The sequence below is a fragment of the Paenibacillus faecis genome, assembly GCF_008084145.1.
In the GTDB taxonomy this organism is placed as follows: Bacteria; Bacillota; Bacilli; order Paenibacillales; family Paenibacillaceae; genus Fontibacillus; species Fontibacillus faecis.
The window spans coordinates 230,230-287,900 of the sequence record NZ_VSDO01000005.1 but is presented as its reverse complement, the minus strand read 5'-3'; the positions used below and the strand labels follow the sequence as shown (position 1 = coordinate 287,900).

Annotated in this window: 49 protein-coding genes (2 of these 49 only partly in view); 9 read left to right on the top strand and 40 right to left on the bottom strand. The window is 45.6% G+C overall.

Going from position 1 to position 57,671, the window contains the following annotated elements:
* A protein-coding gene (locus FRY98_RS22970; protein WP_148456528.1) for an SMI1/KNR4 family protein crosses the window boundary here: on the top strand, window positions 1-562 show its 3' end. Its footprint begins 620 nt before the window's first position; the window shows 562 of its 1,182 coding nt (coding positions 621-1,182); the start codon falls outside the window, past its left edge; its stop codon occupies window positions 560-562.
* A gap of 75 nt (window positions 563-637) precedes the next feature.
* Here FRY98_RS22970 and FRY98_RS22965 read toward each other — a convergent pair whose 3' ends face one another.
* The 8 genes from FRY98_RS22965 to FRY98_RS22930 all read right to left on the bottom strand — a co-directional run bounded on the left by FRY98_RS22965 (window position 638) and on the right by FRY98_RS22930 (window position 8,348).
* On the bottom strand, window positions 638-1,345 hold the full coding sequence (locus FRY98_RS22965) for a DNA alkylation repair protein (protein ID WP_148456526.1): 708 nt from the start codon (window positions 1,343-1,345) through the stop codon (window positions 638-640).
* An 81-nt stretch (window positions 1,346-1,426) separates the two neighbouring features.
* Window positions 1,427-3,214 (bottom strand): sensor histidine kinase, encoded by a 1,788-nt coding sequence (locus tag FRY98_RS22960; RefSeq protein ID WP_148456525.1) that lies wholly within the window; start codon window positions 3,212-3,214, stop codon window positions 1,427-1,429.
* A complete protein-coding gene (locus FRY98_RS22955; protein ID WP_148456523.1) occupies window positions 3,211-3,891 on the bottom strand; it encodes a response regulator transcription factor in 681 nt (226 codons plus the stop codon). The genes FRY98_RS22960 and FRY98_RS22955 overlap by 4 nt, the downstream gene beginning before the upstream one ends.
* 79 nt (window positions 3,892-3,970) lie before the next feature.
* A complete protein-coding gene (locus FRY98_RS22950) occupies window positions 3,971-4,456 on the bottom strand; it encodes a DedA family protein (RefSeq protein WP_148456520.1) in 486 nt (161 codons plus the stop codon).
* Window positions 4,456-4,983, bottom strand: a complete 528-nt coding sequence (gene pssA / locus FRY98_RS22945) for a CDP-diacylglycerol--serine O-phosphatidyltransferase (RefSeq protein ID WP_148456518.1) — start codon at window positions 4,981-4,983, stop codon at window positions 4,456-4,458. The genes FRY98_RS22950 and pssA overlap by 1 nt, the downstream gene beginning before the upstream one ends.
* Window positions 4,984-5,173: 190 nt before the next feature.
* Window positions 5,174-6,019: a formylglycine-generating enzyme family protein gene (locus FRY98_RS22940; RefSeq protein WP_148456516.1), complete on the bottom strand. Its 846-nt coding sequence runs from the start codon at window positions 6,017-6,019 to the stop codon at window positions 5,174-5,176.
* A gap of 121 nt (window positions 6,020-6,140) precedes the next feature.
* Window positions 6,141-6,773, bottom strand: coding sequence for a glycoside hydrolase family 11 protein (locus FRY98_RS22935; RefSeq protein ID WP_148456513.1), 633 nt, complete (start codon window positions 6,771-6,773; stop codon window positions 6,141-6,143).
* A gap of 258 nt (window positions 6,774-7,031) precedes the next feature.
* Window positions 7,032-8,348, bottom strand: a complete 1,317-nt coding sequence (locus FRY98_RS22930; RefSeq protein WP_148456511.1) for a hypothetical protein — start codon at window positions 8,346-8,348, stop codon at window positions 7,032-7,034.
* Window positions 8,349-8,418: 70 nt separating this feature from the next.
* Between FRY98_RS22930 and FRY98_RS22925 the strand changes: the two genes are divergently transcribed.
* From FRY98_RS22925 to FRY98_RS22915, 3 genes are read left to right on the top strand one after another with little or no spacing between them, the layout of a single operon-like run.
* The gene (locus FRY98_RS22925; RefSeq protein ID WP_148456508.1) at window positions 8,419-9,369 is read left to right on the top strand and encodes an ABC transporter ATP-binding protein; all 951 of its coding nucleotides are present in this window, start codon (window positions 8,419-8,421) and stop codon (window positions 9,367-9,369) included.
* A 25-nt stretch (window positions 9,370-9,394) separates the two neighbouring features.
* Window positions 9,395-10,138 carry an ABC transporter permease gene (locus FRY98_RS22920; protein WP_148456506.1) on the top strand — a complete coding sequence of 248 codons (744 nt, stop codon included), beginning with the start codon at window positions 9,395-9,397 and terminating at the stop codon, window positions 10,136-10,138.
* A gap of 20 nt (window positions 10,139-10,158) precedes the next feature.
* On the top strand, window positions 10,159-10,986 hold the full coding sequence (locus FRY98_RS22915) for a MerR family transcriptional regulator (protein WP_170287160.1): 828 nt from the start codon (window positions 10,159-10,161) through the stop codon (window positions 10,984-10,986).
* Window positions 10,987-11,217: 231 nt separating this feature from the next.
* Here the strand turns inward: FRY98_RS22915 and FRY98_RS22910 are convergent, their stop codons facing one another.
* The gene (locus FRY98_RS22910; protein WP_148456502.1) at window positions 11,218-11,553 is read right to left on the bottom strand and encodes a hypothetical protein; all 336 of its coding nucleotides are present in this window, start codon (window positions 11,551-11,553) and stop codon (window positions 11,218-11,220) included.
* 299 nt (window positions 11,554-11,852) lie between these two features.
* Window positions 11,853-11,936: a putative holin-like toxin gene (locus tag FRY98_RS29530; protein ID WP_225038886.1), complete on the bottom strand. Its 84-nt coding sequence runs from the start codon at window positions 11,934-11,936 to the stop codon at window positions 11,853-11,855.
* 218 nt (window positions 11,937-12,154) lie between these two features.
* Here FRY98_RS29530 and FRY98_RS22905 point away from each other — a divergent pair, with 218 nt between their 5' ends.
* Window positions 12,155-12,811 carry a glycosyltransferase gene (locus FRY98_RS22905; protein ID WP_148456500.1) on the top strand — a complete coding sequence of 219 codons (657 nt, stop codon included), beginning with the start codon at window positions 12,155-12,157 and terminating at the stop codon, window positions 12,809-12,811.
* A 242-nt stretch (window positions 12,812-13,053) separates the two neighbouring features.
* Here the strand turns inward: FRY98_RS22905 and FRY98_RS22900 are convergent, their stop codons facing one another.
* The 3 genes from FRY98_RS22900 to FRY98_RS22890 form a co-directional block, all read right to left on the bottom strand.
* The gene (locus tag FRY98_RS22900) at window positions 13,054-14,052 is read right to left on the bottom strand and encodes a virulence RhuM family protein (RefSeq protein WP_148456498.1); all 999 of its coding nucleotides are present in this window, start codon (window positions 14,050-14,052) and stop codon (window positions 13,054-13,056) included.
* Window positions 14,053-14,234: 182 nt separating this feature from the next.
* The gene (locus tag FRY98_RS22895) at window positions 14,235-15,311 is read right to left on the bottom strand and encodes a hypothetical protein (protein ID WP_148456496.1); all 1,077 of its coding nucleotides are present in this window, start codon (window positions 15,309-15,311) and stop codon (window positions 14,235-14,237) included.
* A gap of 268 nt (window positions 15,312-15,579) precedes the next feature.
* Window positions 15,580-15,867, bottom strand: coding sequence for a hypothetical protein (locus FRY98_RS22890; protein ID WP_148456494.1), 288 nt, complete (start codon window positions 15,865-15,867; stop codon window positions 15,580-15,582).
* Window positions 15,868-16,069: 202 nt separating this feature from the next.
* On the opposite strand from FRY98_RS22890, the gene FRY98_RS29525 reads away from it, so the two are divergent.
* Window positions 16,070-16,210, top strand: a complete 141-nt coding sequence (locus FRY98_RS29525; RefSeq protein ID WP_148456491.1) for a helix-turn-helix domain-containing protein — start codon at window positions 16,070-16,072, stop codon at window positions 16,208-16,210.
* Window positions 16,211-16,248: 38 nt separating this feature from the next.
* Here FRY98_RS29525 and FRY98_RS29090 read toward each other — a convergent pair whose 3' ends face one another.
* From FRY98_RS29090 to FRY98_RS22855, 6 genes are all read right to left on the bottom strand, one after another.
* On the bottom strand, window positions 16,249-16,368 hold the full coding sequence (locus FRY98_RS29090; protein WP_249043529.1) for a DUF2750 domain-containing protein: 120 nt from the start codon (window positions 16,366-16,368) through the stop codon (window positions 16,249-16,251).
* A 502-nt stretch (window positions 16,369-16,870) separates the two neighbouring features.
* Window positions 16,871-18,034: a DUF4317 domain-containing protein gene (locus tag FRY98_RS22875; protein ID WP_148456489.1), complete on the bottom strand. Its 1,164-nt coding sequence runs from the start codon at window positions 18,032-18,034 to the stop codon at window positions 16,871-16,873.
* A 61-nt stretch (window positions 18,035-18,095) separates the two neighbouring features.
* Window positions 18,096-18,677: a DUF4256 domain-containing protein gene (locus FRY98_RS22870; protein WP_148456487.1), complete on the bottom strand. Its 582-nt coding sequence runs from the start codon at window positions 18,675-18,677 to the stop codon at window positions 18,096-18,098.
* Between the two features lie 94 nt (window positions 18,678-18,771).
* On the bottom strand, window positions 18,772-19,686 hold the full coding sequence (locus FRY98_RS22865; RefSeq protein WP_148456484.1) for a helix-turn-helix transcriptional regulator: 915 nt from the start codon (window positions 19,684-19,686) through the stop codon (window positions 18,772-18,774).
* A gap of 3 nt (window positions 19,687-19,689) precedes the next feature.
* Window positions 19,690-21,942, bottom strand: coding sequence for an ATP-binding cassette domain-containing protein (locus tag FRY98_RS22860; RefSeq protein ID WP_148456482.1), 2,253 nt, complete (start codon window positions 21,940-21,942; stop codon window positions 19,690-19,692).
* A 170-nt stretch (window positions 21,943-22,112) separates the two neighbouring features.
* Entirely contained in the window at window positions 22,113-22,484 is a 372-nt protein-coding gene (locus FRY98_RS22855) for a carboxymuconolactone decarboxylase family protein (RefSeq protein ID WP_148456480.1), read from the bottom strand.
* Window positions 22,485-22,571: 87 nt separating this feature from the next.
* Between FRY98_RS22855 and FRY98_RS22850 the strand changes: the two genes are divergently transcribed.
* Window positions 22,572-22,955: a MerR family transcriptional regulator gene (locus tag FRY98_RS22850; RefSeq protein WP_148456478.1), complete on the top strand. Its 384-nt coding sequence runs from the start codon at window positions 22,572-22,574 to the stop codon at window positions 22,953-22,955.
* Window positions 22,956-22,973: 18 nt separating this feature from the next.
* On the opposite strand, the gene FRY98_RS22845 is transcribed toward FRY98_RS22850, so the two are convergent.
* The 5 genes from FRY98_RS22845 to FRY98_RS22825 all read right to left on the bottom strand — a co-directional run bounded on the left by FRY98_RS22845 (window position 22,974) and on the right by FRY98_RS22825 (window position 27,323).
* A complete protein-coding gene (locus FRY98_RS22845; RefSeq protein WP_148456476.1) occupies window positions 22,974-23,693 on the bottom strand; it encodes a CPBP family glutamic-type intramembrane protease in 720 nt (239 codons plus the stop codon).
* Window positions 23,690-24,244 carry a PadR family transcriptional regulator gene (locus tag FRY98_RS22840; protein WP_148456474.1) on the bottom strand — a complete coding sequence of 185 codons (555 nt, stop codon included), beginning with the start codon at window positions 24,242-24,244 and terminating at the stop codon, window positions 23,690-23,692. The genes FRY98_RS22845 and FRY98_RS22840 overlap by 4 nt, the downstream gene beginning before the upstream one ends.
* Window positions 24,245-24,398: 154 nt before the next feature.
* Window positions 24,399-24,968: an SF0329 family protein gene (locus FRY98_RS22835; RefSeq protein WP_148456472.1), complete on the bottom strand. Its 570-nt coding sequence runs from the start codon at window positions 24,966-24,968 to the stop codon at window positions 24,399-24,401.
* Window positions 24,969-25,086: 118 nt separating this feature from the next.
* Window positions 25,087-26,079, bottom strand: a complete 993-nt coding sequence (locus FRY98_RS22830; RefSeq protein WP_148456470.1) for a tRNA dihydrouridine synthase — start codon at window positions 26,077-26,079, stop codon at window positions 25,087-25,089.
* A 239-nt stretch (window positions 26,080-26,318) separates the two neighbouring features.
* Complete coding sequence (locus FRY98_RS22825; RefSeq protein ID WP_148456468.1) at window positions 26,319-27,323, bottom strand: carbohydrate-binding protein; 1,005 nt, start codon at window positions 27,321-27,323, stop codon at window positions 26,319-26,321.
* 191 nt (window positions 27,324-27,514) lie between these two features.
* Between FRY98_RS22825 and FRY98_RS22820 the strand changes: the two genes are divergently transcribed.
* Window positions 27,515-28,897: a PQQ-dependent sugar dehydrogenase gene (locus FRY98_RS22820; protein WP_412066992.1), complete on the top strand. Its 1,383-nt coding sequence runs from the start codon at window positions 27,515-27,517 to the stop codon at window positions 28,895-28,897.
* A 96-nt stretch (window positions 28,898-28,993) separates the two neighbouring features.
* A complete protein-coding gene (locus FRY98_RS22815; protein ID WP_148456464.1) occupies window positions 28,994-29,869 on the top strand; it encodes a GNAT family N-acetyltransferase in 876 nt (291 codons plus the stop codon).
* Window positions 29,870-30,198: 329 nt separating this feature from the next.
* Here FRY98_RS22815 and FRY98_RS22810 read toward each other — a convergent pair whose 3' ends face one another.
* The 16 genes from FRY98_RS22810 to FRY98_RS22735 form a co-directional block, all read right to left on the bottom strand.
* The gene (locus tag FRY98_RS22810) at window positions 30,199-34,641 is read right to left on the bottom strand and encodes a coiled-coil domain-containing protein (RefSeq protein ID WP_148456461.1); all 4,443 of its coding nucleotides are present in this window, start codon (window positions 34,639-34,641) and stop codon (window positions 30,199-30,201) included.
* A 5-nt stretch (window positions 34,642-34,646) separates the two neighbouring features.
* Window positions 34,647-35,384, bottom strand: a complete 738-nt coding sequence (locus FRY98_RS22805) for a DUF6063 family protein (RefSeq protein WP_148456459.1) — start codon at window positions 35,382-35,384, stop codon at window positions 34,647-34,649.
* Window positions 35,368-36,915 carry a replicative DNA helicase gene (locus FRY98_RS22800; protein ID WP_148456457.1) on the bottom strand — a complete coding sequence of 516 codons (1,548 nt, stop codon included), beginning with the start codon at window positions 36,913-36,915 and terminating at the stop codon, window positions 35,368-35,370. The genes FRY98_RS22805 and FRY98_RS22800 overlap by 17 nt, the downstream gene beginning before the upstream one ends.
* Window positions 36,885-37,937: a Wadjet anti-phage system protein JetD domain-containing protein gene (locus tag FRY98_RS22795; protein WP_249043508.1), complete on the bottom strand. Its 1,053-nt coding sequence runs from the start codon at window positions 37,935-37,937 to the stop codon at window positions 36,885-36,887. The genes FRY98_RS22800 and FRY98_RS22795 overlap by 31 nt, the downstream gene beginning before the upstream one ends.
* 235 nt (window positions 37,938-38,172) lie before the next feature.
* Window positions 38,173-39,246: a PD-(D/E)XK nuclease family protein gene (locus FRY98_RS22790; RefSeq protein ID WP_148456455.1), complete on the bottom strand. Its 1,074-nt coding sequence runs from the start codon at window positions 39,244-39,246 to the stop codon at window positions 38,173-38,175.
* A gap of 88 nt (window positions 39,247-39,334) precedes the next feature.
* Complete coding sequence (locus tag FRY98_RS22785) at window positions 39,335-39,856, bottom strand: hypothetical protein (RefSeq protein ID WP_148456453.1); 522 nt, start codon at window positions 39,854-39,856, stop codon at window positions 39,335-39,337.
* A 202-nt stretch (window positions 39,857-40,058) separates the two neighbouring features.
* A complete protein-coding gene (locus FRY98_RS22780) occupies window positions 40,059-40,856 on the bottom strand; it encodes a Mov34/MPN/PAD-1 family protein (RefSeq protein ID WP_148456451.1) in 798 nt (265 codons plus the stop codon).
* A 417-nt stretch (window positions 40,857-41,273) separates the two neighbouring features.
* Window positions 41,274-42,035, bottom strand: coding sequence for a uracil-DNA glycosylase (locus tag FRY98_RS22775; protein ID WP_148456449.1), 762 nt, complete (start codon window positions 42,033-42,035; stop codon window positions 41,274-41,276).
* A 133-nt stretch (window positions 42,036-42,168) separates the two neighbouring features.
* A complete protein-coding gene (locus tag FRY98_RS22770; protein WP_148456447.1) occupies window positions 42,169-42,741 on the bottom strand; it encodes a DUF4352 domain-containing protein in 573 nt (190 codons plus the stop codon).
* 235 nt (window positions 42,742-42,976) lie between these two features.
* The gene (gene brxL, locus FRY98_RS22765) at window positions 42,977-45,037 is read right to left on the bottom strand and encodes a protease Lon-related BREX system protein BrxL (protein WP_148456445.1); all 2,061 of its coding nucleotides are present in this window, start codon (window positions 45,035-45,037) and stop codon (window positions 42,977-42,979) included.
* A 14-nt stretch (window positions 45,038-45,051) separates the two neighbouring features.
* Window positions 45,052-47,571 carry a BREX-1 system phosphatase PglZ type A gene (pglZ, locus tag FRY98_RS22760; protein ID WP_148456443.1) on the bottom strand — a complete coding sequence of 840 codons (2,520 nt, stop codon included), beginning with the start codon at window positions 47,569-47,571 and terminating at the stop codon, window positions 45,052-45,054.
* A 116-nt stretch (window positions 47,572-47,687) separates the two neighbouring features.
* The gene (locus FRY98_RS22755) at window positions 47,688-49,274 is read right to left on the bottom strand and encodes an SIR2 family protein (RefSeq protein ID WP_148456441.1); all 1,587 of its coding nucleotides are present in this window, start codon (window positions 49,272-49,274) and stop codon (window positions 47,688-47,690) included.
* A gap of 82 nt (window positions 49,275-49,356) precedes the next feature.
* Window positions 49,357-52,908: a BREX-1 system adenine-specific DNA-methyltransferase PglX gene (gene pglX, locus FRY98_RS22750; protein ID WP_148456434.1), complete on the bottom strand. Its 3,552-nt coding sequence runs from the start codon at window positions 52,906-52,908 to the stop codon at window positions 49,357-49,359.
* A 15-nt stretch (window positions 52,909-52,923) separates the two neighbouring features.
* Window positions 52,924-56,544 carry a BREX system P-loop protein BrxC gene (gene brxC, locus FRY98_RS22745; protein ID WP_148456431.1) on the bottom strand — a complete coding sequence of 1,207 codons (3,621 nt, stop codon included), beginning with the start codon at window positions 56,542-56,544 and terminating at the stop codon, window positions 52,924-52,926.
* Window positions 56,545-56,560: 16 nt separating this feature from the next.
* Entirely contained in the window at window positions 56,561-57,139 is a 579-nt protein-coding gene (locus FRY98_RS22740) for a DUF1788 domain-containing protein (protein WP_148456429.1), read from the bottom strand.
* Window positions 57,139-57,671 carry the 3' portion of a DUF1819 family protein gene (locus FRY98_RS22735; RefSeq protein WP_148456427.1) on the bottom strand. 73 nt of this gene lie beyond the right edge of the window, so the window shows 533 of its 606 coding nt (coding positions 74-606); its start codon lies beyond the right edge, outside the window — the gene reads right to left on this strand; the stop codon is at window positions 57,139-57,141. Before FRY98_RS22735 ends, FRY98_RS22740 begins: the two co-directional genes overlap by 1 nt.

Below are 57,671 nucleotides of genomic sequence, written 5' to 3'. Positions count from 1 at the left end.
ATTGGAGAGACGAGCGGAGCTGGAGCGGAATGATCCATTCGATTGCGTCATCACCAAGGTCAAGCTGGGCGGCAATGTGAGGGATTTGACGGTAAAAAAGGCGGAGCCCCCTTTTGAATTTCAGTTTGAGTATTTCTGTCCCGGCGATTTTGCCCTTGAAGGGGGACATACGGAGCTGACCCAGGTTCATGACCGATTGGTCGTCTCCTTGTATATGGAGGATAGGTCGTTTAGTCCTGTGGCGTACAAAAAGCTGGAGGAAAGCGCTAGTCCGGTAAGTCCGGCAAGTCCGGTAAGTCCGGCAAGCCCGGCGCCACCCGAGACCGGTAACTCCTCCGGTCCGACTATGAATCTCATCGGAGACCGGTCCGAGCATATCGTGATTGGCCAAGTCCGGAGATTATTCAAGTATGATACGGGCGAGCTCGCCTTCCCTTTGTATGTGGAGGGGCTGGAACAAGAAATTCTGATCCGGGGGCTGGACATTCCCGATTTGGCGGTAGGAGACCGACTGCAAATTCAAGGCAGATTGTGCGGAGAGGTGTATCGGATTCAGCGGTAGGCGAGTTAAAAGGAAACAGGGGAACGAGCCTTGCTCGTCCCCCTATCTGCACTGAGCAGGTGTAAGGAGAGGTCCCTAACACCGTACATATTTTCGTTTAAATCCAAGCTTTCCCCGGTCCAAGGTCTTCTGTATGTTTTCGGAAGCCTTCAGGAAGCTGCTCTTTTTGTTGTCCTTCTTAAGTTCCACCGGTCCGACGGCCTTGGCGGTCTCGACCGCCTGATGGTGGAGCGGCAAATACGATACAGCTACGGTGTAGATAAAGTTGTTCATCGCGGACTTCGTTCGTTCGGGAGCCCCGTGAATCGTTTTTTCCACAGTTTCAAGCATACGGGCAAGTTTGCTCTCGGAAAATTCATCATCCGGCCGGCTTCCCAACAGCCAGCAGTAACAGCTCCACCCCGCCGACATTCTCAGCTCTTCGCCGCTGGCGATCCACTTGTCGGCCACTTCTTGGGCGATCTCCGTTTCCGCCAAGGTTACCGCCACCACATAATCGGACAGCATATAGAAATAAGCCCCGTCCATCCAGCGCTCAAAGTCCGCCTCCGTCATCGCCTTGGGATCGGCAATGATGCCGGCAAAATACATCGCGTCGTAATTCCCCGTCGCGTACAACTGCTCGGCCAACGGCTGGTTGATTTTGATTTTCCTGAAGAGAGGCTTCATCTCTCCGGTCGCCACGCCAAACAGCGGTTCACGGGCGCCATTGGATACGTACATTTTTTTGAGCCGTTCCTTGCCGAGCGCTTCGAGCTCCTGCATCACCGATTCCAGATCCATGGTTTGATCTCAAGCCTCCCTAGAATTCATTTGAGTCTTCATTAAGCTTACTACGCGGAGCACCCAAGGCTCAAGCTCGGATCAGGTCCAGAACTTAAGGGTAAACATGACACCGCCGTCCTTGTTCTCCACCCGGTATTCACACTCGTGCAGCTCCAGAATCCGTCTGACGATGGCGAGTCCGAGGCCCGTCCCACCGCTTTTGCGATCCCTCGACGGTTCCGCCCGAAAGAATCGCTCCCAAATTCGTTTCAGGTAAGCGTCGGGAAGCGCCTCGCCTTGGTTATGGATGGAGTAGACACAAGCCTCGCCTTCAGCCGAAACGCGGATCCGAATCGTGCTGCCCTCTTCGGCATGGCGGATGGCATTGGTCATCAAATTCATCACGACCTGTTCCATTTTGGCGGCATCCGCCATAATTTCCCGTTCTCCATCCCGAATGACCCGGGCGGTAAGCCTCTTTTCCCGCAACTGATAGACGAGCTTCTCCAGCATATCCTCCGTAAGTTCGCCGAGCAGGATCGGAGATTTGTAGAGTTTAACGGTAGGCGACTCCAGCCGCAGCAGATCCAGCATATCCTGAACGAGCCGCTCCATTTTCCCGCTTTCCTCCAGAATGACGCCGACATAATGATCCTGCCGCCCCGCGCTGATTCCGTCCCGCAGGCCTTCCGCGAATCCCCGCACAATGCTGATCGGCGTCTTGAGTTCATGCGAGGCGTTGGCGAAAAAGTCTTTCTGCAGCTGTTCCAGCTCCTTGTTCTGCTCGATCTCCCTCCTTAAGCGGGCATTCGTTTCATTCAGCTCGCCCAGCGTCCTCTCGAGCTTGCTGGACAATTCAAACAAGGTATTCGACAGGCTGCCCAATTCGTCTTTCCGTTGAACGGGCTGTCCCCCGGAAAAATTCAAATGCTTCATTTCCTCGGCGCGCTTGTTCAGCAGCAAAAGAGGACGCGTGAGCATGCGGGAATAAAAAATGGAAAGCAGCATGATCAATATGAAACCGCCGAGGCCCAGATACCCGTAGAACAGGCGCAGCGCGCTATTCGTCTCCTTGATTTCCTGCAGTGAGGTCACGAGAAACAGCACTTCAATCCCGCCGTTCCGGCTGAGCACCGGCTGCATGATAATCCCGTTGCGGCTTCCGGTCCACGGATCGGTCCACCTCTGCTCGATCGGCTCCATTTGCTTTAACCGTTCCGTATAGGCTGTCGACAGCGGGAAAAATTCGTCCATCGCCGAATACAGCACACCGAGACGTATCCCCGCTTTGCTAAGATTGGGGACGCTGATCTTCTCCACTTTGCCTCTCACCACATCGGATTCCGTCCCCCCCGCCTCGATCCTTCCGATTTCTTGGAAGGCGCCCGGATGGGTCCCGTCGATTTTTTTGAGATAATGCGGATAAAAGGTGACGCTGCCCGTACTCACGCTGCCAGCACCCTCGGCGAACTCTCCTCGCACTTCCACTTCTTGTCCGACCTTAATATTCATGCGCTTGAAATCCCGCCGGTAGGCACTGACGAAATAAGACAGCGAGACATCAATCACCTTGCCGTCTTCGCGGAGGATCCGCATCCGAAAAGGATCATTGATCGACACATTGCCCGCAAAATCCGTCAGCGCGAAGTCGGCTTCATTCTTGTGCATCTGCAGCCAGGTCTTCGAGTACGGTTCGCGGGCCGCTTCCGGGTCCTTTTGATATATGGACGCTAACGCCGCCGCCGCCCGTTCCAGCTTGTTCATCTTCCGATGCTCATAAAACTCGGGAAAAACCAGCAGCTGACACAGGAGCACGATCACATAAAAAAGAATAAAGATGACGGCCGTAGCGATAAAAAGCTTGGTCGTAACGCCGAACCGCTTCATGGCGCCTCCTCATAGATGTACCCGATGCCGAAAACGGTCCTGACGCAGTCTGCCGCCGGCCCCAGCTTGCTTCTCAGCTTCTTGATGTGCGTATCCACGACTCGGATATCCCCTTCGTAATCCGGCCCCCAAGTGTGGCTTAATATCGTTTCCCGCGGCATTACGATCCCCCGGTTGCGCAGCAGTAACTGGAGGAGTTCATACTCCTTGGGCGTCAGGTCGATCGACTCCCCCTCCCTTTCCAACCGCCGATTACGGATATGCAGCATCACGCCGCATCCCACCGGCGCATAGGGATTGGGCGTGAGTTGACCGTCAATCCGCCTCATCAGCACTTCCGCTTTCGAGACGAGCACTTTGGGGCTGAAAGGCTTCGTTACATAATCATCCGCCCCCAACTCATAACCTTCAATCTGACGCTCATCCCCGGACACCGCGGTCAGAATAATGATCGGGACCCCGGAACGCCGGCGAATCCGGCGGCACAATTCCCAGCCATCCATTTCGGGCATCATCAAGTCGAGTATCACCAGGTCCGGCACTTCCGTTTCGAACACGTAAAGGCCTTCTTCGCCATCCGCCGCCTGGCATACCTCCCAGTTTTGCGCAGCAAAATAATCCGAGATCAGCTCCCGGATGCGATGTTCGTCCTCAACAATCAATACTTTTCTCGTCAAAACCGCGCCTCCTTCCCGACGGCCCTTCATTTTTCGTTGGCAACGCCGTTGATTCTTAAATAAAGATACCAACTGTCCGTTAGTGTGCATACCCCAGAATTCTTCCCGCCATGATAAAAATCAAACACCAAACAAAGGCGCCGATGGACGCAAACAGACAGTATTTCCGCAGCGGCATTCGGCTTATTCCGCACAGGTAGCAGGTGACATGCCGAAGTCCGGGAATAAAATAGCCGATCACGATGGAGAAAGGGCCGTATTTATTCATCCATCTTTCGACCTTGGCGATCCGGTGCTGCTTTAACCCCACCCATCTCCCGAAACGGTCCAGAAAGGGACGTCCGGCTCTTTTGCCGATCAAGTAGCTGATGAGCATGCCGCTCAGCGCGCCGACAAAGCTAAAGAACAGCGCATAGGGCAGCTTCATTGTACCGATCAAGGTCAAATACCCGACCGCGGTCATCAGCAGTTCATCCGGTATAGGCAAGCCGACGATCCCCAGCGTTAAGAGAAAGAGTATAGCAACGTACCCGTAATCCGACAGAAATTGAAGCGCCGATGCCATCAGCAGTCCTCTGCCACTTCGGGCTTTATTTTTTTCAAACTGGGAAAAGAAATTCTGCTGACCATCAGCAAACTAAGCAGCAGCGTTCCGAACGCCACGAACAGCGGCGGCAAAGACACGCTCAACAGCAGAACGAGCAGGGCCGCCAGCGGGATCGGCATCCCGACAAAGCCCGGCATATGGCTCTGCGCAGCATTAAAGCGCGCTAGACGCAGGGCACCGCAGCAGACGTAAGCCAAGCAGCTGACCGCTCCCCATACGCGAATCTCTTGCAGCGAAGTGACGTAGGCCAGTGCGGCGGGTGCGATCCCGAAGGTGACAAGATCGGCCAGCGAATCCAGCTCCTTGCCCAGCTCCGAGACGGCATTCAGCTTTCTGGCGCAAAAACCGTCGAAAAAATCACAGAACAACCCCAGCAAAATCAGCATCATGGAGGCTGCGGTTTGGCCCTGATATACGAATAAAATAGCGGAAAAGCCCAACAATAAATTGCCCAGCGTCAATACGGACGGAAACACTTTTTTCATTATAAATCACTCCACATCATTCGGCTTGATCTCCGGCCTGTCCAATTTCTTCCGACCGTTTGACAAGTATAGACAAAAGTTGTGTTCTTCTTGTGTTTTCCGCGAGGCATGCAAAAAGCCCTTCTCCGTCAGAGGAAGAAAGGCCTCAATATTACTATAATACACCTATTTCTAAAACTTCGGAGCCCGTCTACTTGCTGCGACTTACCCGAAAACCCTGATCGGGGCCAAAGCCGCTCGCTTCGAACTTGCCCCGAAAAGACAGCTCGCTGCTGCTGACGTCGCCGATCCAACCGCCGCCCTTCACCACGCGGAACGCACCGCCGCTGCTTGCCGAATCTTCTCCATACCAATCCCAGCACCATTCCCTGACATTGCCCGACATATCATAAAGTCCCAGCTCATTGGGTTTCTTGAGACCGACGGATCGGGGCTGGCTGTTGTTGCTTTCGATGCTGGACCAGTTCCAGTCTCCGGATAAGTATCGGTCTCCGGCGTTCCGCCAATACCATGCCGCTTCCTCCGCCCGATCGCTTCCGCTGTAGGTGTAGCTTTTGCTCATCTGCCCCCCGCCGGCGGCATATTCCCACTCCGCTTCCGTCGGCAGCCGGTAACCGTTGGCCCCCTCATGGATCGTTACCGTCCATTTCAAAGGGTCGTATTCGCTCTTGTTGTTCGGGTCCTTCGTCTGCTTATCTATATTGTAAACCGGGGTTAACCCCTCTTTTAGACTCCTTTGATTGCAATACTCGATAACGTCGTACCAACTTACCATTTCCACCGGCAAATCGTCGCCTCTGAATTGGGAGGGATTGCTTCCCATGATTTCCACCCACTCTCGCTGCGTCACCTCATATTTGCCGATATAAAAGTCGGCAGGGGTTATATTTTTCCCATAGAAACTGGACTTTGTGTTTTTAAAAGACCCGCCTTTGACGAAAACCAAGTCACCCTTCTTCTCGGCCGGTTTTTCCGATGAACAGGCGCTTATGACAACCAAGATGACCAGCACTGGAAAAATCAATAGCTTTCTCATCGATAGATCTCCTTTAGAACTAGGAATAGCCCTCTTTCCGCAGTATGTAGTTTAATAAGGCCGCCCGGCTGAGAGGCCGAGAGCGGCCTCAGCAAAATGAACTTCTATCCGGTTACAGCGATTACCACACCGTCACGTTGGAGCTGCCGCTGCTTTGGTACCCCTCCGTCGCCAGCACCTGGTAAGCCCAACTGCTTCCCAAGTTCATGCCTTTACTTCTCCACGCGTTGACATGGTTGCCAAACGTGATGGCCACGTTGCTTCCGGTCGGTCTTTTCGACTGCCGGACGCTCCAGAACTGTTGGAACGTCTGCGTTCCGTCAATCGAAGGTGCGTTGTATCGCATCGTCGTATAGATGTCATAAGTACCACCATCACTGGTCACGGTGCCTTTATATGTTCCGGTTGGTCTGTAAGTCCCCCAGCTGTCAACGACGTAATATTCGATCAGCGAGTTCCGCGTCCATCCATAAAGCGTCAAATACGCATTCCCGGACGGGGCCCAGACGCCGGCGTTATAGTTGATCGTTCGATTTGGCGATCCGTTGGCCCAGCCTTTACCGACCACAAAATTCCCGGTATTTTGCCATGTCACACTGTAATTGCCGCCCGATCCGTTGACCGCGTTCACGGTCCCGCCGCCGTCGGTCCAATTTTGCCAATACGTATTCGCGCTGGCGGTAACCGAAAACAAGCTAAGACTCATGGCAGCCGCCATAAAAGTTGCCAGAACTTTCTTTTTAAACTTGAACATGCATTGTACCTCCTGAAATGTTTTGGTCTTCCCCCTGGCGTCTCCAGGGAGTAACTAACACGCACTGTCACCTCCTTTTACTTGAAATGTATAGGAAGGAAGCGCATACATTAAACTTCACAAATTAAAGGTGTTATCCCCTAATATTTTACAATTGGCTGTTGGGAGTGATCTGGTCGCATGGGGGAAAAGTATAAAAAAGAGCTATCCCATGGATAGCCCTGCATGCGTATAACGCATAGTTCTTAATTGTTCCCGCTATTTGTCTTTCGGCAATACTTCCACCGCTATCTCCGCCCACTTCATCGAGCCGTACGGCGAAGTCATTCCCCCGACGAACACGTCCGGACTAAGTATATTAATCAAATAATTGCCAGGCTCATTGATCGTGACCGACCCGTTAAACTCCTTATTCTCGTTCATCTGAACGACTGTTTTCTCGCCGCTTGTTTGATAGTCTCCATGCTGAAACTTCGTCAATTGAAATCCAAGAACCTGACTCTGAATATATTCCGTAATGACAGATCCGCTAATCTCTATGGCTTCTCCAGCCTGTACCCGCACGAAGCCTTGTGTTGGCTTATTGAACACAATATCTTTCTTATACTCATCATAAACATATCGGATAGGAATCAAGGACGGATCCTTAACAATCCGATGGACGACGATGTCTGCAGATGGATTGTCATTGGAATGAACCTGCAGCGGATTCGGTCCTGGACGGAGATCAACGGTAAATTCAACCCGACTAAACTCACGATTTCCCATTTTAATCGACTTGTCGATGGTCTCTGGCCCTTTTAAAACACTAACGGCGGTCATACCGCCAAATCCCATGCTATGCATTAAATAAACGTCTCCGTACCCTTTTTGGACCAATGAACTGAACGTAATACGCCCCGCTTCTGTCGTATAGACAGGGTGCAGGACCTTCGCTGACATCTCATTCCACGTCAACTGCAAAGTTCCCCGGCTCCACTTGTAGTTGATGTTCATCTTCGGCAACATTGAAACCGGAATGTACAGCGTATTGTTTTTCATAAACGGCGGCAGAATTTTCTGGGCATCCTCAAGCACGGTAAGTTTGCCGTTCCCTTCAATATATAGCTTGGAGCTGTTAGCCCTGAAATGAAGGTTAGAAAAGGTAGTCGGATGACCTGGACTAAAATCGACCCAATAACTATTCGTTTTTGTACTTTTCATGATCTTTCCCACATGCGCTAGCTCCAGCCACTTGATCGGTAAGTAGAGGTTGCCGTTCTTCCTAAGCAGCGGAGATGCCTTCAAGGACTCCGAATCCAAGGTGATGGTGGACTTGTTCAATTTTGCGGATATTTTGTGCGGGTTCACTTGAAACACGGCCGCGTCACTTTCCATGATCGGCAGCTCGGATTTCGCTGCCTGTGCAGAGCCAGCCTGTAACGGAAAAGCAACAGAAGCAAGCAACCCGGCACATAGCCATAATATCGTAATCATTCGTCGCACGACGCGATCACCACTTTCCATTTTTTTGTATAGACGTGCAATGTTGAAAAATGTTGTGGTGCAACTGAAATAGGAAAGAGCGCTCAACATAAGCCCCTTGACTTTCCCATTGTAGGATAGTTTATGATCGCTTTGCATAACCAATAAGGGAGTGAAACCATTGGAAGCTATTACGGTGAGAGAACTAAATAAGACATTCAAAAACGGAAAAAAGGCTTTACACAATTTCAACTTAACGGTCTCTCAGGGAGAAATCTTTTCGCTGCTTGGTCAAAACGGGGTGGGGAAATCAACATTGATTAACATTTTGACCACTTACATCTTACCGACTTCCGGGGAAATCACAATTATGGGGTATCATTTGAAGAATGATAGCCAAAGCATCCGAAACTGCATCTCCTGTGTCGCACAACATACATCCATAGACAAACATATGTCGCTTAAGGAGAATTTGCAGTTTCAAGGCAGACTGTTCGGACTGGACTCAGCCACGATCCAAGCTCGCAGTGAAGAACTAATTCAAGCCTTTCACCTAACCGAATATTGTGATTATAATGTTTCCGAATATTCTGGAGGGGTGGCAAGACGGCTCGATATTGCCATGAGTATGATATCCCATCCCAAAGTTTTATTTTTGGATGAGCCAACCGTCGGTTTGGATATAGAATCAAGACAGATTTTGTGGCAAATGATGAAGACGATTCAAGAGAAGTTTAACACGACCATATTTTTGACAACTCATTATTTGGAAGAAGCCCAATTACTAAGCGATACCATTTGTATTATGAAAGACGGGCAACCACTAATTCAAGGTAGCATGGAAGAACTTAGGAAATATTTCAGCGAACCTGTTATTCGAGTTGAACTTAATACCGTTGATGATATTGCTGCGATCGTAGAACGTTTGAATGCTCAGGACGTTATCAAACACGTAAGAGTCGAGGAAAAGACATTATACATCTCTGTAGATGACAGCTCCGAAGGCTTCGCCAAAAGCAATTTATTATTAACCGAGAATCATGTTGGATTTTGTGCCATAGAGATTCAAAATCCTTCATTATCCGATATTTTCCTGAAATTCACTAGTCAGCCCATAAAGATGAACTTATAAATTGATTATACGGGGAGGAAGTAAAATGAGAACCTTCAGCATTGTCATGAGAAATGTAAAATGGCGGTTTAAAAATATGGAAACTATAATTATGACACTCATACAGCCGTTAATTTGGCTACTGTTATTTACTACGATGTTCCAATCGGAAACGTATGTTGGTGATAATTATACGGCTTATACACTTCCGGGAATTCTCATTCTCGTAACGCTAACTTCATCCGGTATGAGCGGAATTTCTAACTACTCCTGGAAATCCGACGGGATTTTTTATCGAATATTCATCTCTCCTGTGAAAAGAAGCTCTATCGTATTAGGGCATATTTTTGATGCAGCTATTTTAACTTTTGTCGAAGTTTTTATACTCTTTATTTTTTCTTTTTTCCTGTCCGTCAAAATAGCAACTGGAGTGCTCGGGTGCCTACTTATTATTGGTTTAATTTTCTTATCCGTTTTTTTTGTAGCAAGCCTCTCCTATGCACTTAGTATGATTTTTAAAACGGAAAACTCCTTTTTGGCCATTGTCAATACATTGATACTTCCCATCTTTTTCGTGAGCACTTCACTGATGTCTTATGAATATATCCCGGCTTCTTTCAAAATCCCGGTCTCGTTAAACCCTTTCACCTATGTTATAAATTGTATAAGGGAGTTAATTTTACAAAACTCTATTAACTGGAACTCTATACTAGGAACCTTCTTATTACTCCTGACCCTGGGCGTTTTGGCATTTCTGATCGCTGTACATGTATTGAAAACCAGAAACTAGTCATGTTGGGGAGGATTTCGATGCTTAGAATTAGTGACTTTTCAATACTTTCGCAGTTAAGCACTAAGATGCTGAGGCATTATGCTGACATTGATTTACTTCCCCCAGGCTTTATTGATGAAAGTACAGGTTATCGGTATTATTATGAGCACCAGTTAGCAATAGCTAACAAAATAAACATGTTGAAAACCATGGGATTCAGTCTGCATCTGATAAAAAAGATTTTATATGAATATGATGAGGACATTCATCTGATGAAGTTCTTGAATATGCAAGCGGCACAATTGCAGGAGGAAATAAATGAGAAGCAAGATAAGATATTGTTGATCAACTCCATGATTAAACATCTAAACGCTCAGAAAGACGCATCAAAATATACGGTTACAGCGAAGAAGATTCCGCAAAGACGGGTGATTTATTTACGCGCACAGCTCAAGCAGTATCAGGATGAAACCCTGTTATGGACAAAACTGTCCAGGATCATTCGCGCCCGGAATATACGACTAAGCTACCCGCATTATAATACAGCCGTTTTTTACGAAGAAGATGTCCAAAATCAAAGAATTGATGTTGAAGTTCAAAAATCCATTTCAGGGGATTATGAAAATCTGCGGGAAGCAAATATTAAAACAGAAAATGAACAAACCGTAGCTTCATTTATTTACGAAGGACACTATAACAAACTTAGTGAAGTGAATGAAACCGTTGCTCATTGGATCTTAGATAATGATTATGAACTGAACGGCCCCCAATTCAACATTTATCATATCTCCCCTGAAGAGGCTAACGAATCTGCCAACTTATTAACGGAGATTTGTTTTCCTATCAAGAAAAAACTAATTCCGTAGGATGCACGGAGTTCGATTAAAGATCACCCGGTACCTTCTGAATCATATTGGTATACACTTGGATAACATAGAATTCCTGCAAATCTGCATGCTTTTTTCTTGTTCGGACCCCAAATTTTGAAAATTCCTGCAAATCTGCAGGAATTTTTGACGAAACCGGCTCCTATCTCTAAATTCACTAGAAATACCTGCAGATTTGCATCTTTTTTCGAATTCCCCTCGGGGATCGGCTTAAATACCTGCAGATTTGCATCTTTTTGAACTCTCGCCTAACCAAACATCTCGAATTTTCACATGATACACGGTGTCTTCACCATAACTAAATTTAACAGTTGAGGTCTTGTACGACCTGTATTTTATGGATTCTACTTCTTTTGCGGTCCTAACCCCTAGTTCGACGTCCTCCTGAAGCTCAGAGAGGCAATAATCAGCTGTCTCAATAACATGGTCCCATTTCCATTTTTGCAAGCCAGGTACTGCACCAAATTGTTGCACAGGAAATGCTTTTTGATCGTTACTCTCATGGAAAACATGATCGTAGTAGTTTAAGCTTTCGCGAAAAGCCACTACCACCTGTGTCTCTACCATTACGACCTAACTGTCCGATGTCCAAATCAATATGTCGCATTTTCCATTGTTCAATCTGCCTAATTTTTCGCTTCCAACCCCGGATTTTCTTTTTATTACGCATTGGAGTTGCCAATCCCCCTTCTGGAGCGGGTCTCATTATTCTTGAGGTATAATTTTCTATATGCTAAGATAAAACTATATAAGGGACCGGCTGCAACCGGCCCCTCTGCACAACTTCCGCTATAAGAGCGGTCGGCATCGGAACGACGGAATAGACCGTGTCCTACCAGGGCGGTCTATTTCCTTTTATGGAACGAAAGTATCAACACAACCAATGTCGCAAATGAAATCATCAGCGTCAAAGCTTGGTATACTTCCATGGCATCACCTCCCTTCCGGGAGATTAGCCGACCGCCCTTACATCCGTTCAGTTGTACAACCTAAATATTACCATAAGTCGGATATTTCAAATAGTATGTGCATTTGATCTTTTGGCAAATTATTTATAGAGAATGAAAATCCCCCCTGTATATAACTGGATATTTTAAACACACTAAGATGACCGATTATATTCCACACGTACAAAGGAGCAGGATGGATGAAAAATAAATGGTTCACGGCATGGTTGTTAACGTCCGTGCTTGTTTGCAGCATGGTGCAGCCCTTAACCGCGCACGCGATCACAAACACAAACGGGCAGAAAGAGGCGATATGCCTAAGCCCCAAAATGGTGCAGTTGAAAGGCGATATGCAAAAGGTTTGGATCGACCATACGATATGGACCCGGAGCTACATTGTCAGTGCGATGTCGAATCGTGCGGATCAGAAGGACGTGTTGGATCGGCTTTTGCGGAACCAGCAGGACATCGGCAATGTAATCAAGCCTTATTATGGGGAAGCCGCCGGCAATAAACTGGCGGACCTGTTAAGGGAGCACATTTTGATCGCGGGAAAAATTGTAGCGGCCGCCAAAGCGGGCAATCAAGCGGACATGGCAAAATTGGAGAAGGATTGGCACAGAAACGCCGACGATATCGCCAAATTTTTAAGCAACGCCAATCCCAACTGGCAGTTTAAGACGCTGCAGGATATGCTCTACACGCATCTTCAGTTAATTAATGAGATCGTCATTAACTGTCTCAAAGGAGATTGGAAAGCGGATATTGCCGCCACCGATAAAAATGAAATCCACGTGATTCATCTAGCGGATATCTTGACGGAAGGCATCGTCAAGCAATTTCCGGAGAAATTTTGACCGTGAATCGATATGCTGAACCGGGTAAACACCAACACAAAAAAAGGGGCCGCTACGGCCCCTGAATTAACTCATCTTCGATCCCTCATCCAATAAAGCAAGAGCAAGCCGTGCTCGTTGGCTTTTTTCGCATAGTTGCATTCATGTGCCGGATTAAGCGTACGAAAAAGCTCAAAACGACTTGGGAAAAGATACCACCCCAATACAACCTCCCTAGAAACATCTAGAGGGGTTAAAATCAGTTATTTCAATCGATTTTTATTAATAAAATTGGTAAAGTCATCCTCTTGATTGTGTTGATTCTCAATTCGTTTCGCATTGTATTTCTCATATTGGCCAAGTGCCAATTTTTCGGCAACTTCTTGTGATATCTTCCCTGCATCTGTAAGAATTTCATGCTCATTAAATTTTAAGAAAGAGTTCAACTTTTCAATCCAATCCTTCATATACATTGGATTCTGTCGTTCCGCTTGATCTTCCGCATAGTCCAAATACATGGTTACAATACGATTCAAGGACTGCAATTCCTTGTCGGATAAATAATTTTTGGCAATAGTAACATCGGACTTTCTTACTTTATCGCCCTTCCAACTTGTTAGCCCCATATTCTCCTTCTCAGCATCGGCACGTTCTGCGATTAATTCAGCTGCTGTATGTCCATGAATAGCAAAATGCAGTTTATTCTGAACGGTTGCGAAGAACTCCTTAGACAACTCTGCTTGTGCATCATAATCGATTGATGTAGCATATATATCCGTAATTTTGCGATAAAACCTTTTCTCTGATGCACGGATATCTCGGATACGCTGGAGCAATTCATCAAAGTAGTCTTGTCCGAAATTACGTATATCCTTCAAGCGTTCATCATCCATTGTAAAACCTTTGACGAGGTATTCGTTGAGCCGTTCTGTTGCCCACCGCCTGAACTGCGTACCTCTATGTGAGCGGACACGGTATCCGATGGCGATGATCATCTCAAGGTTATAAAATGATACTTCTCGTTCTACTTGTCGTTGCCCTTCAGTTTGAACTATTCGGTTTTTCCGAATAGTTGCTTCTTCGTTCAATTCACGTTCTTCGTAAATGTTCTTTATATGTTCATTTATTGTGTTTACACCCTTCTGATACAATTCCGCAATCGCCTTTTGCGTCATCCAGACTGTGCCGTTTTCTAACTTGACATCAATCTTAGTATTTCCATCTTCTGTCTGGTATATTAAGATATCTGTATGGTTGTCCATTTCATTCACTCCTTTGCTATATCCATTTTACCACCCCCTACGGCCTGAGAGTCCAGGCCGCAGACCTCATCGGCAAAGAGAAAAAAGAGTACTCCCCATGTCCGATCATCACTCGATACTTCAGCGCATGCCGTAGATTCGTACGATTTCAGCAGCCTCCATTGAGACGTCTGTTCCAAAACTCACTCTGCCGTAAACTCCTCGGTTGACGGCATATTATCCCAAACCTTCCCGTCAGAACGGTAATACTTTCTCACATGCGAATCGTCTGTTTTTGTATAGTCTATAACAAAAACTTGCCCTGTTTCTATCAGCATCGGATAGTTGTCATAAGGCAATACATCGCCTGTTTTTGACTTATCTTTGAAATCATTGTACGCATTCTCCAAACGCCAAAACTCCCGGTATGCATAATCTTCAAATCCGGTCAAATCTTGTTTTCCAAAATACGAAGCCTCATATTTTTTTTCGTTAACTACTATAGTATCCACTCTGCTCGGTTCGATATCTTTCGCTAACCCAATTAAGTCTTCCGAATAAATGTTGTTGCCGTAAACTTTTTTCAACTGATTTGCCATGCTGGGAACGGAACGCGTAGTGTAATCCATGCCGTCAAACCCGGTATGCGCTCCACCGTAAATCCCCATCACGCTTTCGCCACTTAGATTGTTAAACTCGCGGATAAAGTTCTCCGCCATTTTGTTTTCGCGATACGCGTCATCGGAATTTCCATAGTAATATTTACCTTGCTCAATAGCCTCCTGCGCCAGCAAGTATTGCTCAGAGCCTTGCATGTTGTTTTTTTCCAAATACTTTATAAATCGTTCTCCGATCGTATCGTACTGGTGGCCAACATCCGTACCATGAAAAATCGTTTTGGGACATTTGCTTTTTATCTTCTTATAGAACTCCTTAATATCAGGGTTATGCGACGCAGTATCCATCCAATCCTCATAGATCTCGTCTAAAATATCATCGCTATCCGACCGCATCCAAATGTTTAAAAACTCCGCGGTATAGTACGGAGTTTCAATAAATAAATGTCGCATATTTTTGTTGTTGTAGTAATCACTCCATAGCTCTAATTCTTTATCTAAAATTTTTTTTACGCCATGCTGTTCCCCATACAAATAAATCTGACCTGATGGTTGCGATGAGGACGCAGGCTGATCAATCGGCGTGGGCTTATCTGAACAAGCAGCTAACACCGTCAGCAAGACCATCGCCACGACAAGCGCAAAGTATCTTGTGCTTTTCACAAGCTATTCCTCCATCGTTTTATTTCGGTTTCCGATTCTTTTTAGCTCAAATTGTGTTGCTTGCAACATCAAGATAAGCCTTACTTCATCATTTTTGTTCAAACCTAGCACATCCATTTTGAATAATCTATAAAAAAAGTCCTCGTTATAGCATATCGCAGTAATATCATGGAGTGGTCTTAAGTTCATATTAGTAAACATCATACCGCAAAAACTTGGACCAAAAGACCGATCGCCTGTTTGAGCATACTTGTATGGGGAATCGCCTTTAAGTCCTCCGACCATCATCACTCAGCAACGCAATCGCCAGCTGCACTCCATCTTTTACGCCTTGCATATACAAGCCTTCATTCTCTGCAGCTCTTCTGCAATGAAGCTTGTCCTCCCAATCCAGAAACTCCGGTATCTGTGCCTTGTTCACGCCAGGAAACATAGCATCAAGAGCCGCATGCTCTTCGGCCCCAAGCTTTCGTAACTCGGGCTGACGTTCGATTTGAACCATAACGCTGTTCACCCTCTCCTGAATCACACTATGAAACCATGACGGAATCTGCATTGCAGTTGCCCTCCTTCAATTCATGTCCTAACGCTTCAATGTTGCGCAGATCGGCCTTTTTAGTGTAGCAGCATTCATACGCCAGATCCTCTTGAGCCTATTATCAGTCTGTTATACTAACTGCAACAGATAAAGTTTCCAACAATATGTAATTGTTTTACAAAATTAAAAAAAGAAAATCGAGATCTGTTGATGATTCCTTGTGGATCGATCTTATATTTCCATGATTGAAGTTGGCAGAAATGAACCCTCTGTAACCAAAATATTTGAACTTTGCAAAGGGTTAAAAATCAAGCCTTCCGACTTTTTTAAACTGGTAGAAAACGAATATGTAGAGCTGTAAAAGAAGGACAATGCGAACAAATAAGAGCGGGTATAGGCCTAAAGGCAGCCTTTCCCGCTCTTGTTGTTGTTAATAGGTTTTTTCATGCAATCCTCGTTATTCCAAAATACAGACACCCTATTACCCTCGTCTTTAAGGCCGGGTAACCAATCTTCTATAAACTCTTCTAAGGCAATGCTTTTAGGGCTACCTTCTTAATAAAGTACTCATACCTCTTATTAGCAGGTAATTTTATGACACCTTCAAGTTCCTTAATGTCCATTGAGCCACCCTTATTATTTTCTTTCTGCCATACCCACTAGCTGTCAAGGTGCCTTGCGTACTCCCAACACTTCCAATTGCAAAAAGATGCAAATCTGCAGGTATTTCAGGCCAATCCACGCGCAGATGCGAAAAAAGATGCAAATCTGCAGGCATTTCTGACGATTTTAGAGAAACGAGCCGATTTCGTCGAAAATTCCTGCAGAATTGCAGGAATTTTGAAATTTGGGCCCCAAACAAGAAAAAAACATGCACTTTTGCAGGAATTCTCTGTGATCAACGTTTTCCCATAGGCTGCTGGTACTGGCAGATCGATGATGGCATGATACAGCCGCATTTAACTCCATCCTGTATACTCCTGTCCAGCGTTACGCCCACTCGAACCGGAACTCCCCCGACCTACAACGTCTCCGTATTCAGCGTAAATCCTTCAATCACGGCATCCTCGTCTACCTCGATCAAAATACACCGTTTCCCTTGATAATTCACCTGTCTCACGTACTTCAGATCCTGCGGGCTGACCGAAATCGTGGCGACCTTCGTATCGATCTTAATCGATTTCGAAGTGAATTTCGGGACGACGCTGGTCGCTTTGATTTCGTAGTTCCTGTCATCGACGATCGTTTCGAACGCCCGTTCCACTTTTTCCGCCGTCACATTCTCCACGCCGCTGACCATCAGCATGCGTTCCACATCTTTATAGTCCAGCTTCGGCGGTTCTTCCTCTTCATGGGTCTCGATGACCTGATGAATTTCCTCGTACACGCTGGCGATCGTTGAGGCGTCGAGCTGTTCTCCCGCCACTTCCTTCACGATCTCCTCAAAAATAGCTCTCTCCTCCAACGCCGTTACGGTCTTCTCGGCATTCAGGACTTCCTCGATGAAATGCTGATTCGGTTCGTGCGCCCTTCCCGAGCAGTACAGCACCCGATTCACGTCGGAATAGCCGTCCGTTACGCTGGGGTAGAAAAAACCCTGCTCCGGCGAACTCAACTTAATGATCGGGTCCACGATCACATTGTATTTGAATTCCCGCTCGACGTAATCGAACATGAGCGTTTTCTTTTGCTGCTCCGTAGAATTGATGCTGCACAGAATGAACGGATTGGCGAACATCTCGTCGTTTTCGCTTTCCTCGGCCTCTTCGTTTCTGGCTTTGGTCGGCTGATAGTATTGCCCGCGGACAAAAGTAATCACCGTATCCTTTTCATAATGGGTGTCCGCGAGCATCTTCTCCACCAGCAGGATCATCAGATCATGCCATTCCTCCGCATCCCCGGTTACCAGACCTTGATGGAGAAGCACCCGCGTAGGCGTCTCCGCTTCTTCGTGAAGCTTCAGCTCGAACAGCTTTTGATCCAATTCGCCGGCCAGCAGCTTTTTGAAATTCCCCATATAGAGCTCCTGCTTTTCCCTGTCCACCAGCGCAAAAGGCTGTCGCTCGTAATGATAAATCTCGTTCGTTTCCTTCATAATATACACATTCAAAATATCGTAAATTTGGAGCTTTTCGTGATCCAGCTTAAACTGCTTGCGAATATATGCGACTTCTTTCTTTAGCATGTTCTATGGGACATCTCCTAAAAGTGAAATGGTCTTTCCGAAACCGAGGTGCCTCCCGTACTCAGACCCTCAGCGAGCCGCGGAACCCTCTGGCGGCATAGTAGGATTCCGCGCCATTGTGGTACACAAACACCGTCTCGTAGCGCCGGTCGCAAAAGAGGGCTCCGCCAAGTTTTCTAATATTGTCGGGGGTGACCACCCAACTCGATGTTTTCGTATCAAACTTTCCAAGCTTCTGCAATTCCCGGTATTGTTCTTCCGTTAAAAGCTCAATCCCCATGGCGGCCGCCATATCCAGCGCGCTATTCTGCGGCTTGTGTTCCTTCCGCGACTCCAGCGCTTCGCGGTCATAGCAAACACTTCGGCGGCCTTTCGGGCTTTCCGCGGAACAATCGTAAAAAATGTATTCGCCTGTCGCTGGATCATGACCGACCACATCCGGTTCGCCGCCGGTTCTCTCCATTTCATAGAGCGACCACATTTTCTCGGCGTTCGCTTCGAGCTTGGCTTGAACTTCCGCCCATTCCAGGCCGTCATGGCGGTTCCTATTTTTCTCAAATCGGGCTTTCAATGCCGCGAGCAGTTCTTCCCCCTGTTCTGGGGACAGCACCTTGTTGTCGCTGGATTCATTCCTCTTGGTCATGGTCGATCCTCCCTCATTTCTACCTCAGCTCTTTATACCACATTTTTATTATAGTTTAAATCATCCCAAACTTCGTTTATTTCTCCACAATCTTTTAGCCGGTGTACAATTTTTTGATGTCATCTAAACATGCTATAAACTTCTGAATGAGTTCTTCAGGATAAATAATACGGACTTTATTTCCAAAACCAATAATTTGCGCGATAGCTTTATCAACCGTGTAATAATTTTTCTTTACGAGGATCGTCCCGTCCGGATGATTTATGATTTCATCTTTCTGAAAATGATCTAATACTTGCGCCCTCATCTCTGGGCTAAATTGGAGGCCAACCGTGATTACGCCGCTATCCGCTTTCCCGTCATCCTTGCCATAGAGATCTTCAATCGTATAGGCACGCCTGGTAAAATAGCGATCTGTGTTATACGTTTCAATGATCCGGGTTAATTTAAAGACTCTGAGTTCCTTCCGCAGTAAACAATGCCCCCAAGTATACCAGTGATAATCTTTTAAAAAGATTCCCATCGGTTCCATATCCCGTACGGTTTCAATTCCTTTATGATCCACGTATCGAATCCTGATTACAGTACAATTCTGAATGGATTTGTATAGGGCTTGAATATGTTGCAAACTGTTATTCGAATGCGAAATTTGCAATTGGATGCTTGGGTCTTGCGCGGGGACTGTGTCGATTAAAAGATTGATTTTTGAAATCAAGTCGTGGATATCCTCGAACCCCGTAGCCTTTTCAACACTTCTTAACGCCCATTGGATCGAGAGTAAATCCTCTAAAGTCAGATACGTTTTATCCCATTTGAACCCATCCATTAATTCATAACCGCCGTCTTGTCCGGAAAGCGATACGATGGGAATCCCTGCTCGATGAAGAGAATCGATATCCCGGTATATCGTTCTCTCGGATACTTCAAAATACCTCGATAGGTCCTCCGCCTTCATCCTTTTCCTGTGAATCAGCAGCACAATGATCCCTAATAACCGTTCGATTTTCAAGGTTCAGTCCCCCGGAATCTCATTTCTTAAATATTGTGCGGTTATCGAGTTGCATCGGGTCACCAAATCTTGCGGCGTGCCTGCGAACATGATCTCTCCTCCATGTTTCCCGCCATCGGGGCCAAGATCAATAATCCAATCCGCTTGTTTCATCACATCCAGATGGTGTTCGATCACAATGACGGTACTGCCGTTATCAACCAAGCGATTGAGAATGGATATTAAATGTCTCACATCGGACATGTGAAGCCCCGTCGTCGGCTCGTCCAACACATAGATGTTCCCGGATCGGTGAAGCTCGCCCGCTAATTTAAGTCTTTGGCATTCCCCGCCCGATAACGTATTCAACGGTTGACCCAACGTCATATAGTCTAATCCAACTTCCGATAATGCTTGTAAAATGGAGACCACTTCTTTCTCCCGGAAAAAAGATAGAGCCTCTAATACGGTCATGTCCAGGACATCCGATATGGATTTTCCATTTAACTTATACTGAAGAACTTCTTCTTTGAACCGTTTCCCATGACATGTTTCGCAAGTCGTTCTAATACTTTCAAGAAATGCCAGGTCCGTAGTAATAAACCCGTTGCCTTGGCAGTCCGGGCAAGCCCCTTCCGAATTAAAGCTAAAAAGCGACTTGCTTACCTTGTTCGCTGAGGCAAAGGCATCCCGAATCGCCTCCATCATGCCCGTATAAGTCGCCGGGGTTGACCTGGTCGAGGTACTCACTGACTTTTGGTCGATCACAATACTATCCGGATGCTGCTCCAGAAAAACATCAAAAATCAATGTACTTTTCCCCGAACCGGCCACTCCCGTAATGACAGTGAGCACACCACAAGGGATATGAGCAGTAACATGCTTCAGATTATGTTTTGAGGCTCCAACAACGGAAAGATATCCGGTGGATTTCCGAGTTTCCTTTTTTAGGGATAGGGTATCCCTCATATACTTTCCGGTTAATGTATCGGCATCGCACAACCCCGGGAAATCTCCTTCATAGACAATTTCGCCACCACTTTCACCCGCGCCTGGTCCAATATCGACGACATGATCGGCAATCTGAATCACATCCTTGTCATGCTCGACCACGATCACGGTGTTTCCTTTGTCCCGGAGTCGCTCGAGCATCCGATTGAGGCGGTGTACATCACGGGGATGCAATCCGGTACTGGGTTCATCAAAAATATACATCATATCCGTAAGACTGCTGTTCAGATGCCGTATCATTTTTACGCGCTGCGATTCGCCGCCGGACAAGGTTGATGTTTCCCGGTTGAGCGAAAGATAGTAGAGTCCCATGTCTACAAGATGATGCAACCGAATGGACAGATTGGAAATGATCGGTTTGGCTATGGGATCTTTTATGGCTTCGATGACTTTTAACAACTCGCCTATTTCCATAGCAGCGAATTGGGCGATGTTATAGCCATTTATTTTGCAATTTAATACCTCGTGGCTTAACCGGGTTCCATTACATGCCGTGCAATGGGTTATGGTAATAAACTTCTTGACATTGTTTGATAATTGATGAATTTCTTTTTCCAAAAACATGCGTCTAAATCGGTCAATTACCCCTTCGAAATACTTGACAGGTTCGTTCTTTAAGGGGAGTACGATTTTCTTGTCTTTGCCATAAAGCAGCATTTGCCACTCGGTCTCCGTGTAATCCATTAACTTTTTGTCCGGATCAAAAAGGCCTGAGATGAGATGTTTCTGCCAATACCAGGTCCCCACGGAGAAGGTGGAGAACAAAATCGCGCCTTCATTCAGTGATTTTGTCTTATCAAACAGCTTCTCTATATCGGGCTCCACCCTCCGCCCAATTCCCTGACACCTCGGACACATCCCCTTCGGATTATTGAAGGAAAAAACATCCGATTCGCCTATGAAGGGCTGCCCGATCCGGGAAAATAATAATCGCAGCAAGGAGTAAGTGTCCGTGACCGTACCCAACGTTGAACGTACGTTTCCGCCTAATCGCTTTTGATCGATCACCACGGCCGGAGACAGGTTCTCGATGGACAATGCGTCCGGTTGACTGTAGGTGGGCAAGCGATTTTGAATATACGCCGTAAATGTTTGATTTAATTGACGCTGGGCTTCCTTGCTGATCGTGTCGAACACGATGGATGACTTTCCGGAACCGGAAACGCCCGTAAACACAGTGATTTTCTTCTTGGGAATAGAGAGTGTTATATTTTTTAAGTTATTTTCCTTTAAGCCTACAAGTTTGATATATTGATTCGGATCCATCGGATTTACCACTCCTGTATCGTTTTGACTTTTATTTAAAGCTCATTATACAGAAGTACCCTGACAGCATTATGTCAGGGTGAGTATAGATTATTTAACTTGGATATGCTCTTTCGCCCTAACAGAATCTCCTAACTTTCAAAATTTCTTAGCAGGCTAGCAACATTACCTCATTGATTCTGAAATACACGTTTGGCCGCTGCCACAGCGTTGAGCACTTTGGGGAATCCTGTATAGGGAATGCACTGCATAAAAGCTTCCACTATTTTTTCTTGCGGGATTCCCACGTTTAACGCGCCTTGAATGTGTACCTCTAATTGCGGCTCGCAACCGCCTGCGGTAAGCAGACTGGTGATGGTAATCAATTCTCTTTCCTGCAGGCTCAGCCCTTCACGGCTATAGATGTCGCCAAACGCAAATTCAATAATGTATCTTCCTAAGTCGGGAGCGATATGCTGCAGTGACTCGATGACATGCTTACCTCCCTCACCATCCACTTCCGTCAGCTTTTCCAGACCACGTGCATAACGTTCAGTTTCCATTGCATGACTCCTCCTCTGTGTTGTATAGTACCAGCATACAATCTGGAGTTCACTCCAGATCAAGCATATTTTTAGGAGGCGGTCCAAATTTGTTATTCCATCGGAGAATTTTCGGTCCTCACAGGTTTAAGCATAGATACGTTGCGCTATTATGAGAAGGAGCATCTTATTCGAGTTGCGCGAAATGCGGCTGGCAGACGCTGCTATACCGAAGACGATCAGAACTGGATTTTGTTTATTAAGCGTCTGAAGGAAACCGGTATGGCGATCAAGGAAATAAGGGACTATGCCGACCTTCGTTACCAGGGCGACATGACGATGCAGAGCAGATTAAGTATGCTGACAAAGCATCGCCTTTTCGTTCTCGCCGAAAAAAAGAAGTGGGAAGACAATTTGAAGCATTTGGACGATAAGATTCGAATCTATGAAGAAAAATTAAACGGCGGCTTCCTCCAGAGCAGTTCAAGCTGAAACGCCCTAAACAAAAGATCATTTCATAAACAAGGCACTGAAAATAACGACATCCTGCAAAAAATGAATCAACAGCGCCCAGAAGAATCCTTTCGTTTCCAACATCGATTTGGCCAAAAACCAGCCGATAAAAGCAGCCATCAATACACCCGGTATCCCGCCGGGGTTTCCAAAATAATGAACGAGTCCAAAGGTCGCCGCCGCTAACCCTTGCGCTGCATACGGAGAGAATCCATATTTACCAACAACGGCAACAAATGAATATCGAAAAATGACTTCTTCAGTAAAAGCATTCGTAAGCGCAAAACCGACAATGAGAAGAACCCCGGGAAACAGTTCCAGGCTTACGCCTCCCCCGTGAACCACTTGAAAATAGATGACAACCGCCGTTACCAACGTAATCACGATTGCAAAGTTTACACCCAGGTTTTTCCACGACTCCGTCTCTTTGGGTTTAATGCCGATCCACGGTTCGGGTCGTATTTGCCCATCCCGCCTCTTTAGGCTCAAATACGCAAGTCCCTTTTTGCCTGATAGCCCATATACCATGCCGATGACGATGACCGCCAGGAACAATGCCGCCATTTGATAGCTAATCTCTAAATTGTATACTTCACGATCGAATACTTTTAAGGCCAGAGGCGGACTGCTTCTCATCCACAGCAGGAGAGGGGCACAAGCGATCACCACGACCGCGATAAATAGGAGGGGAGCCAGGCTGCGCTGTTTTAAGTTCATTCTCGTTTCTCCTTTTCGGAAGGCTGCAACAATGCCAACGCATGTTCACACCACTCGATCGTCATTCGCAGGTATCGCTCACCGTAATCGAGCGTCAACAGCCATAGCTGTCCTTGTCTGCTGTTCCCGCTGGGAACACTCGCTTTAATTCCGGCAAGCACCGCTGTCATTCGCTCACTCGCTTCTAATTCTTCCTCCAGAAAAGCGACTAGCTGAGGGATATGACGTTCCTCGGAGACAAAAATCTTCATAAGCAATTCGTTCCTCATCACCGATTCCTCAGGCGGCAGGGCTAACCAGGCATCCAGTTGGTCACAACCCTGCTTGGTAATACTGTAGACGATTTTACGTCTTCCCGTCTCCGTTTCTTCCACAACCGACACAGCGCCCTCTAACTTCAACTGCTTAATGCTCTTGTGAATATGTCCATAGGATTCGTTCCAGAATAGACCAATGCTTTCCTTCGAGAACTTAACAAGCTCATAGGCGCTCATGGGCTTAATACGAAGCAAACCGAGAATGGCAAAATGAGTGGTATTGATTCTTTTCATACGTCCCCTCCCTCACGAACAATATATCTTTGAGATATATTTATATTTTGCATCATACCCCATTAAGCCACAGATTACAATCCAATCCCCTTATAAAGAAAAGCCCATGCTATCCTCAGCATGAGCTTTTTGACATATTTACAGGATCCACCCTTCACAACGTATTACGCCGCAGTTCATAAAAATACTGCACAATCGGATGCTTTAACTTCATCCCTTCGGACATGTTCAAGATCCGCTTTTTCCCGATCCTTCGATCCACCAAAGCCAGAACGTTCAATAGGATTTCATCGCTCTCCAGGCTCTCCTCGAAAGGGGTGGTTAGGAACTTATTGGCCACCACGATAAAATTGGATTTACTTAATGAAGCCTGTGCGGACAAAAGCGCTTTGGCATGCTCCGAACTTTTTCTGCTTCGCGCAATGACTGCTAAACGCTCCTCCGGCACGGGCCCTTTGGTATCTTTTCTGACCGCCTCAATGTCGTCACTGGTGATCGGAATTTGGATATCGGGATCATTCTTGATTTCCAGCTCCGTCTGGTACCATCTGATGGGGTTCGTCTTATCACTCATATTAAGGATGTTCTTCTTATCCACCGAGATATAGCAAATCCCTGATTTATCCGGCACATAACGGTAACCCGGTGCGCGGTATTCCACCCTTCCCTGTAACGCCGGACTGAGAAAGCTCTCCAACTGCTGCTTCAATTTGCTCCAGGACATATAAACTCCCCCTCTATATAAAAAAACAGAGGAAAGGCGTGTTGGTACGGGCTTGTCCCATCTCCATTTATCCGATCCCCCATCTTTTTAGTTCTCTCTTCTATTTTAACTCGGCAGCCTAATCCCCGCGCTCCTCCGCCCCGGCATGCTCCTTGTTTCTAAACTCATCCAGCAGCGCGCGTGCTTCACTTGTGGACTTGGTGTTCATCAAGCTGTTTCTTAACTCGCTCGCCCCGCGAAATCCCCGGACATAAACTTTAAAAAATCGGGGCAAAGGGCCGTACGAACGCGGCGGCCCGAGTGCCGAGTAGTGATCATGGAGATCCAGATGCAGCCTCAGCAAATCAAGCAATTCTTCACTGCTATGTTCTCGCGGCTCCTTCTCAAAGGCAAACGGATTTTGAAAAATACCGCGCCCGATCATAATCCCATCCACCCCGTACTGCTCGGCCAGCTTGAGGCCGGTCTGCCGATCAGGGATATCCCCGTTAATGGTCAGAAGAGTATCCGGCGCCACCTCATCACGAAGCTTCTTGATCTCCGGGATGAGCTCCCAATGCGCGGGTACCTTGCTCATTTCTTCCCTTGTCCGCAGATGAATGGACAGGTTCACAATGTCTTGTTGCAAAACATGGGTCAGCCAGTCACGCCATTCGTCGATTTCGCTAAAACCAAGCCTTGTTTTTACGCTGACGGGCAGCCCGCCGGCTTTGGCGGCCCGGATAAGCTCCGCTGCGGTTTCCGGACGGCAGATCAGGCCGCTGCCCTTCCCGTTCTCCGCTACATTCGCTACGGGACAACCCATATTAATATCGATGCCTTTGAAGCCTTCCTTCGCCATACCGATGCTCATTTGACGAAAATATTCCGGCTTATCTCCCCAAATATGCGCTACCATGGGCTGTTCATCCTCCGTAAACGTCAAACGCCCGCGCACACTATGGTTTCCCTCCGGGTGACAATAGCTTTCCGTATTCGCAAATTCCGTAAAAAACACATCCGGTCTGGCCGCCGCACTGACGACATGACGAAACACAACATCCGTCACATCCTCCATGGGCGCCAGAATAAAAAAGGGCCGTGGCAAATCACGCCAGAAATTATTGTTCATGTCAAAACCTCTCTATAGATACCGGGACAGTTCTTTATCCCGTAGTAGTAAAATCAACCTGTCTGCTAAAGGTAGACATCTAAACGAGTATATCATAACCCCAGGTGAAGTTCACTTACCCAATAACTTCAAAAAAACCATGAAAATCGAATCATGGAACTGCACGAACGAACCCTGAACAAATAAAAAGGCATGGGTTACGCAAGCAATGATCCGCTTGGTAACTCATACCCTTTACCTTAATGTTTTCCGCCATACCCCTTATAAGTAGCATAAACTGCATCTGCATAGAGATTAGCCAGAATAGGACGGCCATATGAATCCGTGGCTCCCGGATACCAGTTATCTCCTCCATTATAATGTAATAATCCGTTATATATATTTCCAAACTTCACAATCTTCTCGTCTAAAATCATTGCGCCCATACATACCTGATCCTGTTCACTGCTGTGATTATACGCACGGCCAAATTTTGAGCTGAATTGCGATAAATAGGCATTGCGTGTGTTTGGTTCTACTTGCATCAATCCGTCGCCGGCTGACGGACTACCTGGTAAGCCTGCTCCAAAACTGCTTTCTTTTTTGATAACCGCACTGAGCAATAAAGCAAAATCTCCGCCTTTACCAAATTTGTTGTCCACATTCATTACATATCTCCATATATGGCTTGGAACTTCGGACGGCTTTGTTACTGAAGGAGATGGCGAACCCGTATAAATTTTAACCGAGGACATTTTATCATTGATCGCGTTGCCAACCCAGGAAGAATCCGAAGTAAAGGTCCACTTGGTTCCTCCGAAATTATCATTCTCATATACTTCAACAGTCCAACCATTAGGAACCTTGAGAGAGGACATCCAGTCATTCGGAATTCCTTTTGCGTTCAACTGAGACAGTGTGTAATTGCCTGTTCCAACTGTTACTGCCTTCCCGCCATAGTTGATATCCGCATAGAATGTCACTCCGTTAGTCGGTGTTGTTGGTGTAGTCCCGCCACCGCCCTTCTTCCACAAAGCAGGAGCATTGGGCGGCTCCCAGCCTGCGAGGGAAGTGTGCGCCTGAAGACAGGTATAAGTACTTCCACTATAGGTTACCGTGTCATTTACCGCATATGCCGTATTCGGAGCCCATGCTCCTCTAGCTGCTGCGCTCGCCGATGGTGGGGCAGTGAACCATGTGGATAGAAATACAGCCAAAACTACCAAAAGTGATAAGGGGTTAAAAAGATACTTTTTTGTAGTCATTTCAAACCTCCTTGTTCAGTAATTATTCCAATTATATTTTATTTCCACTTTTCAAATTAATTCCTATGGCGTTCGGGTATTTTATCATTATTTTTACAGGTGCTAATAAAAAAAATCTCATCATATTTTAAAAAAGATTATTTTAACCAGGAGGAATTGAATTGAATCACGTTAAAGTCCGTCTACGGCCTATGGTTAGCGGGATAAACTTACCCACCGTATTAAAAACCACTTTCCTTCCGGGTGATTCCATCGAAAGTATTATGATTGCAACACAGGTCGGTGAGATCTTTTATATTAGAAACGGAACGATAGGGACTTTTTTAGATATTCGCCAGCGAATCTTAAAACTGGGAGGCTCCGGCGGCGGATACGATGAAAGGGGGCTGATAGGTCTAGCTTTTCATCCCGGATTTTACTACAACGGATTGTTTTATCTCCATTACTCACTAGCCGGAACCCAAGGTCCGGTCGCTTTTTCCGAATCCTTTAAGCCTAATCCGTGCGATCCCCGGACGTTAAACCTAAAGTGGACCGATAGAGAAACAAAATATGATCATATCGATACCGTTGAAGAATGGATTCTGCAATCGAACGGGCAACCTCAAAGGCGGCGTACATTACTGAATATAAGAAGGCCCTTTTTAAATCATAATGGGGTCAATAGCTTAAACTTTTCGCCTGAAACCGGAAAACTGGTTTTAACGACCGGAGATGGCGGATCCGCATATGACCCGTTTAATTTAAGCCAAGATTGGATGGAAATCGCGGGGAAGATCATCGAAATTGATGTAGGCATGAATTCATTTATTGATCACCCGCCTGTGGTTACACGGTTTAATGAACTGCCTGAATCTATTCAAAACATGCTTACGGTCACTGCAAAAGGAGTACGCAATATAACGGGCATTTCATATCAAAGACACTATAATTATTATATGAAGTACGTAGGGAATGTCGGACAAGATCTGGTGGAATCGATTTTTTCATTCGTTCAATATACGCCGATACCGGTTACCCAGCTTATTCAAGCATCAATGGCGGGGTCTGTGACCGGACAAAAAGGATTTATTAACTTCGGCTGGCGAGGGTGGGAAGGTGATTTACCTACCTCTGTAATAAGGGACTGCCCTGCAAATCCAGATTGGAGTGAAAAAAATATTTCATATTTCAATGAAACCCTGGAAACTTCAGTGCTGCGCCTTCCGCCGCTAACGAGTTATTATCATGAAGATCCCCGTCCCGACAAGTTTGGAGGGACTGCACTCACCGGGGTCCAGGCTTATAATGGAAACGATATCCCTGATTTATCTGGAAGCGTTGTGTTCACCGATCTCGCTCGATCTCATTCAAATCCTGTCAGGGGCGTTCTAGCCTATACCAGGGTAACATCCGACTGCAAACCAAACGATTACAATGTCATAGAAACGGATTATCATTTTGGGTCTAGTGCCGCGTATTACGTTAGTTTAGGAGCAAATCAGAATCAAACCCGGCTATTTTTAGGAGTTTATGGCTCTATAAAAGTGGCTGAGCCGAACCAAGGCACTGTATTTGAGATTGTTCCCTTATGAGCAGAATTGTTGACTATAATCATATTCTACCTAGTAAATACGGGATAATACCACTAATATACAGACAGTTACTTTTGAGGATTAAGGGAGAATACCATGCAGAAATTTATATTTACGAAGGATTATAAAAACAATGAAGCACTTCGAAAGAGTTTTTTCGAACTTGCTACCGACACTTTTGGTTTAAGTTTTGAAAATTGGTATCAAAAAGGATTTTGGAGCGAACGATATATTCCCTTTTCATTTGTTGAGGGAGATAAGATTATTGCAAATGTTTCAGTAAACATTCTTGAATTAATTATGAATGGAGAGAGGAAGAAAGCCATACAAATTGGAACCGTAATGACACATCCTGAATATCAAAGAAGAGGATTGTCTGCAAATTTAATGAACAAGGTTTTAGAGGAATATGAGAACAAGTATGATTTCATGTATCTCTTTGCTAATAATACGGTTCTTGACTTTTATCCCAAATTTGGGTTTAAGGCAGTAGAAGAGCATCTGTTTTCAATGGACTTTATACCAAGCCAATATGAGCATAAAGGCATTAGAAAACTAAATGTAAGTCAAGCAGACGATTTACGTTTAATTCATAAATTTGCATCAGAGAGAATGCCCGTTTCTCAACGTTTGGGAACGGATTATACGCAAGGAATATTAATGTATTATTGCTTGAACGTTTTTAGTGATGATATTTATTACTTGGAAAACGAGAACGTTATTGCTATTTATAAGAAAGAAAACAACCACATGGACATCTTCGATATTATCAACACAAAGGAAGTCAAAATTCATGATATTTTGGCTAAAATTGCAGGTCGGGATACCGAAAAAATAACTTTCCATTTTACTCCGGATTATAAAGGTATCGATATAGAAAGTAATACCTTTCATGGCGGCTTATTTGTAAGAACAAATGGCGAGAACCTCTATCCTGTCCACGTAAAACACCCAATTACATCAATAGCTTAAGGCTAGGTCGGACAAATTTTTTGTTATTTAAATTCCGACTAAATAACTTGGTTTTCATCAATAACAGAAGCATAGATGTAATAATACTTTCCCTAAGCAGTGGGTAGGGGCACAATAAAGGACGACTGTCAATAGCCGCTCCTAATCGAACATATGTTCAAAAAAAGAAGCGGGACTGTACCCGCTCCGTTACTGTATACGCCAATACACCTCAACTACAATTCTTCCTGACCATCAGTGAGCACTCCACAGGCACAATGCATCAACCACAAGCATTGATCATGCTACAAGAACAATATGAGTAGGATACCTTACTTTATGGAATTTCACTAAAACAACTCCAGTTGTTTTCCCTCACTCCCGATCCTGTCCATCGATTCCGGCGCGTGGTCACGGAAATACGCCTGTTGAACCTGCTGCTGGGGATCGACAATTTGCTTCCCTCCCCCGCCAGCTGCTGCACGCAAGCGACAGCTATACACGACTGGAAAATAATCCTGAAGGAACTTGCCCTCCACATGTGCGGTTAAAGCAATCATTTGGAAGCCTAATTGCTCAGCGATATAGAATACGGGGCTGAGAACATGCTCACTCGAAGCCTTGCCGAACGGATTATCCAAAATGACCGCACGGTGACGTTTCATCTGACTATGAATATGCTGGCGCTTTTCCGCCACATAATTCAGAATCCCAAGGAACAAGGTCATGTTCTTGCTCCACTTCTCACCACCTGACCAGCGGTTGGATTCCTCCCAGGAATAAGTAGCCCCTGTCACCTGTTGATCGTTATTCACTTTTCGGCAACTGATGCGTATAGCCGCGCCTTGCTGGAATACTTTCTGCAGCAACTGCTTGGCATCCAGCCACCTCTCGAGATCCTTGCGGATTGCCGCCGACTGCTCCATTCCATTCACATCCCGGTACTTGACGTGCTCCAACTGTGAGATGATCCATTCGATATAGGTACGGATTCGTTCCTTGCCCTCCTGCTCATCCCAATCCGGAACATGGAAAACATAAATCTCCTTATTACCGCTTTCGGTTCGGACCCGGGTCCTCTTGGGCAACTCACGTAGCTCTTGTGCAATCTGTCTTAAATGGGCTTGTATGTGCGTAATAAACTGTTGAAGCTTCTGGTCCTCTGTCTGCATCCGCAGTTCAGCGATCTGATTGGCCTTCTGAATACTTGCCCCCATCATCGCCTCGAACTCCTGCAGCTCTTCATAATTGTCCTTTGCTTCTACTCCCCGCTCGGCCATCTCCCGTAACTTTACATCCTGGACCTGTCGCTGACAGAATTCCCGGAATCTCTGACGGCTAGAAGTAACTCGGTCCCGCTCCTTCCCAATGGCTTCCCGCTGCTGTTCCAAGCGCCTGATCACGTCCTGACTGCCGATCTCCAGACGATATGCAATCTCTTGCGTAAGATCTCCATCCGAATCAGACAGCTTCAGAAAAGGATCATCCAACTTATGCACCCGGAGATAGCTGTTCCACAATTGCAAAACCCGGCGCGTCTCGCTCAATCTTTGTTCCACTACATTATGAAGTCGATCAAGTTCTTTGCGGGCTTCATCCTGTTGCCGTCGTTCATTTGCTTGCCTCTCGCGCACGCGGCTAAGCGGCTCCAAAAACATAACCGGTCGCTCGTTATCAAATTCCTTCTCATACTGCTCCTGCTGGATGCGGATCCTAACTTCTTGCTCGCTCAGTTCACGCTCCTTCCGATCCCACGCTTCACGGACCCTCTGAACCTGCTGCTCCAGTGTACGAAGCTCCGCCAATGCGGCCTTTATTTTCGACTCGACATGCAACGGAAGCTCTAGCTCCGTATCCAGATCGTCATATGCAGCCGCAAGGCGCTCCATCAGTCTGGAAGCCTCCACTTGCCGGTCACGTTGATGCTCAAGTGCCTGCTCTAGTTCCGACCGCTCCTTCATGATGCGGTGCCGCTTCAGGTTAAGCCCCTTATGTTCCTCGCGCAACTGAACAATCGATTCATCCGTGGGGAGCGGTAGACAATCCTGAATATCCGGATACAGTTCATCCTCCCGCAGCCGTTGCAGTTTCCCGTGAAGATCAGCATGGTGATTCTCCTGCAGATTCAGCTCCCGCTCAAGAGCTTCCAAACGCCGCTCCCAACTGTTTATCGAACGTTCGGCCTTTTCGAGAGTCTCACGAGCAGGCAGCAAATCTTCCTTAATCCTTGCCGACTTCTCGGAAAGCAGCATATAGAGCTGCCCTTGCTCCAGTTGATAAGCCACATGCTGCTGACGCTGGGAAAGCAATTGCTGGGCCTCACCTAACTCATCTTTCTTGCGTTCCAGTTGTTGCAGATCCTGCTCGATATCCGCGAGCTTCTGCTCCAGTCGCCTCAATATTTCCAATCGCTCCGCGTGCCTCTGTTCTTGCTCATGCACGACAGCCAAAGGATAACTGCGGAAGAACCTCTCCGCAAGCTTCTGAGCATCCCGCCATACCTCAAGCTCGTTCTCCTTCTCCCGTCTGTTCTGTTCGGCAGCCTTTGCCTCCCGGATGATCTCCTTCTTCCATTCCTGAAACCGGTCTAGGTCGTGAAGAGTTTTCCAATGGGCTGGCTCCACCCAAGCGCCATCCGCCTCCGCAGGGGATTCACCCACCGGGGTGCTACTGACCAATTCCTTCGCTTCCTGAGTCGATAGGATGCGGATCGGATACTGCAGTTGATCGGCCGTCTCGGCAAGCTTACGTATAAGAAGCGGCTTTTCCTGCGAAGTCGTCACAAGCGTCACAGCCCATAGCAGCTTGTCATCGGACGAATCCGGCACAGCAGAAGCATAGCGGAGCCCCGTCTCCAAAAGCGAAAATTGGTTGCTCCATTGCTCGGCTAGTCTTGCGGCTTGAGGATCTGCGAAAAACTCCTCTTGATCCTCGTAATCATCTACATAGCGGAATGCCAGCCGTTCCTTGTGAAGCAGTTGCTGCTTCTGCCGCATTCTCATCCCTAACCCGTCGGCCAACTTTTCACGAATCGAATCCGTTTTGTCATGTACAGAAGCCATCCGCTCCCAGGAGGAATGCAACTCAGCCAATGTCCCCTTTACCTGTTGATTCTCCTGCTCGTAGCGGTCCCGCCAAGCCTGTAGCTCAGTCAGCTCCTCTTTGATCCTAAGCTGATCTGAGGATGCCGCTTTACCTTCCAGTTGCAGTTCGCCTTTCCTGCGGTCTAGCTTCTGCAGTGCTTTCGTTTGCTCCAAGCCCTGCTGCTCCAGCAGTTGCTGTTCAGAGAGCCACAATGGCATCTGCTGCTCAACGGTTTGCGAGGACAGCTGGGACAATATTCTCCGAGCAATCCCGCCCTGCTGCTCTTGTATCATTTGAATCTGTGTATCCAAGCCACGAATCCGAAGGAGCTGCATTTCCCGCTCCTGAACAGCGGCATCCCGCTCGCGAAGGCCGTCCTGCCTCTGTTCCTTCAGTGTATCAAGCCCTTTCTGCACCTCCTGCATCAACTCGGACAGACGCTTTTCTTCCCGATCAAACCATGCTTTAAGCTTCCGGCCGTTAAGCTCCCACGCCTGCTCAAGCTCCTCCTCATCCTGCGACTGGGCCACCTTAGCCAGTTCCTGCTGCAGATAAGTAATCCGCTGCTCCGCTTCCCGAAGTTTCTCCCGTTGCTCCGCATATTCCAGAGAGTGGTAGTAACGCGACGCCGAAGCTGCTTGTTCCTCTAGTTGCTCTTTTTCATCTCCAATAGCCTGCAACTCCGTCTCCAATCTCCCAGCTTTCAGTCTCTCATCGGCGATTGCAAGGGATACCTCCCTTTTACGCCAATGCCTGAACTCTCGTTCCCAATCCTCCAATCGTGCTTGAAGACGGACCTGCTCTGCCTGCTGTTCCTGCTCGACATTCATCACTACATCGAGATAAGCTTTGGCTTCCTTCCGCAGCGCCTCATACTTAAGCTGTTCCCGATGCAGGATCTCATAGCCGGCTACATACTTGTGCAACTCCGAAAGTATACGCCGATTTTCCTCGATTTTTTCCTTCAGCTCTTTATACTGCTTAAATCCCTCACGCTGTACCTGGAACAAATCTGCAAAGGTCCCCTGCTTGAAACCTTCCATCGATTCTTCTATCGTCGGTATTAGCAGCCGGTCTACCAATTGGGATGAAGTTTTACATTCATCGAAAAACGCCTCAACCCCACCCTCGCTGGAATTGACCTTTATAATCGCCTCCCATTCCGACTGGATGATATGAAAATGCTCTTCAATATATTTCTGAAACCCCGTAATCGTATCAAAGGTTTTGGCCACCAGCGGATTCTTCGACTGCATCGATTGATAATACTCCTGAATCTCACCCTTCTCCGTTACTCTGAGCTTTCCGCCGCCCATCTCTTTCGTGAAAGGTAGAAGTCCCAGCCGATGATCGTCATTTTCGGAATACTCATACACATAACGCAACGAGTCTAGCCCGGTCGCACTCATAAACAAACTCACGCAGGTAACAGCGTATCTGCGCCGGGGTTTATCTGCCAATATCCACTCAATCGCCACATGGGCCGGGCCATTCTCAAGCGAGAGCGTATCCTTCATCTTCCGTCCCGCTACATCACTGTGAGGCAGCACAGCCTGAATCGCAGTTTGAATGAATACCGTCTTCCCGCCCCCGTTCTCCAGAACTATCGCTCCGTTATGACCGTCAAAATAAAAAGTGGAATCATTGTAGCGCTTGGCTCCGCCCTCATAGATTACATTCGTAAATCGGATTTTCGAAATGACAGGCATCGGATTTAAGCCTCCTCTTTCCGTTTCGGCTCAAGGCCATATAGAAATTCCAGAATGCCACGATTATATTCTCTCTCCATAAAATAACGTTGCACGATCATTTTCGTTTTCTCCGTCAAATCCAACTCATCGGGTCCAACTTGTTTTACCAACTCCTGATCGAGCATGAATTTCCGGACCGTATCAAGAAAGCTCATCCGGCTAATGGTTGCACCGCTCTGCCGCTTGGCTGTCTCCTTCACATCATCCATAGCATCCCACTTCTCAACAATGTCTGCCCAATGGTAGGAATACTCTTGACTAAGCGCCTTTAATTCCTCTACGGAATGCTCCTTCAGCCCGTTGATCCGTTGCTGAACCATATTCATCCATTCTTCCATCTGAAGAAAATTACGCGTCGCTTCCGTAGTCTGATAACTATCGTAAAACGCACCGATTAACACAATAATGGCCACATACATCAAGTACAAATCTGCATTCACCGCATTGCCGCGTAGATACATCCGCTTAAGTGATTGATTCGTAATATGAAAAGGAGACAGCCTAACCAACGGAACCAGCATCAAGCGGTCACCCGCTCCCATCACAACACATTCCACTTCAGCGGCAAACTGATCCAAAAGCCCTCGGATGTGGTCGTCCGCCTCCACCTGTAGCAAACTTTCCTTATCGGCTACCCCGGTTCTGGCCAGCTGCGCATAGATGCGGAAAGCAGTCATGACCTCATCACCGGTGTAATTCATCCTGGTCCCCTCCCAACCGAATGATAAGTTCTTGGATAGAGTAACGCTCATTAACCCTAAGAATGCACTCTGTCTCCTGAATGATCAGCGTTCTCCCCTGCAATTGAGAACGGATCGCCTCATAAAGATTTTGGTCCGATTCCCCGGATTTCACTTCATCCATAACCGGATGAATCGGGCTGCGTTGATGTAATATAATCCAGCAATCGTAAAAATCTCGTTCCTTCTTGAGATAAGCAGCTTCATCCTGATCCAAATACGCAATAAATTCACTCAACCGGACTTCATCCCGATTTAACTTCTCATAACAACGCAGAAGAGCTTCTACCACTTGGACTAGACGCTCTTTACGCTTCCGCAGATAAGAAAAATTCTCCTCTTCCTCATCCAGAGCAAGAAGACTTTCTTCAATAACAGACCCATCATCATGTCCCGAAAGCTGTTGTTTGGCAAATACCGTAAGAGGCGACCATACCCTGACCTGTTCCAAATGCAAGAACGGGGCTACCACTCCCTTCATCGCCTCAATTGGCAAGGGAGTGCCGAATAGGAATGATGCAATATCTTGCTCAAAGTTAAACGCATTCATCCCCGTGTAATAGAGTGACTCTTTGGCAGCGCGAAGAGCGCTGCTCTCCAGTTCCATACTTTGTTGTAGCAGTCTTGTATGTTCGTTGTGCACTTTTTCTAGTTCGATACCGATTCGAACGATAAACTCATAGGGCCGTTGGTTTTTCATAAGTTCCCGTTCAGCGTAAATCCGATCCTTCGTTTCCCTTACAAAATCCCTGAGCTCGTTAAATTCTTCATTTTCCCGTTTCAGCCTGAGATAAATATCCTCTAAAAGAGAGCGATAGCGGGCAAATGTTTCTTCAGAAACAATGCTTCGCTTAATTTCATGCTCCAAAGAGACAATTCGGTCTTGTAAGGTTTCCACATCGATCATCATCTCATCGATTTGGCGCAGTGCTCCCTGAAATTCCCCCTTTTCCAACTGCTTGCGCAGCAAAAGCTGATGGATGGACAACTGAAACTCCAAGTAAAACTCCTTAGTAGCAAATACCAGTTCGAGACCATCCTCATCCAATGCGTAATATTGGGTATTGGTCGCTACATCATACGAATCAGTACGCAAAATCGACGTATAATGAACCCCTTCTTGCCCTGTTCCCAAATGAAAAAAAGAAAACTCCCGCTTCCGTCCGGAGGAAGGGCGAAACACATGGATGATTCTTCGTCCGATGTCATCCAGTTCTTCTTGGTCGAGATCATACTTGTCCTCCAGAACAGCGGCTAGAAAGCCGACCAGTTCCTTCACACTGGTCTTCCGGCTTCGCATCAGCTTTTTCTCAAAGAAGAACAGCAGCGTCAATAGCCCCAATTCCATCATCGCCACTTGTTTCCCACCACGATCTGTTTTCCTTTGCCGACTCAACTCGAACAGCGGATCAAACAGGGCAAGCTTGCCCATTCGTTCTTGGAAGCCAGACAGTATGTCATTCAATTCGATTGGTATCCCTTTTGACTCCATACGGTCTCCCTCCCAACTCGAATCAATTCCTCACTTTTCAGAGTTTCTTGCGGGATATAACATCCCTCACCCAGCATGGCATTGATCCGATTGGCTTCCTCATGGTTGAAAAAACTTATAAAGGCGTGCAAAGCCTCTTCATTTAATCGGTGATTTTGCTTCCCTCTAGCCGAAGGCTTGTCTAAGCATGCCAGGTAGAAGGGCAACGCTAGCTTCACCCCGAACTTCACATGAAGGTCGTACCAGATCATAATTCCTTCCAGATCAATATCTCCAAAATAGTAAAGTTCATGGTCTGCGCTTTGAACCGGGTACTGCAGACTGAGCATCCCCAGGTTCCCTACAATTTTCCGGCCATAGCCTAAAATCAAGGAGGAGAAGGCCATCCCCGGAAGCTCTGGTACCAGCCCTTGGAATGTCGATTTGTTCTCAACAATAAGATGCAGGTGGTTCTTGCTGGTAAATCCGATGGAAGGATTGACCGCTAACATCAAGGGATCGCTAACCGGGACAATCTGGAGTTGCTCCCATATGCCTAGACGCTCCAACAAGGCTTGTCCTCCGTGGTCCGTAATCCACTTCTCGTCCTGAACAAGCTCATAACTGCGTTCGGGAGCCGGTGCTTGGCGTGTTGGCCTCGATCCCCGCTTTAAATACGCATCGATCTGTTCAATATAAGGCAGGTCCGCACGCCATATGTCTGGGCTGAGGCGATAGTAAGCATCCAGACTAATGTCAGGGTGCAGTCTTGTGCTCCACTGATGCAGTTCTCGAACATACTCTCCTTGCAGCAGCCGCTTATTTATGCGGTAATGATAGGCCAACGATAGCTGCTTTCCATTCCGGCCGTGTGACTTGACCGCTCCAAGACTTCCCTCATTTTCAAGCTCCAATACGATTTCGGCAAATGTTTCATAGTCAATCTGCTCGCCTCGGAACGCTTGCTCCAACTCCGAGAGGCTGATCATTACCTTGGAAAAAGCACATAAAAAGTCGATCAGTTTTTGTTTGTATCGCATCATTTGCCAGCCACCGTTTCGTAAATTTAGATTTGCTCTCGATCACATATCCACTTTCAATAATATCTGGGCTAATTTATTCTCCAATCCTTGACCATTCCCACCCGGCTTTAAACAATAAGCCCCCATCCGATATCGCTGGCGATATTCTTCTTTAAATAGGACGAATTTTGTTGCCTCAGTGCCCTGGAAGATTAAGGTCAAGGCGATATTCTTATGCTCATGCTACTTCGAATGGTTATTTCCAGTATAAATCAGGATTTTTAACTTTGATCTCATGAAGCTCTTTTAATTTTTCCAGGAAAAACTTCTGAATCTCGTTGATGTGATCCTCATGATGAAGAAAATCGATTAGCCTACGGTCACAGGAAATCCCTTGCCATTCTGCGTCAGTGTTTAGATTGAAAGTTCTCCAGTCCGGATGTGCAGCCATAAAATTCTGCATGGCAGCCACTACTTTAGGAACGTCTGGGCAGCGTCGTGGACAGAATTCATAAACGACAGAAACGAAGGGATAATCTTCATCTGTTATATAAAACCCTACAACCACCTCGGTGGCTCGACCTTCCTGCTCGCTAGCTTTAACGTACCGTTCCATGTACTTTAACTGGGTGTGACGGTTGTTTTGCTGAATCGCCTTACCGAAATGTTCGGTCATCACACCGTCTGTTACTCCATCCATGCACTCATCCATCATGCGTTGCAGCCGATTCATATTTTGAATAGCATATACGTCAACAGGCGTGAACTGCCGATTATCTTCCAATCCGATCTCCTCCATATAATCCAAAACTTTGGACGCATAGATGTTCTTCGCCTCCAGTTGCTTAACCCACTTGAAAATTTGAAACCACCGCTTCTGCCTGAAAACTACGTTTTTTTGATTCGCTAATATGAGGGATACATCCTTTTCATCAAAATATTGAGTTAAGTAAATTAAGTAACAATTCGTTCCTTGATTAGTGAGTACGCCGAGATGATCCGCATATCTAGACAGTTGGTCTGTTCCTTCCGGAGAGCCTAGCTTGCTTTCGATGAACAATACATAAGATTCCTGTCCTTCGTAAAATCGAATTACCATATCCGGACGGCTATCCATCTGATGATGGGGCAAAGCCGGAAAAGTTACCTGCGTTTGAATGGATGAATACTTCACTTCCTGCACTGGAATTTCTAATACATTTCCGAGAAAATCTATCATCATCTCCTGATCACAGAGAAGTTCAGCGAACACTTCTGTCAAAAAGTCTTCGTGAGGATGGCCGCTGCTGCTATTTAACACCCGAAATAGTCGTGAAAAAACGTTCTTCATCGTCTTCTCCTTTTAAAGAATTCAACGCTCTAAGTTTCTCTTGAAATGCAGATACTCTCACCATTTAAGCTCTCTCCCTATGTATGGATTATTCGTAAGGATTAGATCTTAACGTCATTCCCGGATTGACCAACGAAAGCATATATTGATGTTCCTCGAATATTTCGTTCAGCCTGGACAGCAATGCAGCATCCAACTCAATAGGCATTGCCTGGCAGTCTTCAAAAACACAAAGGGGAACGGCACCTTCTAAGATTGGGAATGCAGATTCCATGCGAATGTATCCTTTATGCTGCCACATTGTCTCAACAATCGGGTCCACATCTCTGCCAGCCACTTCTTTATAAAAAGGGGTTACAATCAACGCAAAACCATCCACAAATTGATTTTGATCTCCCAAAAGCTTTTTCTGGCAAATCCAAATATAAAATGGACCCTTTAATATTTTTTTCGATTTCTGCTTGGAAAGGGCTTGGAGTGCTGATAAATATACATTTCTAATATGCTCGTTAATGGTGTCTTCATTTAGGTCAGTTAAAACAGACAAATCAAATTGGTATGCCCAGCCCTTAGATTTAAGAATTTCCTCATTCAGCTCTACTGTTTGCAATGAAAACATCTCCTCTCAACTGCTGTCCTCTTAAATTATAAATTAATGACTGGACATATATATGTCAGGAAACATACGTTCTTCATAATGAATTTATTCATCTCGAAATAGTCCTACTTCGTGTCTTCGTCAGTATCCAACAATATCCTGCAAATTGAAAAAAGTCTCCCAACGTGGAGATGTCGGGAAACGATGCTTTTTACTATTTATCCATAGGTTTTAATCGCTCTAGATGATATTCTGTATTCTTCCCACGTCGCTCATTATTTTCTCGTAGGTTATATTCTATCTTTCTTAGACGAAAAACATCAGACGCAGAAAGTGTATCTACTTTTATTTTGTATTGGCCCAGCTGATTTAAAAGCTCGGCTTCTGAGGAAAGAAGATTCATATTTAACAAACTCTTGCTATTATAAGAGTATGCGCGCATCTCAAACGTATATTCTAGAAAGCTACCAAACAAGTAGCTGATATCATACCCTAGTTCCACCTGATCCGGAAGGTCATGACCATCAAGTTTAGAATTAAAGCTAAATTGATATGCCCGATCCTTCCTTACTTCAAGTTGAAGCTCTTGCTTAAGTTTACCTGACCGCGTCAGAGCAATAATTATCATGGTTGGATCTTTCACGTATTTAGCAAATGATATATCCATATTACTGGGATATGCCCATTCAAAAAAGTACTCTTTATTAGGATGGCTGTGATAGGTCCCCACATATTTGGATGTGGCCAATAAGGAGCGTGCACTCGTTATAGCTAAGTCTATCTTTGGATCGTTCTCTATAGTATCGGGAGTTCGTGATTTTACATTTCCAACCGGAAACACGTAGTCACACTCTAACATACCATCATCTTTCCCTACTCCAAATAACAGGCCATGTGTCTCACCTTGAAATCGTCTTTTGTTTGCAGGAAAATACTGAATGGCATCCAGTAGCAAGGTAGAAAACGAATTTTGTATTAGTTGAAATGTCTTTGGCCGCTGCTTTATATCCATCTGTAATCCTCCCTATGTTCAGTCTGTGTATAGGTAATTTGCAAACACTACAGTTTGCATATGTTTAGGTGCGACTAGTACCGGCCAATAAAATGGATGCCCATTCCATCCAGCACTACATCTCCAGCATAGCGGGAAGCACTTCCCAAACTGATGAGGCGCACATTCCGACAAAAAATCTGCCTCCATGCCGAACATCAGGTTGATCTGCTATAAACTTGGAAGCACGTCATCCCGGTACGGTTTCACCTGATCGATAAACGCTCTGATCTCCTGCATCTGGGACTCTAGTCGAACGACGCATCCAAATGCCATTCCTTTGCCTTACGCTGACCATATCGAGGTATCGCCAACTGATCAAGGTACAAGCTAATGGTGTTAAATATTTTCTCGTACAAGCATAATAGATTCCTATTGCTAGTTGAAGAAATACGTCTCAAACTGTTCGCGGAATTCCTTGGCATGAAAAGAAGGGTGTATTAAGTGCCCTGCTGTTCGCACTCCATTTTTTTTACAGATCTTCTCTGCTTTTTTTCCTACGGAAATAACCTTAATCCCCGGAAACAAGTCCATAACCGTCGAAAGTGCATACGCCCCCATCTCCAGTTCAGCAGAAGTTGGAGTCCTATTTCCCCCATTCTTGTTCCTAGGGTGCAGCGGAAACGCGTTCCACATCACCGGTGGCTTTGACAACCGATCCACCGCCCCCCAAACAACAGTTGCCGAAGCTTCGGATTTATTGCCCTCCACTACAAATCGGGTACCTGGAAAATGACGCTCCAGTCGTCTTTCTTGAATCAATCGTTCCGAAGTAAAGGGAATCCCCGTCTTTACGCAACCATGAACCCCTGGCGCCTCACCGATAAACATCCAATCGGGCTTAATCCAGAATAACGCACTAAAGTATTTAATTAAGTTCAGTCTCCTCATATCCGAATCTGCGTAAAAGTTCCCGACTTCGGGTAGGTCCTGTCTGGCTAACCAATTCACCAAATCTCGGGTCTTGCTCTTGAATTCCTCTTCTTCCTCCACCTCGGGGTGGAGCCAAAAATCTCCGTATTCAGAGTAACCTTCCCTGCTAACTACCCTACGCTCTACCGTCGAAATCAGCTTAATCGTTTTGGGGTCCCCCTCATCATGCCTTTTGTAATTGCTTTGGTTTACATCTTGTTCCTTCATCTCACGATCCCCCTACTGATTTCCATTTTGAATCATCAATAGATTGTTTTGCAAACCCGATTTCTGTTGATCATCACTATAACGCTTCTACGTATATGCTAGGACGGTTATAGGGAGAACTTCGCTTTTCGCACTATTTTATTTCAATCTTTATCTTTCCATCATTCCAGAAATTGGGTTGATAAATTAACTGAAGACCCGTATCCCCTTTGGGTTGCTCGAAAACTATTACACCGTTGACTTTTCCTTTGGGCGCTAACTCACCTGAACTCAATTGCTTATCTTGCTCGGTCAAGGTGAATGCTCCGTCCAGGATCTGCCCCTGGCTATTCTGCATGGTGAAATCGAAGGGATTATATGAAATAGTCTCCGACCCACCATTTTCAATGGTAACTTCTACGATAATGTACTCGTGTCCCTCTTTGGGAGTATCAAATTCATTGTCTCCTTGTGATCTAGCGAAGCCATTCACAGTTAAAACATTATCACCAAGCGCAATTTTTTCTCCAATCGCGAAGATGGTATCCTCAGGAGCAGCGGTTTGTTCTTGAGAAGTTTCTTTTTCATTTGTGGAAGATGTATTCGAATCTTGATCTTGGTTGACTACCACCGGGGTTTCCGCTGTGCAGCCGATTAGTACTGAAAAGAGTGATAGCAAGAATAATACAAAAAACACGGTTTGAACTCTTTTAAGCAAAACATTCATCAAGAGAACCTCCTATAAATTGAAATATTTAATTCGATTATTGCATTCTGAAGCGACGTGATGTTGTCAGCGAATGCACGTTCTGCTGCAAAAAAACCAAAGGTTCTAATAAGAACCTTCGGTTTTTCAAGCATTTATGAAACGTTAATTTTAAGCGTTATACTTTTTGTTCAAGGCAAGGCTACTACTTCAATTCCATTTCAAGCTCGGTCAATATACGCTCCAACTTCTCCATTTACTCCACCCCTAAAGCTTTAAACACCGCATCTTCAGCCGTTTGGTAAAAAATAATATTAAAGCAGCCGATCAGCTCAGAGGGGACAGTTCCGAGATCAACAGCTGACGTAATAGGAACCAGTACTTTTTTAGCGCCGCTGTCAAGGCAGACCTGGAGCGTATTGGCGAGCTCCTCTACCTTGATAATCGTGCCGCCGATGCTTAAATCGCCGAGAATAACGGTACTGCTAAGTATCGGCTTATTAAGAGCAACAGAACAGATAGCGACAACTGCAGGTAAAGTTAGATATTTGGTCATGCCAATGCCGTTCAGATCCTGAACATGCATCAGGTAATCTTTCGTTGTTGTACTCAATAATCCACTGATATTTCGACCATTCGCTTTCAGATATCGGTAAGCAGTATCCACGGCTTCTCTTGCTTCCCGATCGGAACCGATCCCGGTCTTTTCAAATTTACCGGTTCCCGCCGTCATCTGTGTCTCCAGTTTATACACGCCAATCATCCCGGACTTGCCGTGCGACACGGTATAGACATGTCCCGGTTTATTCATCCCTTCCGGAATCAGCTTGCCGCCTCCCTGCTCGGGAACGGAGACGTATTCTTCATTAAATGTTTCCTGATCGATATAGGAGAAGTTCACGTCATAGAACTCCATTCCACCGATCTTCTTCAACTGTTCCTTCACCCGACGGCGCATTTCCAGCGCAAATCGGAGTATCTCCTCCACATTTTCTTTCGTAAAACGTCCGTCGGGATGGACCAGTTTGATCAAACCGGAAACGGTCTTCCTTACGGCAATAACATCGCGTTGGTTCAAATTGTTGCCCAGTTTGAAGTACTTATCAAATGCATCGCCATAAGATATTTTGCGCAGTTCCCGCATCATTTCCGCGAAATAGTCCGTAATAAAGCCATAATCGTTCGTAAAAAACTCCGGCCGATATTTCGGGATTTCCCACCCTGGAATGTAGCAATGCATCCGGTCAAGGAATGCGGTGTCATTCGCCATAGCGGCCGGAAACGGATCAAATAAATGCGATGTTTTCAGGATCACGTCTACACTTTGATTAATATTGCCGACAAAAGTCATCGAGGCATACGCATTTTTCTCTTCTTTGCCGCGGGCAAACGAACCGGACGCCATGTAATCCTTCATGATCTGAATTCCATCCTGATCCTTGAATTTGATTCCCGCCACCTCGTCAAAAGCGACACAATCCCATAACCCGACCAGACCCACCGTCTTGTTCCCCATATTGTAGAACAAATTCGCTACCGTCGTCTGCCCCCCGGAGACCAAGATACTGTTCGGACTGATTTCCTTATAAATGTGGGACTTGCCCGTACTTCTTGGTCCCAGTTCACACAGGTTATAGTTGTTCTCGATCATCGGAACGAGTCTGGCCAAATGCAGCCATTTCACCCGTTTCGTGAACTGGGATGGCTCCATGCCCGTACTTCTCAGGAGCACATCCATCCATTCTTCGTCCGTGAAATAGCTTCTCGCTGCCTTGACCTCTTCCAAATCCAGACTTGGCATTTGAATCGGATCGAGCTTACGGATGATGAACGGGCAGCGGTTCTTATCCGCTTCGTCATAGAAATACTCCATCTGAACAATACACCAGATCCCACCAGCGAGTAGGCGCTCATACTGGGAGACATATTTCTCCCCGATCGGTACGTTTCCAATCCCGAGATTGGAAAATTCGGCTTCGTATACGTCATTCTTGTAATTCAATTTGACGGATACTTTATCGATTACCGTGTAACTACCCTTTTCCCGAAGTTTGGAAATGATTTTCTGTGCTTCATCCGGGCGAACATAATTCTCCGCCAAAATGCTCTTCACATTGCGAACACCGGCTTCAATCTCCTCCTCATCCATGGAGGAACAGTACATGCCGAGCAAGTATTCCAATACATATACCGGAACGTTGGCGCCTTCTTTGATTTTCTTGGTTAAATCTTTACGGACAATTTTGCCGGCAAAGTAAGTGTTCAACTTATCGATGAGCCCGGATTCACCTTCTAATCGGCCAGAAATTTCATTCATCTTGATCCCCTGCCTCACACATTAAATCCAAAATCATTGGCAAACGCAACATCCATCACTACGGGATGCCGAAGCACTTCTACATTTTTATCATCGATCGCTATGAGATAATATGGCTTTGACTTGTCGTAAAGCTGGTTTTTGAAATTAAAACGCAGACGGAACATCCGCTTATGCGGTTCGGTATCTTTGCTATCCGCAACATAAGTATTCTCGTTCGATATTTTCTCATTGTCCTCGGATACAAAATAGAGTTTGTAGCTCATTCCTTTTACGACATCGCTGACCGGATCCGATTGAATAAAATCCAGCGTGGTAATCAAATTTGTAATCTTTTGCACCATGCTGACAAGCATAATCTGAACAGGACGGGTTTCCTTATGCCCCTTCTCGGTCTTGACTTGAATCACCGGAACAATCATCTCCTGCGGCGAAGACCCGCCATGAACATAGTTCTGACCGCCGCCGGCTACTTTGAATACATGGGAACTGACCGGAACAGAAACAAACTTTGGATCCTCATGGCCAAGGATCATGCTCAGCGGCACGGAAGCGATTCCGTCTTCCTGAACGGCGTTCTTCGAAATCATGAACCTGCGGTTCACGAATGACTCTTTGCCAGAAACACCCGCAATCTTTTCGCTTTCCTGCAGCTTGTCCCGCTTGTATATAAATCCGTGATCTGCGGTAACGATAAAATTCGTGGCGCTAACATCTTCGGTTAATCTTTTGATTAATCCAAATACCTCATCAATGGCTTCTTCACAAGCAAAAAACACTTCATTCTCCGTATTCAGCTTATCTCCTCGTGCATCGATCTGATTGTGATATACGTAGATCACATCCATGCCGGCAAACAGCTGGCGTACAGCATCCCGTTTCATGGACTTGAGATCATCATACTGGACACAGCGGCTATTCGGGCTAACTTTCTGCAGCACAGCTTCCCTCTGCTTCAAATCGTCGCATGTTGCGCCATCCACCAATACACGATAATCTTCGGTGATCTCAAGCGTTTTATGAGGGAGGAGCGACGCCATTCCCAGTCGGGTGTATGAGGGAAGTACACTCAACATGGCTGCCATCTCTGCCGTACATTTCTTATCATCCTGCAATTTACTCCACAGCGCCCGACCCGTTTCATAGCGCATCGCATCGGATATGATCACTACAACCCGATCTTTCACATCCCGGATATATTTAGAGTAAAACTGGCGCTGCAATGGAAGAACGGACATCAGTTCTCCTTGAGACCAACCTGCATTCCACTTGGGAAGAAGGGTGCCTAAGTACTCGTTGCTGTAGATGTTCTCCACCAAATCACGCAACGCTTCGAATTCTGCATTGTCTTCAATCCGATCATAACAAGCGTAGAAACAACGATAATAAGAATCCAACCGATGATCGTTTCGAAGATATTGATTCACGATTCCGTGGACATCATTTGAACAATTGTAGTTCGCATGCCCAATCAGATGCCATGCCTGAATCAATAGTTCATAATGCAGTTTATAAATATCGCCGAAATGCATTTTCATTCGCTGCTCGCATAGCTGAGGAATCGTCAAACTGCCCAGCTTTGCACCTGAGTCTTCAGACAATAAACGTCCTGCAATCCAGCGGATAAGAAACCGATCAATGACCGCAAAGGTTTCACAATCAACCAGGACCTCCGGATCTAATGAAGCAAACTTTTCTTCCACCCGAAGGGCTTCGGCCACCTGACCGCAAAGCTCACGATAGCGTTCTCGATAAAGCACACTATTCATCAAATTGTCCAGGAAAGCAATGATGTTGCCGGACTTATAGGAAAGTAGGCTTACCCAAGCCTTAGGCAGCTCTCCTTCCATATATCGATCCGTATATGTTATGAATAATGTATGGACCAGCTTTTCCAAGCTAGGATCCGAATCAGTGTAACCGAATTGTTGTTCACATAGCCGCCAAAAAGCGGGCAGAAGATCGTATTTATCAAACTCGGCCAAAAACTTGTTCTGCTCCAGATCATCATCCGTAAGCACAACCCGAAACACTTCTTCAAAAGAAACGGTCCGGGTTTTACAACAGGCGCTCATCAAGGCGATCTCGATGACATCCTCTGTGAAATTTTCGATCTCGAGGTCATAGAAGCGACGGGTGCGGTCTTTAGCTCCGAAAAATTTGATATATTTTTGGATGATCGGCTTGTGCTTCTCATCGATGCCCAGATCAACAGCGAGCAAGGAGGCACGATCGGCATAAAACTGTTTCGAATACTTGACCGTATCAGCCAAATGATTGTCCCTTACAGGCGGTTTCGGAAACGGAGCATAGATGAGGTAATTTGTCGTTCGATCTAACCGCTCCAGAAAGTACTTAGTGTAGAACTGGTTGTCCGGTTCCAAACGATACACCTTGGCATTTTGCAACTCAAGCGCATCAATATCCTCGGCAAACTCTCCTTGGTCATCGTACCAGAACACCAGTTTTCGGGATTCTCCCGTAAATTCCTTATTCAATTTATCCGCAATTTGCTTCAAATTCAGTTCAGCCATGGCTCTGCTCCGTTAAGTTAGTTGTTGTCTTTATCATACATTCGTGGTAAAATGATGATACTAATAAGGCTTCAAGAGGCTGATGGCAATCCACTCCGTGGGTTCGGCGTCAGTCTCTATTTATTTTCAATAAAGTCGTAAATCGTAAGCAATCTCCGCATCGATGTAGACACACTTCTAATCCCATCAGCCTTAAATTTCTCCAACTTCTCTTTCAAATACGTTCCTACTTCCTGCTTGTCCAATTTCGGCGCATTATAAGCAATAAGATCGTATTCTTTATCCGGTTTCAGTTGTTGTTCCAAAATTTCCTTTAACGAATCTGCCTTGATTCGGTTGGATGGATTAATTGAATCCAAACAAATTTGCGGACCGGTAAATTTCGCTATTCTTTGGTTAATTTTCTCGATTTCAACGGGGTGAAGATTGGTTTTATCGAGATCAATCCCCTCAACATATTTAATAAACGGAATCCGTGAATTGCTGTTTTGACTCGCAATAAAGCGAAGCGCAATATCCGTATGAATGGAACGGCCGCCAAAGAAATAATCAAATAAATATGTGAGAAGGTCGGGCATTTGAAAGATATAGGTGGTATCTCCTAACGCAACAACCAGTTTTTCATCACCAATTCGTTTCTCGATATCTTCCAATTCTTCAGGTGATACCAAGAGCGTGTTTAGACTTCCTTTTTTGCCTCGATCAAGGATCAGCTGCTTAATAACATGTTGGTATTTCCGCACTTCCGAAGGATGGATCCCTTGATCAATCTCAGACAGAATTTCATACAGCAGTTTATAGTTATCGGTTCGAAGTACCGTGTACTCACAACCTAAATCCGTATCAAAAAAGGTCTGTTCGACAATTCCCGTCTGACCTTTCTCCCATTCCACAATGATAATTTTGGAAGCTAATCGTTTGAGTTCCTCTTTCGACAGCGACGAAGAAAAGTCCCGCAATATTTTCCGTACATTTCCGTCGGTTAATGAATAGCCAAAGAAAATAATTGGCGAATGCAGGAGCAACGAAATGATCTTGGCGCTGATGAGAATGGAATTTTTCGAAAACTGCGCATAATCCGCTTTAGAAATTACGATCGATTTCGGATTTGTTGCACAACCATGGATTTTATAAATTTCGGCCCATCCATAGGTGGATTCAAAGAACCCCTTTTGGCCGATATATTTTTTCATCCCAAGGGGATTAACTGAATTAACGGAATCCTCAATAAATGTATCATAGTTTGTTGTAATGACAATTTGTGTTTTATTCAAGAAGGTTTTAAAGGACGCATATTCCTCTTCCATCCCTTTCTTTACCTGGTAGGATGAAAATTGATGGGCAATGGCCATTTTAAATGGCGAGATATCAAATTTGTAGGCTTTCTCGGTATCAAACCCTGGAATTTCTATTTCCTGATGAAAGAACTTTTCGTTAAAACGGTCTTCAATCTCCGATCCGGCTTGAATATTCGTCAAGAAATCCACATCATATTCCGTGTCCGAAGTTGTTTCTGACATATGTCTTTTCAGTGTACTCAAGAATCCGTAGAAATCTTTGCCCGTGTTTAATTGGTCCCAGAATTGTTTGAGCAATTCCTCCCATCCTGGAAAGGATTGAAGATATCGCTTCGACATTCCGGAACCGATAAACACAATCGGATATTCATTATTTCTCTTTAAAAGCTCTAATGCGACACTCATCGGAACACCTCCATCAACCGAACTTGTTCTTAATACATTCGATAAAAGTTGGCGTCCTCCTGTCGGATTAGAGCTATAGTAACTAGATCTTTGCCAAAATTTCGTAGTTCTTGCCATCCCCTGCCGTTTGCACTTTCTCGTAATTGACTTTGACCCCATCATCCAAATCGATTTCAATCCGGGCAAGAGCCAGGTGAGCAATTTTCTCATCGTATTCTTTCGTTTCCTTCAACTGCTTGGTCAGCTTTTCTTTCCGTTTCGTTGCCGCGGCGACCTCACGGGCATTCCCGCTGTTGTCGATTGTCTCCTGCATCCGGGCAATTTCACTATCGTAAACCCGCTGCATCCGATGCAGATAGTCAATCCGCAAATTCCCGATTGTATCGGCATTATATCGATGCATGTACACCAGTGCTTTAAAGCCATCCGCTTTCCCGCTATTAAACAGCCAATAGATCGGCCGCTTCTGATAAATTTTGCAGTGATCCTTGAAGAAGTCTTTCAGGAAGTAGTTCCGAATCACCTCACGGGATGTGTTCCCTTTGTTGCCTAGCGCTTTTGCGATGAAATCAAGATTTTCCTCCAGCGTCTCTTCTCCAAACGTCTTCTTGAGGAAGGCACAGAACAGACCAACAATATCATCCTCAAAATACTCCTCATCCGTAATAGGTATCACGTTGTCCTTATCCGGGATAAAGGTCTTGTATTTGCTGCTATCCCACTCTCCACCGGCATAGACAAGTCCATCCACATCCAGGCTGTACCGTCCGAACATGCAGCCGACGGCATAGGAGAGGAAGGAACGGACATCTCGACCGAGGTCGGCTTTGCGGATGGTGATGTCTTTGTCGTCGACTTCTGGGGTGAGCTCGTCTTGCAGTCCGTAAATCTCGATGAAAATGCGGTTGAGTTCTTCTTCGTTGGATTTGATCTGATTGAACATATTATCTAGTTGTTGAGACCAGTTAAAATATGAAAGTTTAAGGCTATTAGTTGATCGGAATATAAAGAATGGATGACGTATATAATCCCAACTATTTTCAAAATAATTCCACTCATCTTTTGATAATTCAATACTGCTTAGCACAAGTTCATTTATTATCCCAGTTTGTTGTGAATTAGGTTGTAAATAAGGTATGCTACGAATATCTCTAACTTGTATCGTAATCACTTGAGTAATGACTTTTAACAAATAATCTGTTACGCAAGAATTAAGTAATCCAATGATTAAAGAAAGATCCGATTCGCTTTTACAAAAGATCGAGACTCCCGTCTTCTCAAATAAATTTGCTTCTGAAAGTAGCCTAAATCCCACTTTATTGGATGCTATACGGCTCCAGGTTATTCCTCGGCGAAAACGAATATATTCAGGTACAACGCGAGCAATATGATCCTTTTTATAATGCACTAAAGCACTCTCTGACCAATCAATAACTTCTTCGATATTGCCGTACCATTTTCTGTATGCCCCCCCCCGAGCACATAAAACCCAATCATTACCTACCTTGAATCTATTTACTTCCCACCAATTTCTAAGAAATCTCTCATTGTTACCGGTAATATTCTGTCCATCAGATATTGTAAAATCTTCCGTTAACGTATTGTTAAAAAGCCTATAAATATTCGTACTTGCCCAATATGCTATAGGAGCGCCTGGAATTCTATAAAAGTGATGTTGTTTTGCTGTATAGGGGTCCATCATATTTAAATACGCGCATTCTTTCTCCATCTGGCTGTTGAAATCAACTAACCTTGCGTATTTTCCATAATGATTCAATATTAGACTATCTCTAAACACAAAACTCGTTGTCTGTACAACCTCACCACCAATTTCTTCAAATGCTCTTGCACCTAAGTGCGCCATATTTACAATATCATGCTTCAATATCTTCTCTCGCAACTTCTCATAACTAGACAAAAACATCCATGCATGCTGCGTGATCATTGCTTGGAAACAATTCTTCTTCGTCATCTGTCCACAACGTTCAATTAGCACAGCGAACAAGTCACTCTTACTATCCGGATAATTCTTCTTCACATAATCCGCCAGTTTTGGCCCCATACCACTGCTGCCCATATACGGCGGATTCGTTACCACTACGTCATACTTCCGTGCCATAGAGGCAGCAATCAGTACCAATTGTCTCAACTTTAACTGTGTGATATCCAAATCAACGGTATCGGCTGTCACTTGACCATCCAAATAAGCCCGTTCAACAAACTCCTCCAGCAAGTCCCATTTCAGTTCATCAATGATCAAAATGGATCCATACTCTTTCGCATCATGCATCGTATCGAGCAGGTACTCCATTTGATGCAGAGCCATGTTTCGATCGGATTCATCCAATCCCATACCGAAGTATTTCAACTGTTCCCGGTTGATCCCGTTGCTTTCCTGGATCGCATAGAGATGGCACTTCGTTTCACCGTTCAGGATCCGCCGGTTGTATTGTCTGGCTTTCATCATGACGGCAAAATAAGCCAGCTGATATGCACGTTTGTCGATGTCGAGACCATAAAGGTTATGTTCAAGAATACTCTTGGCCGCATCGCGCTGGCTGTAGCCATAGCTCTCATAGATTTGCATCAATACATCAAAAGCATAGACCAGGATGTGCCCGCTCCCCATACAAGGGTCGATCACTTTGATCTCTTCCGGTTTGATCGTTTTATATTGCTCCCGAATCGCTTCCAGCTGTGCCTGCACCTCTGGCTCTTGCTCCGCTTCGTCTAAATAATACTTCCATCCGGCGCGGAGCTCATCATTGGGATGGCCCTCCAACCAGAGGCGGCCGAGACTATTTTCAACCATATAACGCACGATCCAATCCGGGGTAAACAATTGAGTCGCTGCAGGAATTCGCTCTTTTGTAATCTTGACGTTCTTTTTGAGCAAGGCAAAGGTTTCGTCTTTAAGTTCCGTGTTGTAATACTGATACAACCACCCGATGATTTCAACCTGACCTTCCTCTTTCACGTCGAAGTCACTCTCTGGGATATCATTCACCAGATGATAGACAACGCCTTCTTGATCCGTGAAGGACACGTTGAGCAGCAGCTCGGTATAGTCGCTCGTTTGCTCAAATAATTCAGGCAGGATGGCGTTCAAGGCATTACACTGCTTGATAAACAGCATTTGAAACAGTTTGTCAAGTTCATTGTTGTTTTTCAGCTTGATGATCTGTTCCTTTTCATCCTGGCTATACTCCAAATCCGCATTAAACGGTGAAGTGACCAGATCCGGTTCGGATTTGCCATTGCTGTCCGACGAGAGCACTCGTACCCGTGACGGAAGATAATCGTTTACCTCCATGAAACGAACCGCAATCAGACGGTTGAACCAGGTATAGGCGACTTCTTCTATCACATTGTTAAACGCGGACTTATAATCAGACCGCTCCATTCTCTCTTGAATGACTTCGGCCAATTTTTTGCGTTGTTCAATTTCAATGCCGCTAATCGAATACGGTTCCTTTGTGCCTATATCATAAAACTCGACATCGTGGGTAGATTGGGGCAACGGAGATTTTATCTCCTTATCCGTAATCCCGAGCAAACCGGCTTTATAGGAAATATCCGCGATCAGCTTTTTGCGGGCCCAGATTGCAAAGTTCTTGATGGCTGTCTTGTTCATTACATGCTGCTCCTTTTAAAACTCAATATTTACGATCGTGTTCTCTTCCAATTCCTTTAAGATCCTCTGTTTTAGTTCTGCTACATACTTCTCGACATCCTGTGGCGATTCAATTTGCCAGGAGGCGGAGAGACTGACCGATTTAATGCTGATGTTTTTTCTTTTCTTCAACTTTGGCTCCGGAGCAAGTTTTGGAATTGTTTGCCCTTCGGATTGGTCCACAACGAGTTTCGCTTGTTGTTCCTTAACTCGGTCAAGGGCGATCATTTCATCTTTACGAGCCAATTCATTTAGCAGCCTCACCTTCAAGGCATCCGCTTCGATCTTGATATTTTGCAAGGTCGCCACATTGTTGCAGGTTTCTGCTTTTTCGGAAATTTCCTTAAACAACATGAGGAAACGCGACTTAAACTGCTCTTTGTATTCCTTCGTCTCCAACACTTCGAATACTCTCTCACGCGCATCATCAATCGCCGCTTTCACGGGAACAACCATCTCTTCCAATAACCCGGCGTACAGCTCGGCAAAACGATCCAGCAATTCCGGAAGCTTTGGAATATCTCCGTATGGGGATTCTTTCCTCAAAATTGCTTTTATATCAGATACCACTTGCTCTACTTGTTCATGAACGATAAACGTTTTACTTTGGTCATAAATGCTTATCAGGTTCAATGCCTTCTCATAGATTGCCTTCTGTTCACCGCCAAAGAACAATTTAACGGGTTCAAAGTCTTCCGCAAAATCGAGCAATTCTTCCCGTTCGGCATGGATTTTCTTATAAAACTCCAACTGGAATTCCATTTGCAAAATCGAACGCAGCAAGTTCTTACCTTGAGCAACCACGTTTCGGCCAGGAAAAGATTTCGCCTGGTACATAATTTCATACTTGTCCAGTTCATTCAGCAAATTGCGGCTGTACGTTTGGAAACCGCGCATTAGGGCATCGTCATCTTCATGGCTGCCCGAAGTACCGAACAGCTCTTTCATCACTTCACGAACCGACTTCTTTAGACGCTCATCCGGCTTTTCCCGCTTTTCGGTCAGCAGCTTCTCAACATACTCCCGCTTCGTAATATAACGAACAATCTCCTCATCCGACTTATTAAACAAGGTCACGTTGGAACCGTTGACCGTAAAGGATATATCGCCATTCTTGAACAATTTAGCTACAAGCCATTCGACATCATCTTCCACAAAGCCGTATGGAGCTCTCATAAAGCGATCCATCAAGCTTTTCATCGACGTCTTCATGTGCATCGAAGAATTGGTGGATATATAACTAAGCATATCATTCAACGCATGCTGGTTGGGCTCCGTCCCATTTTCCAGAGACAGAGCCATCTGATCGGAACTTTTAAACAAAGCGCGAATATTGGCTTCGCTCATGGCTGTATCGATATAGGATAGTTTATGGTAGACCGTATTCACAAGCCGTCCCAACGCTTCATTGATCCGGGAGGAGACCTCCTTGGAACCGATCTGTGACTTATCCCCATTGACATAAATATCCGCCTGCTTCAGAGACTCCGTCAGAAACAGCTTGGCATTATCGTTCCGTTCCCGCATTTCAACCCGCTTGGACTCCTTGATTTGGTCAAATTTAGGCAAGGCGCTGGTCGTATTCAGCCGCAAATATTTCTCAATTTGCAGGGCACGACGAGTTTCATCCAGGAAAGCGGAATCGTTTGGCAACACGACAAGAACTTCTTTTTGTTGACCGGACATGATGCGAAGTGTCGTTTCATCATCGCCGAAATCAGAGTTTGGCGTAAGAATCCGAACTCCGATATCATGGTTCTGATTCGCTTTATAAGGCCGGTCATCAATCACTTGATTGAAGGCAAAGTTGTACCTGCCGTTAAAGGAGGGATAGCGGTATTTATTTTCCTTGAAAATATCCTCAAACACCAGTTCCGAGACCTTGCCGATGACTTCCGACATTTCCACATTCAAATGGTCAATTTCCTTGTTGATTTCCTGCTCTTCATCCGTCAGAAATACGTAAATTTCACCGTTTTTCTGAATGAGAGTCTGGCTGGACAAAACTTTCAACGCTTCCTCTACTTGCGCCTTCAACACAATTCTGTCCGTATCGATATCGGAAATCATCAAGCTGGTGATGTTATCGATGTTAGCCGTAATTTCCTTGACATATTTAATCATAAACAGGGTCTTCAATACATTGACCGCAAAACACTCTTCAACCTTGTCCGGATTAATGATTTCATTATCCATAGCCTTGCTGATGACACCCTTATGGCTATGGTCAAGGAATTGATGCAGGGCATCATAGAACAGGTTAAACGGGACAAGCGTCCCTTCCGCCCGTTCCATCAATCTCATCGCGGATTCCTTGAACAAGGCGATCATCGAGCGCTCCCCCTCAGCAAGGTGTTTGCCCGAAGCGCCGTGAGTCCGAATCGAAGTGAGCACGCTCCCTAGCAGGTTAAATTGATAGGGAATAAACGGGTAAACGGTCGAAAAATCCTCTTTATCGGTATAAAGTTTTTTCTCAACCCCATCATTGAACACAATCAAATTTTTGATAATGGTTGATTTTTGTTCGTAGAGCAATTTTAGGGTTTGATCAGCAGTCGTGTTTTTCTCCAATATTCTCTTCTTGATCACTTCATCGACATTCGCGGACGACAAGGACAGACGGGTATCAAACCGGCCCTGGATTTTGGAGAAGTCATTGCCTTTCGTCTTCGTTATCGAGTCGATATCCTGCTGGCTGGTGACGACGATCCAGACTTTCCCTTTGCAAGCTGTCCCCAAATCTTCTGTTACAGTTTGCAAATTCAGCATCAATTTGGAATCATCGCCAATGTATTGCCCGATTTCGTCGACTAGAAAAACAATATGATGGTTGTTGCCCCGGCGCTCGATGTATTCCTTTACGAGACGAGCAAAATCATCAATGCTGATATTGTAAGGTTCGACCGCTCTCTCACACCAGTTACGCGCCGCTGCTTCGCTCATGAAGTTCATCTGGACCAATACATCGACAATGCTATCCTGAATGAAGTCAAACTTGTGGCGGGAGGTTTCCCACGGCTTGCCATAGTCCGCTTCAAACAAACGCTTGAATTCATCGTAACGTCCAACTTCAACCAACTGTCTCTCCAGATCTGCCAGAATCGGAATCGATCCGCAAAATCCCTGCATTTCATTAAATACCTTCAAAAAGACGGAGACAATCGCATCCTTGGACTGCTTTCCCGACATTTCGCTCTTGGAGTCAATATTGAATAGGACAACATCCGTCGTAACACTGGTAGCGAGTTTCATGTCTGCCAGGACCATCGGATCCGTGATTTTACGGTCATCGATAAAATAATCCAGCGCTTTCTTACCTTCGACCTCACGATTTTCAAGCAAATAGGAAAGAATTTTCAGGAAATGAGATTTACCGCTCCCGAAGAAACCGGAGATCCAGACCCCCATTTTGTCCGTGTAACCGTTGATCCCTTTTTTGTAACTGGCAAAAAAATCAGCAAAATGCTTCTGCAATTCCCTCGTAACGACGTATTCATCCAGCTCCTGCTTGACGTTGGCCTCATCGCCTTGTCCGACTTTGATAACCCCTTTAATATCCCTGTCGATTTCCCTGATAAACATGTCCTGTATCTTCATTGTTTACCTCTCCCTGTCATTCCACGAGCCTGAACGCTCGATAATAATTGTCATCCTTGATTTCCGAGAAAAGTACAAGTTCCTGCCCATCATAGGTTCCCGGGAAAAACATGACCACCGGCACGTGATCCACGGACTGGTGCAGGTTGTTCAGTACTTTGTGGGAACGGAGCAGTGGATAGCATTTTCCGACCCCGGTCAGGAAAACAACCGCGTTCTGCGGGGTTCGTTCCCGGATATGTTGAACAATCACGCTTGCGTCATCGCTGATTTGAAGCAATCGCCCAACGGACTCCACGATCCGCTCCATCCCTTTCTTTTTCTCGAACCGAAAGCAATCTTCCATGAAATCTTCCTGCTCCAAGGTGTCGATAATGATGTCATACAAATCAAATACCAACAGTTCAAAGTCATGGTAAGACTTTGAATATTTCGCCTCCATATACCGGGTCCATTCTCTAATCACCATTTCCTGCTCTGCCGGATAATCAAATACGTAGTAGCCGACTTCATTACCCAGGCCTTTATTCTGGCGAAAGCTCGGTTGTTTAATAATCTCCTCTGCTTGTTCCAGCCGTTCCTGAAGACTTGCCATTATCTCACTCCTGTCAGTGCGTTTATCATCAGGTCCATGCCATGTTTTCGCAACCATGCTTCCAATTCAGGGTCCAGAATGGGTTTAAGTATTGCTCTGCTCCCGGGAGCTCGATCCGTCAAACCGGCTTCCATCAGCATCGTCTTGTAGCACCTTCCTAGACGTTTCAACGTATATTCCGTCCAAGCAGCCACTTTGTCGCTTTGGAGTTGTTTCTCCTTAAAGAAAATCCGAATATCGCTGTCTGCCAGTTCATGGCTTCCGACAATCATCTTCTCCCGAACGACCTCATAAACAAATTCAAAAAACAATCGATCTGTCTGCATAATAGCTACCAAAGCAATCAGCTTCTGGGTTGACACATCACTCTGCTCGAACAAAGGATAAATGGAAGCGTCTAAACTGGCTACCCGTGTGGCTATGGTATTCATAATTTGCGTAGCTCTTTCCTGAGTTGGAGCCGCAAAAATATTCTGTTCCTTATTCAATGCCTTAATATCCGTTATTGTCATTCCTTGATCCAACAGGTGAA

Bases quoted from the DNA above. Each gene is read 5' to 3' on its own strand.
- FRY98_RS22965 (WP_148456526.1), bottom strand. From the start codon at position 1,345: ATGGATCTGGAATCGGTGATGCAGGAGCTCGAAGCGCTCGGCAAGGAA.
- FRY98_RS22960 (WP_148456525.1), bottom strand. From the start codon at position 3,214: ATGAAGCGGTTCGGCGTTACGACCAAGCTTTTTATCGCTACGGCCGTC.
- FRY98_RS22950 (WP_148456520.1), bottom strand. From the start codon at position 4,456: ATGGCATCGGCGCTTCAATTTCTGTCGGATTACGGGTACGTTGCTATA.
- pssA (WP_148456518.1), bottom strand. From the start codon at position 4,983: ATGAAAAAAGTGTTTCCGTCCGTATTGACGCTGGGCAATTTATTGTTG.
- FRY98_RS22940 (WP_148456516.1), bottom strand. From the start codon at position 6,019: ATGAGAAAGCTATTGATTTTTCCAGTGCTGGTCATCTTGGTTGTCATA.
- FRY98_RS22935 (WP_148456513.1), bottom strand. From the start codon at position 6,773: ATGTTCAAGTTTAAAAAGAAAGTTCTGGCAACTTTTATGGCGGCTGCC.
- FRY98_RS22930 (WP_148456511.1), bottom strand. From the start codon at position 8,348: ATGTTGAGCGCTCTTTCCTATTTCAGTTGCACCACAACATTTTTCAAC.
- FRY98_RS22920 (WP_148456506.1), top strand. From the start codon at position 9,395: ATGAGAACCTTCAGCATTGTCATGAGAAATGTAAAATGGCGGTTTAAA.
- FRY98_RS22915 (WP_170287160.1), top strand. From the start codon at position 10,159: ATGCTTAGAATTAGTGACTTTTCAATACTTTCGCAGTTAAGCACTAAG.
- FRY98_RS29530 (WP_225038886.1), bottom strand. From the start codon at position 11,936: ATGGAAGTATACCAAGCTTTGACGCTGATGATTTCATTTGCGACATTG.
- FRY98_RS22905 (WP_148456500.1), top strand. From the start codon at position 12,155: ATGAAAAATAAATGGTTCACGGCATGGTTGTTAACGTCCGTGCTTGTT.
- FRY98_RS22900 (WP_148456498.1), bottom strand. From the start codon at position 14,052: ATGGACAACCATACAGATATCTTAATATACCAGACAGAAGATGGAAAT.
- FRY98_RS22890 (WP_148456494.1), bottom strand. From the start codon at position 15,867: ATGCAGATTCCGTCATGGTTTCATAGTGTGATTCAGGAGAGGGTGAAC.
- FRY98_RS22875 (WP_148456489.1), bottom strand. From the start codon at position 18,034: ATGCTAAAGAAAGAAGTCGCATATATTCGCAAGCAGTTTAAGCTGGAT.
- FRY98_RS22870 (WP_148456487.1), bottom strand. From the start codon at position 18,677: ATGACCAAGAGGAATGAATCCAGCGACAACAAGGTGCTGTCCCCAGAA.
- FRY98_RS22860 (WP_148456482.1), bottom strand. From the start codon at position 21,942: ATGGATCCGAATCAATATATCAAACTTGTAGGCTTAAAGGAAAATAAC.
- FRY98_RS22855 (WP_148456480.1), bottom strand. From the start codon at position 22,484: ATGGAAACTGAACGTTATGCACGTGGTCTGGAAAAGCTGACGGAAGTG.
- FRY98_RS22845 (WP_148456476.1), bottom strand. From the start codon at position 23,693: ATGAACTTAAAACAGCGCAGCCTGGCTCCCCTCCTATTTATCGCGGTC.
- FRY98_RS22840 (WP_148456474.1), bottom strand. From the start codon at position 24,244: ATGAAAAGAATCAATACCACTCATTTTGCCATTCTCGGTTTGCTTCGT.
- FRY98_RS22835 (WP_148456472.1), bottom strand. From the start codon at position 24,968: ATGTCCTGGAGCAAATTGAAGCAGCAGTTGGAGAGCTTTCTCAGTCCG.
- FRY98_RS22830 (WP_148456470.1), bottom strand. From the start codon at position 26,079: ATGAACAATAATTTCTGGCGTGATTTGCCACGGCCCTTTTTTATTCTG.
- FRY98_RS22825 (WP_148456468.1), bottom strand. From the start codon at position 27,323: ATGACTACAAAAAAGTATCTTTTTAACCCCTTATCACTTTTGGTAGTT.
- FRY98_RS22820 (WP_412066992.1), top strand. From the start codon at position 27,515: ATGGTTAGCGGGATAAACTTACCCACCGTATTAAAAACCACTTTCCTT.
- FRY98_RS22815 (WP_148456464.1), top strand. From the start codon at position 28,994: ATGCAGAAATTTATATTTACGAAGGATTATAAAAACAATGAAGCACTT.
- FRY98_RS22810 (WP_148456461.1), bottom strand. From the start codon at position 34,641: ATGCCTGTCATTTCGAAAATCCGATTTACGAATGTAATCTATGAGGGC.
- FRY98_RS22805 (WP_148456459.1), bottom strand. From the start codon at position 35,384: ATGAATTACACCGGTGATGAGGTCATGACTGCTTTCCGCATCTATGCG.
- FRY98_RS22800 (WP_148456457.1), bottom strand. From the start codon at position 36,915: ATGGAGTCAAAAGGGATACCAATCGAATTGAATGACATACTGTCTGGC.
- FRY98_RS22795 (WP_249043508.1), bottom strand. From the start codon at position 37,937: ATGATGCGATACAAACAAAAACTGATCGACTTTTTATGTGCTTTTTCC.
- FRY98_RS22790 (WP_148456455.1), bottom strand. From the start codon at position 39,246: ATGAAGAACGTTTTTTCACGACTATTTCGGGTGTTAAATAGCAGCAGC.
- FRY98_RS22780 (WP_148456451.1), bottom strand. From the start codon at position 40,856: ATGGATATAAAGCAGCGGCCAAAGACATTTCAACTAATACAAAATTCG.
- FRY98_RS22775 (WP_148456449.1), bottom strand. From the start codon at position 42,035: ATGAAGGAACAAGATGTAAACCAAAGCAATTACAAAAGGCATGATGAG.
- FRY98_RS22770 (WP_148456447.1), bottom strand. From the start codon at position 42,741: ATGAATGTTTTGCTTAAAAGAGTTCAAACCGTGTTTTTTGTATTATTC.
- brxL (WP_148456445.1), bottom strand. From the start codon at position 45,037: ATGAATGAAATTTCTGGCCGATTAGAAGGTGAATCCGGGCTCATCGAT.
- pglZ (WP_148456443.1), bottom strand. From the start codon at position 47,571: ATGGCTGAACTGAATTTGAAGCAAATTGCGGATAAATTGAATAAGGAA.
- FRY98_RS22755 (WP_148456441.1), bottom strand. From the start codon at position 49,274: ATGAGTGTCGCATTAGAGCTTTTAAAGAGAAATAATGAATATCCGATT.
- pglX (WP_148456434.1), bottom strand. From the start codon at position 52,908: ATGAACAAGACAGCCATCAAGAACTTTGCAATCTGGGCCCGCAAAAAG.
- brxC (WP_148456431.1), bottom strand. From the start codon at position 56,544: ATGAAGATACAGGACATGTTTATCAGGGAAATCGACAGGGATATTAAA.
- FRY98_RS22740 (WP_148456429.1), bottom strand. From the start codon at position 57,139: ATGGCAAGTCTTCAGGAACGGCTGGAACAAGCAGAGGAGATTATTAAA.